The organism is Daejeonella sp. JGW-45 (assembly GCF_029360805.1).
GTDB lineage: Bacteria > Bacteroidota > Bacteroidia > Sphingobacteriales > Sphingobacteriaceae > Daejeonella.
Window position 1 is genome coordinate 408,635 of sequence record NZ_JARKNC010000002.1, and the last position, 57,671, is coordinate 466,305.

At 44.2% G+C, this 57,671-nt stretch carries 53 protein-coding genes, 3 tRNA genes and 1 riboswitch (1 of these 57 cut by a window edge); of the genes, 22 read left to right on the forward strand and 34 right to left on the reverse strand.

Features of this window, described 5'->3' with window-relative positions; genetic code table 11:
- Positions 1 to 124: 124 nt before the first annotated feature.
- From P2W76_RS04890 to P2W76_RS04945, 12 genes are all read right to left on the reverse strand, one after another.
- Positions 125 to 200, reverse strand: a tRNA-Gly gene (locus P2W76_RS04890).
- A 628-nt stretch (positions 201 to 828) separates the two neighbouring features.
- Positions 829 to 1,386: a DUF4256 domain-containing protein gene (locus tag P2W76_RS04895; protein ID WP_276346423.1), complete on the reverse strand. Its 558-nt coding sequence runs from the start codon at positions 1,384 to 1,386 to the stop codon at positions 829 to 831.
- Between the two features lie 356 nt (positions 1,387 to 1,742).
- Positions 1,743 to 2,159: a DoxX family protein gene (locus P2W76_RS04900; RefSeq protein WP_276346424.1), complete on the reverse strand. Its 417-nt coding sequence runs from the start codon at positions 2,157 to 2,159 to the stop codon at positions 1,743 to 1,745.
- 1 nt (position 2,160) lies between these two features.
- On the reverse strand, positions 2,161 to 2,628 hold the full coding sequence (locus P2W76_RS04905) for an SRPBCC domain-containing protein (RefSeq protein ID WP_276346425.1): 468 nt from the start codon (positions 2,626 to 2,628) through the stop codon (positions 2,161 to 2,163).
- Between the two features lie 12 nt (positions 2,629 to 2,640).
- Positions 2,641 to 2,967, reverse strand: coding sequence for a metalloregulator ArsR/SmtB family transcription factor (locus tag P2W76_RS04910; RefSeq protein WP_276346426.1), 327 nt, complete (start codon positions 2,965 to 2,967; stop codon positions 2,641 to 2,643).
- A gap of 100 nt (positions 2,968 to 3,067) precedes the next feature.
- Complete coding sequence (locus P2W76_RS04915; RefSeq protein WP_276346427.1) at positions 3,068 to 4,534, reverse strand: amidohydrolase family protein; 1,467 nt, start codon at positions 4,532 to 4,534, stop codon at positions 3,068 to 3,070.
- A 37-nt stretch (positions 4,535 to 4,571) separates the two neighbouring features.
- On the reverse strand, positions 4,572 to 6,398 hold the full coding sequence (locus tag P2W76_RS04920) for a serine hydrolase (RefSeq protein ID WP_276346429.1): 1,827 nt from the start codon (positions 6,396 to 6,398) through the stop codon (positions 4,572 to 4,574).
- Positions 6,399 to 6,607: 209 nt separating this feature from the next.
- Complete coding sequence (locus P2W76_RS04925; RefSeq protein ID WP_276346430.1) at positions 6,608 to 7,051, reverse strand: Rieske (2Fe-2S) protein; 444 nt, start codon at positions 7,049 to 7,051, stop codon at positions 6,608 to 6,610.
- A gap of 117 nt (positions 7,052 to 7,168) precedes the next feature.
- Positions 7,169 to 8,074 (reverse strand): DUF5777 family beta-barrel protein, encoded by a 906-nt coding sequence (locus tag P2W76_RS04930; protein WP_276346431.1) that lies wholly within the window; start codon positions 8,072 to 8,074, stop codon positions 7,169 to 7,171.
- Between the two features lie 10 nt (positions 8,075 to 8,084).
- Positions 8,085 to 8,636, reverse strand: a complete 552-nt coding sequence (locus P2W76_RS04935; protein ID WP_276346432.1) for a YceI family protein — start codon at positions 8,634 to 8,636, stop codon at positions 8,085 to 8,087.
- 442 nt (positions 8,637 to 9,078) lie between these two features.
- The gene (locus P2W76_RS04940) at positions 9,079 to 9,759 is read right to left on the reverse strand and encodes a helix-turn-helix transcriptional regulator (RefSeq protein WP_276346433.1); all 681 of its coding nucleotides are present in this window, start codon (positions 9,757 to 9,759) and stop codon (positions 9,079 to 9,081) included.
- An 85-nt stretch (positions 9,760 to 9,844) separates the two neighbouring features.
- The gene (locus P2W76_RS04945) at positions 9,845 to 10,606 is read right to left on the reverse strand and encodes an MBL fold metallo-hydrolase (protein ID WP_276346434.1); all 762 of its coding nucleotides are present in this window, start codon (positions 10,604 to 10,606) and stop codon (positions 9,845 to 9,847) included.
- Positions 10,607 to 10,735: 129 nt separating this feature from the next.
- Between P2W76_RS04945 and P2W76_RS04950 the strand changes: the two genes are divergently transcribed.
- From P2W76_RS04950 to P2W76_RS04960, 3 genes are read left to right on the forward strand one after another with little or no spacing between them, the layout of a single operon-like run.
- Positions 10,736 to 13,174, forward strand: coding sequence for a TonB-dependent receptor (locus P2W76_RS04950; protein ID WP_276346435.1), 2,439 nt, complete (start codon positions 10,736 to 10,738; stop codon positions 13,172 to 13,174).
- Positions 13,175 to 13,179: 5 nt separating this feature from the next.
- The gene (locus P2W76_RS04955; RefSeq protein WP_276346436.1) at positions 13,180 to 14,511 is read left to right on the forward strand and encodes a PepSY-associated TM helix domain-containing protein; all 1,332 of its coding nucleotides are present in this window, start codon (positions 13,180 to 13,182) and stop codon (positions 14,509 to 14,511) included.
- A complete protein-coding gene (locus P2W76_RS04960) occupies positions 14,508 to 14,741 on the forward strand; it encodes a hypothetical protein (RefSeq protein ID WP_276346437.1) in 234 nt (77 codons plus the stop codon). Before P2W76_RS04955 ends, P2W76_RS04960 begins: the two co-directional genes overlap by 4 nt.
- On the opposite strand, the gene surE is transcribed toward P2W76_RS04960, so the two are convergent.
- Positions 14,733 to 15,491, reverse strand: coding sequence for a 5'/3'-nucleotidase SurE (surE, locus tag P2W76_RS04965; RefSeq protein WP_276346561.1), 759 nt, complete (start codon positions 15,489 to 15,491; stop codon positions 14,733 to 14,735). The two genes, P2W76_RS04960 and surE, sit on opposite strands and share 9 nt — an antisense overlap.
- Before the next feature lie 69 nt (positions 15,492 to 15,560).
- Here surE and P2W76_RS04970 point away from each other — a divergent pair, with 69 nt between their 5' ends.
- Complete coding sequence (locus P2W76_RS04970) at positions 15,561 to 16,451, forward strand: diacylglycerol kinase family protein (RefSeq protein WP_276346438.1); 891 nt, start codon at positions 15,561 to 15,563, stop codon at positions 16,449 to 16,451.
- A 30-nt stretch (positions 16,452 to 16,481) separates the two neighbouring features.
- On the opposite strand, the gene P2W76_RS04975 is transcribed toward P2W76_RS04970, so the two are convergent.
- The gene (locus P2W76_RS04975) at positions 16,482 to 17,750 is read right to left on the reverse strand and encodes a DUF1501 domain-containing protein (RefSeq protein ID WP_276346440.1); all 1,269 of its coding nucleotides are present in this window, start codon (positions 17,748 to 17,750) and stop codon (positions 16,482 to 16,484) included.
- 19 nt (positions 17,751 to 17,769) lie between these two features.
- On the reverse strand, positions 17,770 to 19,734 hold the full coding sequence (locus P2W76_RS04980; protein WP_276346441.1) for a DUF1800 domain-containing protein: 1,965 nt from the start codon (positions 19,732 to 19,734) through the stop codon (positions 17,770 to 17,772).
- 227 nt (positions 19,735 to 19,961) lie between these two features.
- Here P2W76_RS04980 and P2W76_RS04985 point away from each other — a divergent pair, with 227 nt between their 5' ends.
- Positions 19,962 to 21,020, forward strand: coding sequence for a glycoside hydrolase family 2 TIM barrel-domain containing protein (locus tag P2W76_RS04985; RefSeq protein WP_276346442.1), 1,059 nt, complete (start codon positions 19,962 to 19,964; stop codon positions 21,018 to 21,020).
- 3 nt (positions 21,021 to 21,023) lie between these two features.
- A complete protein-coding gene (locus P2W76_RS04990; RefSeq protein ID WP_276346443.1) occupies positions 21,024 to 22,193 on the forward strand; it encodes an aldose epimerase family protein in 1,170 nt (389 codons plus the stop codon).
- Between the two features lie 76 nt (positions 22,194 to 22,269).
- Here the strand turns inward: P2W76_RS04990 and P2W76_RS04995 are convergent, their stop codons facing one another.
- The 3 genes from P2W76_RS04995 to P2W76_RS05005 form a co-directional block, all read right to left on the reverse strand.
- On the reverse strand, positions 22,270 to 22,479 hold the full coding sequence (locus P2W76_RS04995; RefSeq protein ID WP_276346444.1) for a cysteine-rich CWC family protein: 210 nt from the start codon (positions 22,477 to 22,479) through the stop codon (positions 22,270 to 22,272).
- Positions 22,480 to 22,607: 128 nt separating this feature from the next.
- Entirely contained in the window at positions 22,608 to 25,001 is a 2,394-nt protein-coding gene (locus tag P2W76_RS05000; protein WP_276346445.1) for a ribonucleoside-diphosphate reductase subunit alpha, read from the reverse strand.
- A 142-nt stretch (positions 25,002 to 25,143) separates the two neighbouring features.
- Positions 25,144 to 26,112, reverse strand: coding sequence for a ribonucleoside-diphosphate reductase small subunit (locus P2W76_RS05005; RefSeq protein WP_276346447.1), 969 nt, complete (start codon positions 26,110 to 26,112; stop codon positions 25,144 to 25,146).
- 90 nt (positions 26,113 to 26,202) lie between these two features.
- Positions 26,203 to 26,395: riboswitch (cobalamin riboswitch) on the reverse strand.
- A gap of 142 nt (positions 26,396 to 26,537) precedes the next feature.
- Here P2W76_RS05005 and P2W76_RS05010 point away from each other — a divergent pair.
- Complete coding sequence (locus P2W76_RS05010) at positions 26,538 to 27,749, forward strand: amino acid permease (protein WP_276346448.1); 1,212 nt, start codon at positions 26,538 to 26,540, stop codon at positions 27,747 to 27,749.
- On the opposite strand, the gene P2W76_RS05015 is transcribed toward P2W76_RS05010, so the two are convergent.
- Complete coding sequence (locus P2W76_RS05015; RefSeq protein ID WP_276346449.1) at positions 27,746 to 28,453, reverse strand: sterol desaturase family protein; 708 nt, start codon at positions 28,451 to 28,453, stop codon at positions 27,746 to 27,748. The two genes, P2W76_RS05010 and P2W76_RS05015, sit on opposite strands and share 4 nt — an antisense overlap.
- A gap of 214 nt (positions 28,454 to 28,667) precedes the next feature.
- Between P2W76_RS05015 and P2W76_RS05020 the strand changes: the two genes are divergently transcribed.
- The 8 genes from P2W76_RS05020 to P2W76_RS05055 all read left to right on the forward strand — a co-directional run bounded on the left by P2W76_RS05020 (position 28,668) and on the right by P2W76_RS05055 (position 38,880).
- On the forward strand, positions 28,668 to 29,048 hold the full coding sequence (locus tag P2W76_RS05020) for a hypothetical protein (protein WP_276346450.1): 381 nt from the start codon (positions 28,668 to 28,670) through the stop codon (positions 29,046 to 29,048).
- Between the two features lie 16 nt (positions 29,049 to 29,064).
- A complete protein-coding gene (locus tag P2W76_RS05025) occupies positions 29,065 to 30,432 on the forward strand; it encodes an NAD-dependent succinate-semialdehyde dehydrogenase (protein WP_276346451.1) in 1,368 nt (455 codons plus the stop codon).
- A 207-nt stretch (positions 30,433 to 30,639) separates the two neighbouring features.
- Positions 30,640 to 31,728, forward strand: a complete 1,089-nt coding sequence (mnmA, locus tag P2W76_RS05030; protein ID WP_276346452.1) for a tRNA 2-thiouridine(34) synthase MnmA — start codon at positions 30,640 to 30,642, stop codon at positions 31,726 to 31,728.
- 242 nt (positions 31,729 to 31,970) lie between these two features.
- Complete coding sequence (gene topA / locus P2W76_RS05035) at positions 31,971 to 34,550, forward strand: type I DNA topoisomerase (RefSeq protein ID WP_276346454.1); 2,580 nt, start codon at positions 31,971 to 31,973, stop codon at positions 34,548 to 34,550.
- A gap of 16 nt (positions 34,551 to 34,566) precedes the next feature.
- Complete coding sequence (locus tag P2W76_RS05040) at positions 34,567 to 34,971, forward strand: hypothetical protein (RefSeq protein WP_276346455.1); 405 nt, start codon at positions 34,567 to 34,569, stop codon at positions 34,969 to 34,971.
- Between the two features lie 81 nt (positions 34,972 to 35,052).
- On the forward strand, positions 35,053 to 35,238 hold the full coding sequence (locus tag P2W76_RS05045) for a hypothetical protein (RefSeq protein WP_276346456.1): 186 nt from the start codon (positions 35,053 to 35,055) through the stop codon (positions 35,236 to 35,238).
- 422 nt (positions 35,239 to 35,660) lie between these two features.
- Positions 35,661 to 37,790 (forward strand): ribonuclease R, encoded by a 2,130-nt coding sequence (rnr, locus tag P2W76_RS05050; RefSeq protein WP_276346457.1) that lies wholly within the window; start codon positions 35,661 to 35,663, stop codon positions 37,788 to 37,790.
- Positions 37,791 to 37,914: 124 nt separating this feature from the next.
- Positions 37,915 to 38,880, forward strand: a complete 966-nt coding sequence (locus tag P2W76_RS05055) for a polyprenyl synthetase family protein (RefSeq protein WP_276346459.1) — start codon at positions 37,915 to 37,917, stop codon at positions 38,878 to 38,880.
- Positions 38,881 to 38,936: 56 nt separating this feature from the next.
- Here P2W76_RS05055 and rpmA read toward each other — a convergent pair whose 3' ends face one another.
- From rpmA to P2W76_RS05075, 4 genes are all read right to left on the reverse strand, one after another.
- Positions 38,937 to 39,383: a 50S ribosomal protein L27 gene (rpmA, locus tag P2W76_RS05060; RefSeq protein WP_276346460.1), complete on the reverse strand. Its 447-nt coding sequence runs from the start codon at positions 39,381 to 39,383 to the stop codon at positions 38,937 to 38,939.
- Positions 39,384 to 39,466: 83 nt separating this feature from the next.
- Complete coding sequence (gene rplU / locus P2W76_RS05065) at positions 39,467 to 39,778, reverse strand: 50S ribosomal protein L21 (RefSeq protein ID WP_276346462.1); 312 nt, start codon at positions 39,776 to 39,778, stop codon at positions 39,467 to 39,469.
- Between the two features lie 66 nt (positions 39,779 to 39,844).
- Positions 39,845 to 40,345 (reverse strand): hypothetical protein, encoded by a 501-nt coding sequence (locus tag P2W76_RS05070; protein ID WP_276346463.1) that lies wholly within the window; start codon positions 40,343 to 40,345, stop codon positions 39,845 to 39,847.
- Between the two features lie 46 nt (positions 40,346 to 40,391).
- A complete protein-coding gene (locus tag P2W76_RS05075; RefSeq protein ID WP_276346464.1) occupies positions 40,392 to 41,798 on the reverse strand; it encodes a cation:dicarboxylase symporter family transporter in 1,407 nt (468 codons plus the stop codon).
- A gap of 136 nt (positions 41,799 to 41,934) precedes the next feature.
- On the opposite strand from P2W76_RS05075, the gene P2W76_RS05080 reads away from it, so the two are divergent.
- The 4 genes from P2W76_RS05080 to P2W76_RS05095 are packed head-to-tail and all read left to right on the forward strand — an operon-like array spanning position 41,935 to position 44,239.
- Positions 41,935 to 42,564, forward strand: a complete 630-nt coding sequence (locus P2W76_RS05080; protein WP_276346465.1) for a hypothetical protein — start codon at positions 41,935 to 41,937, stop codon at positions 42,562 to 42,564.
- Positions 42,565 to 42,603: 39 nt separating this feature from the next.
- On the forward strand, positions 42,604 to 43,122 hold the full coding sequence (locus P2W76_RS05085; RefSeq protein ID WP_276346466.1) for a hypothetical protein: 519 nt from the start codon (positions 42,604 to 42,606) through the stop codon (positions 43,120 to 43,122).
- A 39-nt stretch (positions 43,123 to 43,161) separates the two neighbouring features.
- Complete coding sequence (locus P2W76_RS05090) at positions 43,162 to 43,656, forward strand: RNA polymerase sigma factor (protein ID WP_276346467.1); 495 nt, start codon at positions 43,162 to 43,164, stop codon at positions 43,654 to 43,656.
- On the forward strand, positions 43,643 to 44,239 hold the full coding sequence (locus P2W76_RS05095; RefSeq protein WP_276346468.1) for a hypothetical protein: 597 nt from the start codon (positions 43,643 to 43,645) through the stop codon (positions 44,237 to 44,239). The genes P2W76_RS05090 and P2W76_RS05095 overlap by 14 nt, the downstream gene beginning before the upstream one ends.
- A gap of 132 nt (positions 44,240 to 44,371) precedes the next feature.
- Here the strand turns inward: P2W76_RS05095 and P2W76_RS05100 are convergent, their stop codons facing one another.
- Together P2W76_RS05100 and trxB are read right to left on the reverse strand one after the other, a co-directional pair.
- Positions 44,372 to 45,004 carry a hypothetical protein gene (locus P2W76_RS05100; protein ID WP_276346469.1) on the reverse strand — a complete coding sequence of 211 codons (633 nt, stop codon included), beginning with the start codon at positions 45,002 to 45,004 and terminating at the stop codon, positions 44,372 to 44,374.
- A gap of 46 nt (positions 45,005 to 45,050) precedes the next feature.
- Positions 45,051 to 46,028: a thioredoxin-disulfide reductase gene (gene trxB, locus P2W76_RS05105; protein WP_276346471.1), complete on the reverse strand. Its 978-nt coding sequence runs from the start codon at positions 46,026 to 46,028 to the stop codon at positions 45,051 to 45,053.
- 359 nt (positions 46,029 to 46,387) lie between these two features.
- On the opposite strand from trxB, the gene P2W76_RS05110 reads away from it, so the two are divergent.
- Positions 46,388 to 48,622: a DUF5916 domain-containing protein gene (locus P2W76_RS05110; RefSeq protein ID WP_276346472.1), complete on the forward strand. Its 2,235-nt coding sequence runs from the start codon at positions 46,388 to 46,390 to the stop codon at positions 48,620 to 48,622.
- Positions 48,623 to 48,625: 3 nt separating this feature from the next.
- Here the strand turns inward: P2W76_RS05110 and P2W76_RS05115 are convergent, their stop codons facing one another.
- The 4 genes from P2W76_RS05115 to P2W76_RS05130 all read right to left on the reverse strand — a co-directional run bounded on the left by P2W76_RS05115 (position 48,626) and on the right by P2W76_RS05130 (position 53,087).
- On the reverse strand, positions 48,626 to 49,804 hold the full coding sequence (locus P2W76_RS05115) for a dipeptidase (protein ID WP_276346473.1): 1,179 nt from the start codon (positions 49,802 to 49,804) through the stop codon (positions 48,626 to 48,628).
- Between the two features lie 467 nt (positions 49,805 to 50,271).
- Positions 50,272 to 51,900 (reverse strand): carboxyl transferase domain-containing protein, encoded by a 1,629-nt coding sequence (locus P2W76_RS05120; RefSeq protein ID WP_276346475.1) that lies wholly within the window; start codon positions 51,898 to 51,900, stop codon positions 50,272 to 50,274.
- Between the two features lie 38 nt (positions 51,901 to 51,938).
- The gene (locus P2W76_RS05125) at positions 51,939 to 52,475 is read right to left on the reverse strand and encodes a methyltransferase (protein WP_276346476.1); all 537 of its coding nucleotides are present in this window, start codon (positions 52,473 to 52,475) and stop codon (positions 51,939 to 51,941) included.
- A 174-nt stretch (positions 52,476 to 52,649) separates the two neighbouring features.
- Entirely contained in the window at positions 52,650 to 53,087 is a 438-nt protein-coding gene (locus P2W76_RS05130) for a DUF2147 domain-containing protein (protein WP_276346477.1), read from the reverse strand.
- A gap of 98 nt (positions 53,088 to 53,185) precedes the next feature.
- Between P2W76_RS05130 and P2W76_RS05135 the strand changes: the two genes are divergently transcribed.
- Together P2W76_RS05135 and P2W76_RS05140 are read left to right on the forward strand one after the other, a co-directional pair.
- A tRNA-Leu gene (locus P2W76_RS05135) sits at positions 53,186 to 53,269 on the forward strand.
- Positions 53,270 to 53,322: 53 nt separating this feature from the next.
- Positions 53,323 to 53,406: transfer RNA gene (locus P2W76_RS05140), tRNA-Leu, on the forward strand.
- A gap of 107 nt (positions 53,407 to 53,513) precedes the next feature.
- On the opposite strand, the gene P2W76_RS05145 is transcribed toward P2W76_RS05140, so the two are convergent.
- The 5 genes from P2W76_RS05145 to P2W76_RS05165 all read right to left on the reverse strand — a co-directional run.
- A complete protein-coding gene (locus tag P2W76_RS05145; protein WP_276346479.1) occupies positions 53,514 to 54,128 on the reverse strand; it encodes a DUF6266 family protein in 615 nt (204 codons plus the stop codon).
- 608 nt (positions 54,129 to 54,736) lie between these two features.
- Complete coding sequence (locus P2W76_RS05150; RefSeq protein ID WP_276346480.1) at positions 54,737 to 55,501, reverse strand: MBL fold metallo-hydrolase; 765 nt, start codon at positions 55,499 to 55,501, stop codon at positions 54,737 to 54,739.
- Positions 55,498 to 55,773 carry a hypothetical protein gene (locus P2W76_RS05155; protein WP_276346482.1) on the reverse strand — a complete coding sequence of 92 codons (276 nt, stop codon included), beginning with the start codon at positions 55,771 to 55,773 and terminating at the stop codon, positions 55,498 to 55,500. The genes P2W76_RS05150 and P2W76_RS05155 overlap by 4 nt, the downstream gene beginning before the upstream one ends.
- 69 nt (positions 55,774 to 55,842) lie before the next feature.
- Positions 55,843 to 56,496, reverse strand: a complete 654-nt coding sequence (locus P2W76_RS05160) for an outer membrane lipoprotein carrier protein LolA (RefSeq protein WP_276346484.1) — start codon at positions 56,494 to 56,496, stop codon at positions 55,843 to 55,845.
- Positions 56,497 to 56,574: 78 nt separating this feature from the next.
- On the reverse strand, positions 56,575 to 57,671 hold the 3' end of the coding sequence (locus P2W76_RS05165; RefSeq protein ID WP_276346485.1) for a DNA translocase FtsK. Its footprint extends 1,444 nt past the window's final position; 1,097 of the gene's 2,541 nt are visible here — the last part of the coding sequence; its start codon lies off the right edge, out of view; its stop codon occupies positions 56,575 to 56,577.

Below are 57,671 nucleotides of genomic sequence, written 5' to 3' on the forward strand. Positions count from 1 at the left end.
AACAACCCAGCAGGGGTGTCTACCTCCCGATTACTATCGGGATCCACCATCCGAGCGAATGGTTATGCCTTGCCGGCAGTGTTTTTCCTTTAAACTTAAATCCCTTCCTGGTTGGGAAGGGATTTGGAGCGAAAGACGAGATTCGAACTCGCGACCCCGACCTTGGCAAGGTCGTGCTCTACCAACTGAGCTACTTTCGCGTTTTGGTGAGTGCAAATATAGACAGAAAAGCGCTTCTGTCAAGCATTTTTTATTTTTTTTGAGGGTGCGGATTTAAGAGCTTGCTAATCAGGACATACATTATCGTGTCAATGCTTCGCTTCATAAAAATCTGGCAAACTTTCTATAAGTCTCCTACCCTGGTACCAGACTGAAGGAAGACAAGTGGCAGATTGAAAGAAGACGGAGGGCAGACAGCTCCAGCCAAAGACCCATCCATTACCGGCATTTCTTTCGGAACTCTTGTAGAGCTCTTCGACCGCTGTCGAAGATTTCCCAAAGAAAAGGCCCTTTTCCCGAACGTTTCCCGAAGAGTTCCCGGACAAATGGGGGGTTTTCCCGAATAAGTCCCGAAGAACACTGCAAGAAACGCGGTATTTTTCCCGAAGAATTCCTAAAGGGCTCCCGGGTAAATCCGGGAGAAATGCAGAAGAAAAGTGGGACGTTCTTCGGACTTGTCTTGGAGTTGTCTGCCATCTGTCCTGGAGTTGTCTGGCATCTGTCTCGGAGCAGTGTGGGATCCTTGTCTCGTCCGACTCGAACAACGTGTACTTTTCCGGAAGAAATGTTTCCGCGCTGATAGCTATATCGTGTAAGACCGGTTACCTATTAGACCCTTAGCGAACCCCGGAAACCCCTTGCAGCATAATAAGACTCTGCCCCGTTGTGATAGGTGAACACATGTCCGTATCGCCAGTCGCAGAAGAGAGCTCCCCCGGCCTTCCTGATATCAGCAGGGGTTTTTACCCAGCTGGATGTCTTGGCATCGAATTTTCCGAACTTCTGCAGTTCCCGGTATTCTTCTTCCGTTAAGATCTCGATGCCCATGTCGGCGGCCATATTGATAGCGCTGTCTGCCGGCTTATGCTCCTTCCTGGATTCCAGCGCTTTGGGATCATAGCAAATGCTCCGCCGTCCTTTTGGACTTTCGGGTGAACAATCATAAAAAATGAACTCGCCGGTCTTTTGATCATATCCTACAACATCCGGTTCACCGCCCGATATCTCCATATCATCGAGCGACCAAAGTTTTTTTTCATCTTTTTCCAGCTTTGCCTGGATCTGAGCCCATTCCAGCCCCTTATGGCGATCCATATTTTTCTCAAAACGGTCCTTCAACGTTTTGAGAAGATCTGCATGTTGCTCTGGGGATAGTTTCTTTTTCATTTGTTCAGCTTATTGGTAATCACAATTGACAGGGTAAAATTAAATTCTTTATTAAATGTGTATCAATTTTATACATTGAGTTTTTAGTCGCTTTAAAAATTTAGTCTTCTTATACAAACCACAGGTAGCTTGACCCCGAAGGTGGTCACATGTTTATAGATAAATTGCTTCCAGCAGTTTCCCGACCCCAAAGGTGGTCGCATGTACACCGTCTCCACATACGACCACCTCCGGGGTCGGGATTTCTCGCCTAATATTCATTCTATAAACATTCGACCACCTTCGGGGTCGTTTTGTCGGAAATATCTGACAACTATAAACATACGACCGCCTTCGCGGTCGAAGAACAAATACCTTTAACCCGCACTGGTGTTACTTAATTGAACTGCTCTCCTGTCTGCAGGCCTGAAATACCAGGACACCGCGGTCAGTACCAATAGCAACACCGGTCCAAATAATTCTGCCACACCGTCCCCGACAGCTAAATGAGAGAATACAGCGCCTGAGGCAGTAAAGAAGAAACCTGCATATGCCCATTCTTTAACAATAGGAAATTTAGGGATAAGAACCGTGATAACTCCTAACAATTTCCAGATTCCCAGTATGGTAAGGAGGTAGACGGGATATCCTAATCGTTCCATCATAGTAACTTCCTCTTTCATCTTCATTAATTGTACTACACCTGTTGAGGTCATTCCCAGGGAGAGCCAGACTGTGGCGATCCAGTAGATAATTTTGCCTGTCCTGTCGGCAGACGATCTTCTTTTGGTCATACTATTTTAAGTTGTTTACGACTTCCTGAAGCCGGTTATGTGCCATATTTATGCCCTTAGCAAAAGGCAATTTGAGCATTGCGTCCCTGTCGGCAACCGACTTGTATACAATTTGCATCGTGAGCTTGCTGGTATCGTGATTTAACTGTTCGAATTCCAGGAACTCAAGCTGGACAGGAAATGGTGTATTTTCCATTTCGAACGTACGGATGATCTTCGAGTTTGGAACAAAGTCGTGAATTACCCCGCCGGATTGCAACAAGATGTTCCCCTGTGGATCGGATGTTTGAAATTGCCAGCTGCCATGCCTTCTGCTCTCCAGTTTAAGAACCTTGGTCCCCATCCATTGTTCTACAATTTCAGGCTCCACATATGCTTTAAAAAGCATTTCCAGGGGCAGGTCAAATTCCCTGGTGATCACGAGGTAGTGCTTACCGTCTTCAGCGTCGATCTTTGTTTTTAATCCCATATTTCTAAGGTGTCATTCATTTTTACCAGGGTAGTTTTTCATGATGCTTTCCAGCTTATTAAACCGGTAATCCCACATCTGCCGGAAGGGCTCTATAAAGTCGGCTACCGCCTTCATTTTACTGGCATTGGTATGATAGTAGATCTCTCTTCCGTTTTGCTCCTGTGCAAGCAATTCGCACTCTGTTAGTATTTGCAGGTGCTTTGAAACCGTGGGCCTTGCTGTGTCAAAGTTCGATGCAATCGCCCCGGCTGTCATCGACTGCGAGGCTACCAACAGCAGTATAGCCCTCCTCGTAGGATCTGCTATGGCTTGAAATACATCCCGTCTTAAATTCATATGTAGCTATTTGACTACAAATATATCTGTAGCTATTTAACTACGCAAGAAGAAAATGATTTTTTTTAATTGGGAACTTAGGAAAGAAGAAGTACGATATTTACTTCCTGTACTTTCCGTAAATGGGTTGCCCGGGGAAGACATTACTCACAGTATTACCATTCCTCAGCACAAAGCTCCCATTGACGAGCACGTGTTCCACACCTTCTGAAAACTCCAGACCTTTCTCAAATGTAGCTTTGTCGATAATCGTTTTCGGATCGAAAATGGTGATGTCGGCGTCAGAACCAACCTGTATCCTTCCCTTCTGCTTCATCATCGGCGAAATGCCCTCAAGCCTTTTGGCCGGCAGCAGGGTCATCTTTTCAATGGCGTCGGGCAGGCTGAGTACTTTTTCATCACGCACATATTTGCCCAGCACCCGAGAAAAAGCACCGGCCGACCTCGGATGCGCCAGCCTGGCGTAGGGCACGGCATCGGATGCTATCATAATACCACTGGCGGCAATTCCGGCTTTTATCCATTCCGGCTGCATGGAATGAATGATAACTATTCCGCCCGATTTCCTGTAGCTGTCAAAGGTTTCCTTTGTGAGACGTTCGCCCGTGGCAACCCATTGCAGATCTCCATAGCTGATGTTCCTTCTTTGCTGCCATCCATCGTTAAAAAGAGCGCTTTCAAGTTTTGTTGATGAGGCAGTATACGGATACAGTTCCGCTGTAATATCGAGCCCTCTGCTTCTGGCTGCCTGAATAAGTTCAATGGCAAAATAGATCTCCCCCTGCGACGAACTGTTGATATGGCAGATATGCAGAGGTGCACCTGTTACTGCTGCGTCGGCAATAGCCTGCTGGAAAGCCATTATTCCGGCTTCCCTTACATGCGTAAACACGGGGGCTTGCAATCCGGCGGCTAATTTGTAGACCTCGAATATTTCGTCTGGCTTTGCTCCAGGCACATAGGCTATCGGAACGCCAATACCAAGAGCTCCCTCATCAAGCGATTTCCTGATATTTGCGAGTGTCAGGTTGGTTTGATCCGGGGAAAGGCTGTTCGTATAGGTAGGTTGAATGGTATTAAACAGGTTTTGCCAGCCAGATTCACCGCTCACGACCGTCTGTTTAAGCTGATTCAACTCTTTGTTAAAGTTTCCCAGAGTCCGGAACCGCTCAAATGCCCATGAAACACTTGCGCCGTAATTGATCAGGGCTTTCGATTTACGCGAAGCATACCACTGGGTCAAAAACTCTGTCCCAAATTCCGTTTCCAGAGCTGTTGTTACCCCGTCATGCAACTGGTATTCCTGCTCCTGGTTTGTTCTTCCGTGGACATGCAGATCTATGAAGCCCGGAGCGACGACTAAGCCGGAAACATTAACAATTTCTTTGCCCCGGAGGGGTTTGGATGAGATTTCATCAATCCTGTTATTGATAATACCTACATTTTTAACCGTATCTAATCCGGTTTCCGGATCAATGACACGGCCGCCTTGCAGTACAATATCGTATATCTTGCTTGTCTGTGCCTCCACCGGGCAGCAAAAGCATATCACTAAGGCAAGAACCAATAATGAGCTCTTAGGAAATTTGAGAACCGGCACCCCGCTACCCACCAGCACTTTCGTTAAAATCTATGCGTTTTGCTATAGCCTCATAAATCGCATCCTGTATCCTCGGACGGATCCTCAGGCTATTCAGCCTGTTGGTTACTGATGGATAAACGCGGTTTGATAAGAATATGTATATCAGGTCATTTTTCGGATCCACCCAAACGCAAGTACCTGTATAGCCTGTATGACCGTAGGTGCCCGAAGAAGCTAAAGCAGAAGGGTAACCACTACCTTCACTCCTGTCGAAACCTAAGCCACGCCTGCTTACGTCCGACTGGCGGGAGGTGAACAGGTTTATTGTCTCAGGTTTAAAATACTCTACCCCGCCATATTTTCCGCCGTTGAGCAAAACCTGGTTCAGGATAGCAAGATCATTGGCGCTTGCAAACAAGCCGGCATGCCCCGAAACACCATTTACCAAAGCCGCCCCCTGGTCGTGTACATAACCCTGCAACAGGGTCTTACGGAAATAATTATCCTGCTCTGTGGGCACTATTTTCTCTTTTTCGAAACGGCGACGGGGGTTAAACCCTGCGGTCCGCATGCCCAGGGGCTTGTAAAATTCGTTCTGTACATATTGATCAAGAGAAGTACCTGCCTGGTGTTCCACAACTTCTTTCATCATATACATACTGATATCGCTATATACATACTGTCCACGGGTTTTGATCGGTGAGCGCAGCATTCTTGGCAGCATGGCTTCCTGATAATAATTCCTTCGCACAAAATAATTGTCGGTCACTTTTACCGGATAGAAAAAAGAGGAGTCGGTACTATGGTCCTGCGATTTGATGCCGCTGAAAAAATCAAGGTTAACAAAGCCCGCCTGGTGCAGCATTACCTCTTTCAAAGGGATAAATTCCTTATTTGTTTCCTTGGCTAATGGAAAATAAGAACCGATGCTGGCATCAAGATCGAGCTTTTGCTGCTCATATAGGCGCATTACGGCAATGGTGGTGGCTGCAGTCTTTGTTATCGATGCAAGGTCATAGATGTCATCGGTCTGAGTCGGTTCCACTGCATCGTAAGTATGGGAGCCGTATGCTTTATTAAATATCACGTTGCCATTCTTCACCACCATGACTACCGCGCTTGGCGTTGCATGCTGACTAATAGCTTCATTTACAATACGATCTATCTTATTCAGGTTCATTGAACTGATGCCGACTTCTTCGGGCGCAGAGTATTTAAGTCTGATCTTTTCTGTAGAATAACCAGCTCCCGCAGGATATATATCGCTGACGTATTCATTTAACCGGTTATGGGCAGTTGTTCCGCCAAAGATCAGCTGTGCTGAGTAATCGGCTGATGCTGCTGAAATGTCCGGGTTCCATATAATGGGTGACTTGAATGAGGAAAGAAGTTTCAGTGCGTGTGTGTTACCATATCCGACCAATATCACCTCTTTTCGCTCCTGCAGGCCTAGTATATAGTTAAGCGTTTCAGGATATGCGAGCGACTCTGAGTTTACCTGTATAATAAGTGTTGTGTAAGCTTCGATCAGCTCAGGTGTTGCATTAACAATATCTATCGCGGCAACGGGAGCATAGTTACGCAGCATGGCATTGAAAACCTCAGAGTGCTGTATTCCAATATTTATGGAAGCAATACTGCGATCCCTGAGATTCACCAATGGGATCGTAGCAGAAGAATTATTTAACAATACAGCCGTTTGCTGAGCATCCGGCGTCAAATTTAAGTCGGCTGTAATTTCCACCGGATTTACACGGCCGTTAAATCCTCCAAACACAACGATCACCAGAAATACACCTATACTAATACCTACACAGGCTATTCCTCTAGTCCAAAAATTTTTCCCCAAAACAACAATATAAAAAGCGTTTACACTAGTCCGGAAGCCTAACGGCTTGCCCGGACCCCCTGATCAGGAATCCCCATTCCCGATCCACTTAAGCTAAAATATCTCAATTACTTTAAAAACGCAAGATAACTTACTATATTCTAGGCGAATGAAAATAAATTGGTACAAAGGCGACTGGCTTCAACCAGCCGCCCCCTCTACTTACCACATTAACCGGTAACGGTTAAGGTGGTACCACTTACAGCAATATTATATTTTTTCAAATTTGTTGTCGCCGGGCCGGTTGTAACGGCTCCTGTACTATTAAAAACACTGCCATGATTAGGGCACACAAAATTGCCCTGGTTAGTGTTAAATGCGATAGAGGTCCCTTCATGTGTGCAGGCAACTTGTACCGCGGTAAACGAAGCCGGTACATTCGATGCAGCCAACCTGACGACGATAACGCCGCTGTTTGTTTTAGACTCACCTACTGTCTTCAGTTCCGTATTAAGATCCAGGGTAAAATTTACGCCTGCAGGTGGTACCGGTGGTGGAATTACAGCGCCACCTCCTGGGGTAGCTTCTCCGCCTTTTCCGCAACTGGCCAGACATCCCGTACAGGCAGCTGCTAACCCTATTCCGAGGGTGTTTAAAAACTCTGTTCTTTTCATGAGTGTATAATTGTTTTTTAAATTCCGCACATGCGGGGAAGCTTGCATGAGCTTATCTTTCTATCGTTGTTTGGCTGGTAAGCTCATGCGGGTTTCATTTAGTAATATTTAGTTTATTTAAGGTTTCTGTTTGTGAAGGGTAAACATCCGGGATATCGTGAAGCCGAAGCGGTATTGTCCCTTGCCCCATGAGGATGTGGAATTCGGAAGGAAATTGTTTTCGGCAATTGCTTTCACGTTGGCGAAGTTCATCGTAAAAACATGTCCGCCTGTTTCGATCTCGATCCCCAGTCCCAAAGGGTTGTAGAAGCTGGTACTGGTATTATTTTTCCGGTAGTCTGAATTGATCAGATAATAATCGGCGACGATTCCGAAGCGCTTAGTGAATTTATAGCGTCCGGCAATGCCCGTCGAAAACAGGGTCTCTTCATCTCCGGGCGATAAAACAACATTGCGGAACAAAAAGCCTGGGGTGACTTGCAGAGAAAAGTTTGAAGAAAATTTCCGGGATATTATTCCCTGTACAAAATAAGAGAAGCGGTTCCCATAATCATCAAAGACAGCAGTGTTCACTTTATACGGTGTAAAGCCCGCTTTAATCAGTGCGCTCAGAGAAATTGGCGAACCTTCCTTTTCTTTTTGCTGCAGGAAAGCATACTTCAGCTGAAGATCTAATAGTTGCTCAAATTTACTTCTTCCGAAGCCGATATTCAGCCTGTCGGATATGCCATAATCAAACCCGATATAAATATCGGCGGAGTTATCAAATCCATATAGAGTTTTAGAGCCCCCGTCTGTTCCCCCAATATCTCCAAACCGATGTATGACCTTAAAATCAAGATCATACTTTTTCACCATGGTAGTGGTTTGAGAAAGGATCAGCCGGCTCGATTTAAATGATGCACCTACTGCTTCCGGCTCGGTTTCTGAGGATATATCCTTCATCAACGAGTCGACATTTTGGGCAGTTCCCTGGTAAGCCGATAGTAAAAGTCCTATCAGAACGGTATAGATCTTACTCATAAATTTGGTTTTAGGTTAGGGTACTAAAAGTACCTTTAAAGGTTATTCTAATGGTTTCTGCTATATTTTTAAATACAAGTGCTGGTATCTTTATATTATGATCCTGGCATTTTACGTCAAACACTGAATAAATTTCCAGTTTGCCGTTTACAACTTTAACAGTTCCCGAAACAGATCGCCTTTTTGTAACTCCATGTACTTCAAGATCTCCGGTTGCTGTTACCTGATATTCACCGTCCCTCGAAATCTCAAGCGGCATATTCAGCTTACCTTTGAATTTGGCTACGGGGTATTTATCAGATTCCATGTAATTTTCATTAAAATGCTCGCGCATCAAACTTTTGCGGAACTGGAAGCTCCTGATCGATACTCCAAACTGGATCTCACCGCTGTTGATATTCACCACGCCGTAAGCGTTTCTGGAAACCGCCTCTATATTTTCCATTGGCGCTTCGGAGAACAGGGTCAATTCTGCATTTTTAGTAACAAATACAGATGCCGCACTCTCAACCCGGGGGATAGATGCTATTAAAAATCCTATCAGCAGCGTTGTAAACATCATTTTTTGCTTTTACGAAACCAGGCATCAGTCCATTTTGAAGACGGAATTCTCAATTCCCTTAGATCAGGAATTGTGTTTCATTGACAACACGTAAGAAGTTAATTAATGGTTGCCTTATTAAAAAAATAGCTGCCATTAAGGCATGGAAACCATAGCGTGCCGGGGGCATAAAAGACTTACATTTCAGAAGATAACAAGGAAGGTTCTTCCAAAGGTAAAAGAAAGGGAATTACTAGTGTCCGGGTAAAATTGGAATCTCTATAAAATATGTTTTTACGCCTCGCATTGGATGTTTTTTGCCAATTTTTAAAAGCAAGCCCCCTGTAAAATACAAGTAGGCTTGACCCAGAAGGCGGTCGAAAAGTAAAACCTTTACCGGACACTTGTGGAACGGGAATTTATTTTCCAAATGGCCGGTGCAAGTTGAGCGAATAGCAGGGCGTCAAATCAAATCAAAGGAGCGTGCATATTGGCAAAGTTCATAATACGAAGAAGTTCCAAGCTTCTTGCGGATATTTTTTCTGTGAGTGTCGACGGTACTTAAAGAAATAAACAGCTCCACGGCGGTTTCTGCCGAGCTCTTTCCGAGGGCAAGTTCTTTTAAAACTTCTCGTTCCCGCTGACTAAGTTTGGAAAACTTCTGAAAGTTTTTCCTTAAAAAATTGTTCTCTTCCAGTACGCGCGCGGCCTTGGTAGTCATATGATGCATGGCATCGATAGGAAAAGAGACAGTGATCGTATAAAGAGGTTTTCCGTGGACATCACGCATAAATACCCTGGAACTACTCATATGCCAGGTCCAATCGGATTTTCCTGCAACCCTCACCTGCTGAAAGTAAGTAATTATCTGGTTGAAATCTTTGCTCTCCAGTAATCCCAGGATCTTAGGAACATAATCCTTGGAATCTTCCTCATTAAAAAATCTTGAATAATATTCTTTGGCGCTCATGCTGGTAATTTCTTCAAGAGAAATATTGAGCTCATTGAGACCGTAAGCAGACATCCAGGTAACTGTCCAGTCACTTATATTATGAATAATGGTAACACCCGGAAGTTTTTCTGCTCCTGCAGCTACTATCCTGATCTGGTCTTCCAAGCTCTCCCGCCCTGTATATATATCCATCGTAAACGTGCAACAAGTTAAATCTTTTTAAAACATGGTGCAACCAGTATTTCCCGTAAAACAAAAATCTGCTTTCCAAATTACTTTATACCTCATACCTCATACCCTCTTCGGCATACTCCAGCTCGATGTTCTTAATATTTATCAGCATCTCTTTATCGAAATGAGTGAGAAGGATCCTTTTGCAATTAAGACGGCTCAGGTGCTCCCGGAGCTGTAGGTAATTCATGTGCCCTTTAACCTCCATTGTATAAAAGCAGCACTCGCAAATAAACAGGTCGGCCCTGTCTGCAAGTGAAATAAGCGTATCCGTCCACCCGGTATCGCCCGAATAACTTACAACCTTACCGCCCAGGCCAAGCCTGACCCCGTGAGGCAACGCTTCTTTGGTATGAAAAACAGGGAAGCTTTCTACGGTCAGGTCTCCCAGATGGAAGATCTTGCTGTTATTGAAAGACCAGAACTCAATTTCAAGCTTTTCTAATACCTGGGAGCCGGGATATAGCAAAGCCAGCAAACTTTTCAGCTTCTCAAGACAACCAGGCGGCGATATTATATTAAGCTTCTTCTTTTGTCCGTAAGTTGCCAGGTACAAAAGCACAAAGGGAAGCCCTCCATAGTGATCGCCATGAAAGTGGGTGATGATGATGGCATCAATATCCGGAAGCGGTACCTTATGGGATTTCAATGCAGGCAAAGAACTCGCCCCGCAATCAATAAGGGCCTTAACCGAATTATTTTTCAGATAAAAGCATGTGTTTAATTGCCCTCCGCTGCCGAAGGCATCGCCGCAACCAATGATTTTCACCGAAGCAGTATCCATACTTCTGAAACAGAGCTTATACATCAATGTTTTGAACCGTCAGAGGCTTACTGTAAGATAACGTCCAATTTATTTAGATTAAATACAAATAATTTGTTTTTGAATTAACTTTTCCTGTTATTTGCCGCAATTTATAATCAATCTTAATAAAAGATGAAAAGATACTTACTAACGCTTATAATTTTATGTGCTTTGTCGGGTTTTTCCTATAGCCAGATCACATTATCGGGAAAAGTAACAGATAGCCTTGACAGGCCGGTTCCCGGAACCACCGTACGTCTTATGGAGAAAAACCTCAGCACGGTGACTAACTCACAGGGTATTTTTATATTCAGCGGCTTAGCAGAAGGAACATTCAACCTCACAGTTTCCTCAATAGGCTACGAGACCCGCCGCATGCCGTTTACACTCAGCAGTTCTCAGAATACACTAAACATCACACTTTCTGAAAGGGTAAACCAGCTCCAGAGTGTGGAGATCGTAGGGCGTAAGGAACAGAAATATAAAAACACAAGTTCTTTTTCAGGCACAAAAACTGAAACCCCGCTCAAGTACGTCCCCCAGGCAATCAGCTATGTTACCAAGGAAGTTATTGATGACCAGATGGCATTCAAAACAAGCGATGTGGTCAAGAATATAAGCGGAGCCTCAATCTTCTCTTTTTATAATAATGACATCGCCCTTAGAGGTTTCAGAGCCGGGAACGCACTCATTAACGGACTTAGAAATCCTACCACCAGCTTCAATCAATCGCTATTGCCCAACGTAGAACGTGTTGAGGTAATTAAAGGCCCTGCATCTGCCCTGTTTGCAAACTCCGATCCTGGTGGCACCGTGAATACGGTTACTAAGAAACCCCTTGATGAAGCGCGGAAATCAATAAACTTTGCCACCGGGAGTTTCAATACCTTCCGCGTAGCCTCAGATTTCACCGGACCGATGAATGATTCACGGACTTTGCTTTACCGGTTAAACCTGGCTTATCAAAATGCGCAGTCTTATCGCGAACTACAAGGAGGGCAGGATGTTGTTATCGCGCCTTCGGTATCGTTTATTCCTGATGAGAAAACATTTGTAAATTTCGACTTTGTTTATTCGAAAACGAATGCCAAGTTAGACCGCGGCCAGCCGATTTTTGGTGCCACAGCGGGTACAGACCTTAACTCCACTCCTATTTCATTTGCGATCGGGAAGAACAACGATTTCAGCAAAGAGACAAACATGTATGTAACAACTTCCATTCAGAGGAAGGTGGGTAATAAAGTTACTCTCAATGCGTCCTATATGAAGTTCCTCTATGATGAGGACTTGCTTGAGCATCGTACATCGAACAGATATGCAGTTGATGCCGCGGGAGTACAGATCCCTACACTAATGGAAATGCAGACCATTCGCCGCCAGTCGAGGAATTACAACGATAATATTACCTTATATGGGGTAGCTGACTTGAAAACAGGCCCGCTGGAACATAAGATACTCCTGGGCTACGACTACCTTCAGAACGAAACTCCTGTAGGAAGTTCGAATTATAATGCCAACGGCTATATCAACGCTGCCCGAAACGGAACCATCGCCACCTATAACCCCGCTAACCGTGCTGCTTACTATATTGTAAACAATCGCCCGGTACCTAACGTACCTCACTTTGACCTGGTGAACCCTGACTATTCTATCTCCGAGATATCTCAGTATTTTAATGTTTCTTCCAGCCAGCCTGTAACCAAATACTTTGTTAATGGCTTCTATATTCAAGATCAGATTAAATTCGGAAAATTTCAGGCTTTGCTTGGCCTGAGACAGGAGTACTATACTGATATTGTGAACTATAAGAAAGCGAATTCAAAAGAGGTAGAGCAAAAGGCGACGATCCCGCGTGTAGGATTAGTGTATTCCCCGATAGAACAGATCAGTCTGTATGGTACTTACGCTGAGGGCTATCAACCGCAAGGCGCTGCAACTATTGGGTCACCTGAGATCTATGGAGGCCCGTTTGATCCGCTTATTAGCAATATGATCGAGGGTGGTGCGAAATCTGAGTTTTTCGAAAAAAGGCTTGCTGTAAATCTTGCAGTATACAAAATAGAACAAAACAATATCCTGATCAATGCCAACGCGCCGGGAAATCCTCAAATGCTACGCCAGATCGGACAGCAGCAATCAAGTGGTGTTGAACTTGACATATATGGTCAGATCTTAAGCAATTTGAGTGTTACAGCTAACTTCGCCCGCGGTGTCGCTAAGATAACCGAAAGCACAATAGCCGGGGAAGTTGGAAGGTTATTGCCAAACGCACCTAAAACCCAGGGCGGTTTATGGGCTAAGTATACCTTTACCAGTCCTGCTTTGAAAGGTATCGGCGTCGGGCTGGGCGGAAATTATGTTGGCGACAGAAATACATCAAGCTTTATATTGGTTCTGCCTTCTTACGTAGTTGCCAACGGCGCCTTATATTATACCGTCGATAAATTCCGGATCTCGGCTAATTTGAATAACATCTTTGATAAAACTCACTGGTTAGGGGGATATGATTACAACCGTTTGTTCCCGGGTGCTCCGAGAAACTTTATGGTAGGTGTCGGTTACTCATTTTAATCCGCATGACACCGGGTAATACTGCTAAAAAAGACAATAAGCTCCTGTGGCGGATACACCACTGGGCTGGGTTATATTGCGGAATTGTAATTGCTGTGCTAAGCCTGACCGGCGCGCTGGCGGTTTTCATCCCCGAAATAGATCTGTTCATTCAAAAGCAGTATTATTCGGTTTCGTCCACTCCTTCCAGGACATTTAATATCGGTAAGTCTGTTGCTCAGGCCGAAAAACAGTATCCTGGCATGAGCGGACTTATCATCGATCTGCCTGAGAAACCCGGGCAGGTAGCGGGCCTGAACTTTTTCGTTGGCGGCGATAAGGGCCTTGGTCTCCAGCGGTATTACTTTTTTGTTGATGCCGGGAAAGACGAAATCGTCGGAACACGAAATCAGCAAAATTCCCTGGCCAATTACCTGCGTCAAATGCACGTGCGCCTGTACGATGGCTACTGGGGAAGGCAACTTGTCGGACTCGGCGGCATTGCACTGCTTGTAGTAGCTATCACCGGCCTGCTTATTTACAGTGATTTCATGAAACGGCAGCCCTATCCCAAGCTGCGGAAAGGACGGGGTCTTCGTATTTTAATGGCCGACTGGCATAAAATATTTGGAATCAGCGCCCTGGCATTTAACATAGTCATTGCCATAACCGGGGCATGGCTAGGCTTGCAGCCTAAGCTCATGAACTGGTTTAATATTAAAACACCAAATAATTTTAAGCCGGAAATTGTAATCAGTCCTGAAGAAGATAAAAAAACAACCGTTCATTGGGATAACTTGCTGGCGGTTGCAAAAAAAGAATTCCCTGATCTTGTACCTAATGGTATAAAGGCGTCTGACGATGGCAGCTCAACCATATCGTTTTACGGTAATATTGCCGGACAGGCTTATGAAAGAAACGCAAACGTGCTTGTTATTTCTAAGAATGGTCTTAAGCCCGTATTCAAATACGACGTCCGAACGGCACCCTTCAGTCATAAGTTTTACTTCATCCAGGAAGCCCTGCATTTTGGTGACTTTGGCGGGCTTGGCTTAAAGATTCTGTATGCGGTACTGGGACTAACAAGTGGCTTTCTTTCTATCAGCGGCTTTGTAGTTTACCTCTACAGGATGGATAAGAAGAAGAGAAACCGCTTCTCACCTCTTAAAACCACTTTTATTTATTGTATGGTGATCACGCTTGTCCTGATCGCTCTGGCGCTGGTAAGCATGTTTATTGGATATAGCAAAGCAGCACTGGCAGCGGCCATATTAATCAACGGTACACTGGTAATCTTTATACTTTATTCAATTTATACATTCATCAGAAAGAAACTGCAACCGGCCCATTCGAAATGAAGGACTTTAAACTCGTAGAACATAATCTTATTCCTCTTTCCCTGTTTGCATTGAATATTTCGGTAGTGCATCTGCTCTATTTATTATTTATAGACAATATATTATCATTTACCACTCTGCTGGTATTTTCGTCTACCATCGTATTGGTCGCAGGAGTTATAAGAAAAAAAAAGGTGTTGATGATCCCGGGAGCGTTGGTGTATACTATTGTTCTGCTTTTCTCACTTTAAGACTTCGCGGCTGCTTTCAACAGGATTCTTTTCAACAGCTTTCTTAAGTTCCTCCTCATGGGTAAGATCGAGCCTGAGAGGCGTAATTGAGACAAAACCATTTTCGACAGCCCAGCGGTCGGTTCCTTCCTCCGCTGGTTCCAGAGGAGTAACGGTAAACCAGTAATGTTTTCTTCCCATCGGATCCGTCCCAGGAACTATCCGCCCGTCGTACAGGCGCACAGACTGCCTGGTCCATTGAACCCCTTTGGGATCTGGTGGTAAATTAACGTTATACAGCCCCAAAGCTGGATTATCAAGCAGCAAACTGATAGCTTCCTCTACGAACGGAGCCAGAATTTCCCAGTTTGGTTCTGTTTTACCAACAGGCGTACTTAAAGCAACGGCTTTGATCCCCAGCAGGGCACCTTGCTTTGCAGCGGCAAGAGTTCCCGAATGCCACATGGAGTTGCCCAGGTTCGGCCCCATATTGATCCCCGATAACACCAGGTCGGCATGATCCCATAAATGTGTGCCCAGTGCTACGCAATCTGCCGGGGTTCCATTTACGCGGTAAGCCTCAATGCCTGGAAACTCTATCGGCGACCTTTTACATGTAAGAGGTTTAGAATGTGTAACAGCATGCCCCATGGAAGATTGTTCCACATCAGGAGCTACAACCCGAACCTCACCGAATTTTAATGCAGCTCTTGCAAGTGCAGCTATGCCAGGACTATAAATACCATCGTCGTTCGTTACCAGGATCCTCATCATAATAATACTTGTTTAAATTCCAACAAAAAACACCTTTCTATGTTTCAAGAAGATATCAATTAGCACATGACCAGGGTAAAACTTCTGCATAATGATAAAGCCGGGGACGAAAGTCACTCTAAACAGAAACTGATTTCCATGATCGAGTCAAAAGGGTTTATTTGCGATTACTCGTCAATAAAGTCTTCAGACTGGGACATTCCGCAAGAAACCGACTTTATTGTCGTGGCGGGCGGTGACGGAACAGTAAAAAAAACTGCGAAAAGCTTGTTAAACAGGCGATTGGTCGACAAGAGGTTCCCGATTGCCATCCTCCCGCTTGGTACCGCGAATAATCTTTCGCGGGCTTTAAGTATAGGCAACGACCCTGAAAAGATAATCGAGTCGTGGTTAAAACCCAAGCTCAGGAAATTCGATGTGGGCCGGGTGTACGGCATGCCTAAATATGATTTTTTCATGGAAGGGCTGGGTTACGGCGTATTTCCGGAACTCATGCGTCAAATGAAAAGCGTTGATGATAACCTTTCAGATGACCCCGAAAAGAGAATGGGAGCCGCTTTGAAAGCCCTGCAGAAGGTGATTGCTTCTTATAAGCCGCACTTCGCTCATATTGTTATAGACGGGCAGGATTATTCAGGCGAATACTTAATGATAGAGGTAATGAATATACCTTCCATTGGCCCGAATCTTCTTATGGCACCTGATGCCGATACCGCGGATGGCCTTTTTGATATTATCCTTATTCACGAAGACAAGAGAAAGGTACTGAGCTCTTACGTAGGAGAAAAGCTTAAAGGAAAGGAGAAACCACTAAAACTGAATCCCATTCAGGGGCGCCAGATATATATTAACTGGCAAGGATCCGATGGCCATATTGATGACAAGCTCATCCAAATGAAAGAACATCCGGAACTGAAAATTGAGAACCATAGCGGCTTGCTTGAATTTTTTCAGTGATGTTTAAGGACATTCTGATTTCATCTTAAATCAACTTCCCTTCATTACGCCGATGCTCCCCCCTTTAAATCCCGGGAACAGTATTTTATTATTATTTATCAATAAATGCCTGCCGGCCACTTCGCCGAAAACACTTCTGAAATCTGTCGTAACAGCCAGGTCACGCCCATCTTCAAGGTTTTCCAGCGCCAGCGGCTGGACATCTCCATGAACCAGTCCTCCATTCACACCATTACCGAGAATGAAGTTACATGAAGCCCGGCCATGATCTGTACCGCCGGTGCCGTTCTGTTTGACAGTACGTCCAAACTCGGTCATTGTCATTACGGTGAGGTCATCCTGGTATGCGTCCATATCCGTCCAGAATGCCATAATGCTATTGCTCAGGTCGCTTACATTCCGGGCAAATATGCCCGTTTCCTTTCCCTGGTTAAAGTGGGTATCCCATCCTCCGGATTCGGCGAAGGCAACCTCCAGTCCAACATCCATTTTAATAAGCTGTGCGATCTGCCTTAGTGAATTTCCCAGGGCTGTATTCGGATAAACAGCATTATTTGCGGGTTTGTAATTCTTAATATCAGCTTTCTGAAGCATTTTAATCGCGTCAAAGCTTTCCTTACCGGTTTGTTTGAGCAAACCTGAAGCAGTTTGATCGTAAAGGTCTTCAAAGCTTTGCGAAACGCGGCTCGTACCTGTGGGATTTCCTTTCATCTGAATGGCAAAATCCTGAAGGTTGCTGATAGCTACTGAAGGCATATCACCATAAAAGGACCTGGGCATGGAGGATGTTAAACTCACGGCCTGAAATGGAGTGGCTTCATGGCCCAAAAGACCGACTGCCCGGTTGAGCCAGCCGCTCGGGGTGCCCTTGCTGAAAGGAGTTCCCGATTCCATATAGTCCTGCGCATCAAAATGCGAGCGGCTATTATTAGGCGAGCCCATTCCATGCACGATCGCCAGTCTCTTTTCGCGGAACATTCTCTCAAACGCTTCCATAGATGGATGAAGCCCGAAACGTCCATCGAGATCGATAAGGGGTTTTGCATTACCTGCTTTGGCTGCTGACATCATCAGGCCGGGCCGTGCCGCCTGAAGATATTTATCGCCGAATGGCGTAACCGCCATAAGGCCGTCCATAGCACCCCTTTGGAATATGGAGACAAGAATCTTTTTACGTTTAAAAAGCCCGGGCGCCTGCACAAGGCTCGCTGCTTCGGCAAGAAAAGTTGGAATGCCTCCCACACTGATCCCAAAGAGCGCCAGCCCTCCGGCTTTTAAGAATGCTTTTCTGGATATCATCGCCATTCGTTTTTAATTCCTATTTACGCTGAAATTCCGGAGATCCAAGTATAACGCCGACTACCTGCGCAAGAACCGTATTGGATGCCTGGTTGTTGGTCATTTTCGACGGGTCTTTTAGGCCCGTCCTTTTAACGGGTTTGCTCCTTCCCGCATCAGTCATCTGCGGATCAGCCTCCCCCGGCTGCGGTTTTTCCTCCGGAGGAGAATTTTTCAATGCTGCGTCTTCTATCTTTTTCTGCAGAAGTGGATCGTTAAGCATTGGCTTAAGACGATCAATGGTTTCACTGAGATCTCTTTCTGGCATGATCACTCGCCCGTACGTCATCAGAGCTGTTCCGGAGCTCTCAGGCTCACGATTATTATTTAAGGCAGCCAGATTGACCTTAACTCCGGGGATTCGCTGTGAAGCAAGCGCAAGGCCAAAATTCATGCGATTTAGTAAAGAGCCTGTATTGATCCAATACTGCCCCCGATCAGGGAATCCGGTAGGTGCCTGGTAGGAATATATCTTTTGACCCATCCTGTTAATCCAGTTGTACAACTGATAAGGTTGGCCAATATCAGCGTTCAAAGCCCTTACCGCACTAATAGCAAGCTCAAAGGGTGATTTAGTTTTTTCGCGAAGCGCATCCTTACTCCAAAACTCCGGCGAGGAGACCATAGCTGTTAAAACTTTAGAAATATCGCCCTTTGTTTTAATGAAGGTTGTGGTCATTTTATTAACAATTTTCGGTGAGGGGTCGTCGCTAACAAAGCGGATTGCAATTTTCCGGGAAATAAAATTTGCTGCAGAAGGATGATTTGCAAGCATCTCCAAAAGCTGTACCCCCTCTTCGTATCCGCCGTTTGCAGGAAAGTGCCTGCCCATCACTGTCTTTTCCCCGGTATCATGCCTGTTTGCTGCAAAAAGGAAGTCTCCTTCATGAACAAAGCCTCTTTTTGCAAGATTTTGTTCACCTATCTTATCGAGTGTGTTCTTTAAAGCAGACGCATAGCCATTCTCCATGGGATAAACAGTCCAGCCCGTTAATACCCGTGCAGCCTGCGTTACATCTGCCTGTGTATAGCCCCCATCCACACCCAGAGTATGGAGTTCCATAACCTCCCGTGCGTAATTCTCATTGAGTCCCTGTATCTTTCTGTTTTGTTGAAGCTTCGCAGGCACCCTTGCTTTTATTGACGAATCTGTAACGTTTGCAGCACGCTGTGCTGCCAGCCGCCTTTGCAAAGCCGGATTAGCAGTCTGTGGCAAGCTTTCAGGTGATCCGGAACTGCTGAAGTTATCAAGATAGGTCAACATCGCCGGGGATTTGGCCGTAGCGAGCACGAGACTTTCAAAACTGCCAAACACATTGGGCCTGATGACGTCGCGTTCATAGGCTGGGACAAATTCGGCCGATTGCCCTTTTGTAAGTGAAACATTAAAATGATTGAACCAAAAATCCGTCAGGAGCTCACGCATTTGGTTATGCGAGTATGCCGCTCTCAGTATCTTTTGATTGATCAGCTGCCTGTATAGTTCCGCCTGTGGCCGGTAACCGTTTTGCGTCATGTAGGACAGTATTTGATCCCTGTATGCTTTTTTATCTGCCTGGATTGAATCCTTATGGATGAGGCCGTCCTTTATCGCCATCCGGATAACCTGACCATTGTTTGGAAATAATCTGGAAACCTCATTATTACTAAGGTTGATGGCATCATAATTCTGAAGCCTGGCTTTCAAGGACTGATCGGGCAAATCCCCCTTCAACTGCTGAAAAAACCATTTCTCAAGACCCATTTTTACAAGAGCATCAATATCACCAGGCCTTGCACCATAGGTAAACCTGCTTAATAGGTGGGCTGCCGCCTGGCGTTCCGTCAGTCCCGCCTTTTTATAAGGGAAATTTACAGTCGCGGGTAAATCTCCCGGGAAAGAAGAAAATATGATAAGCGCAGATATGATAAGTGGCAGAAAGAAGTACCTTAATGTAGTTTTCATATCATCAACCGGTTTGTAGTTGTCTGACTACAGAAATTCGCAAAGGATTAAAATAAAACGATAATTGTTAGTTGTTAGTCTTTGCCCCTTGCTTATGGTATGCAAATTCCCCGTTCCCCGAGCCCTGTAAGGCGTCTAAAAAAATAGATTTTTCGGCCTGATTTATATTTGATTTAGATAGATTTGATTTGGCTGTAAACATCACGTGAAAATAAACAGATAATAATATGAGAATAAAGAATATTGCATTTGCCATCGCATTTATGGTGATTTCATTACATGTAAGCGCACAAAGTTCCGGGCGCTGGAGTGCAGAAAAAGCAAAACAATGGTATGCACAGCATCCCTGGATAAATGGCGCCAATTTTATACCCAGCACCGCCATTAACCAACTGGAGATGTGGCAGGCCGGCACCTTCGATCCGAAAACTATTGATCGTGAACTTGGCTGGGCCGAGGGGCTTGGATTCAATACGATGAGGGTTTATCTCCATAGCCTGGCCTATAAGCAGGATCCGAAAGGCTTTAAGGACAGGATGGGTCAATATCTAACTATTGCAAATAAACATGGCATTAAAACGATTTTTGTTTTTTTTGACGATTGCTGGAATAAAATGGGTTTTATCGGAAAACAGCCGGCACCGCAGTCAGGCATACACAATTCGGGCTGGGTTCAGGACCCCGGAGACCCGGCATCGAAAGACCCTGCGAATTTTCCTGAACTGGAGAAATATGTAAAGGATGTAATGACGCATTTTGCAAAGGATAAGCGGGTGCTGTTGTGGGACTTGTACAACGAGCCGGGGAATTCAGGGAAGTTAGATACCTCCCTTCCCCTGCTGACTAAGGTTTTCGAGTGGGCCAGAGCTGCCAATACCGATCAGCCGATTTCGGCAGGCCTGTGGAGATGGGATTTTGAAAAGCTCAACGCTGTTCAGATCGCAAACTCTGATGTAATAACGTATCATAACTATGAAGCGCCTGAGTGGCACAAAAGGGTTCTCCAATTATTAAAAACACATGACCGGCCTTTAATATGTACCGAATATATGGCGAGGACGAAGAACAGCACATTTGCTAATACCATGCCTATGCTGAAAGACCAAAAGATAGGAGCAATTAACTGGGGATTGGTCGCGGGAAAGACCAATACAATCTATGCGTGGGATACTCCAATTAAAGACGGTGGGCAACCAACAGATTGGTTCCACGATATTTTCTGGCCAGACGGACGAATATATCGTACAGCTGAAACGGACCTGATAAAAAAATTAAACAACAAATAAACAATGAACTGCGGAATCAATGGAATGTACACGAGCCTGCTGATCTTTACAACTATCAGTTTCATGGCATGTACTAATAACACTCAATCTTCAGAAAACATGGATGACCGTTCGATACGTCGCCCGGATATGGGGGCATTCAGTAAAATAATCGATGGTAAAAAAGTAAGTTCTTACGAGATCGGTAATGGCAAAATCACTGCATATTTTACAAACTACGGCGCACGTATCACTGGTCTTTGGGTTCCTGACAAGCGTGGTGTTTCCACAGACGTGGTGGTTGGCTTTGGAAATATTGAGGGTTACCTGAAGTCCACCGAGCCTTATTTCGGCGCAACTATCGGACGTTATGGAAACCGTATAGCCAAAGGCAAATTCACTCTGGACGGTACTGAATACCAGATACCTCTAAATAATGGCCAAAATGCCCTGCATGGTGGAATTAAAGGATTCCAGGGTGTGGTATGGGATGTCGAACAGCCTGATGAAAGAACGCTGATCTTTACCTATTTGGCTAAGGATGGGGAAGAGGGCTTTCCCGGAAATCTTACATCAAAGGTTACTTATTCTGTGACTGACAATGACGAGGTGAAAATGGTCTACGAAGCGAGCACTGACAAAAAGACTGTCGTCAACCTTACCAATCATGCGTTTTTTAATCTTAACGGCGAAGGCAGCGGTGAGATCCTGGATCATGCTGTTCAGATCTTCGCAGATAAATTTAGCCCCGTCGATAGCACGCTTATTCCCACAGGTGAGCTGCGCAGCGTTTCAGGAACCCCCTTTGACTTCCTGTCTGCCACAAGTATCGGTAAAAGAATAAATGCGGATAATGAGCAGCTTAAATTTGGTAAGGGATATGATCACAATTATATCCTTAGCGGAAAGAAGGAAAATGGGATGCTGCATGCGGCAACTGTAATCGGGGACAAATCTGGAATAAAGATGGACATCTTTACGCAGGAACCCGGCATGCAGTTCTATAGCGGCAATTTTATGCAGGGAAAAAACCAATTCAAAAACGGCAGTAAAGATGAATTCAGAACTGCTTTCGCTATGGAAACCCAACATTTTCCAGACTCGCCAAACCAGCCCTCCTTCCCTACTACAGTTCTCAGTCCCGGGGAGAAATACCGTACTATTTCGATCTATAAATTCTCAACTGAAAAATAACGGTCGAACAAAATCATTAAAAAAAAAGGCCAATTGGTTCTCAATTGGCCTTTTCTTGCCTTCTCATATAAACAATTCAGGATTTAAGGAACTCCCGATACTCTTCCTGCAAGGCTAATAAACAATCGGCGCACAAACATCCGTCAAAACACTCGCTCACATACTGTATTTCATTTAAGCTCAACTGAACCTTACTGCACTGGCATTTGGTATAGGAGTTAGCCTTACACTCAACTCGTTTACCGCAGCGTTCACAGGGGATAATTTCGTGCTTGCTTAAAATCATATTTTTTGAGTTATACGTTTTACGTTATAAGTTATAAGTTGCTAAACGCTGGCAAAAATCAAAAGTTATTCAGCGTTTAGAATCAGTGGGTTTTACGTAAAACGCACAACGTATAACGTTCAACTTCCTTAAGAGCTGCAAGTAACACACCCTTCCTCCATACTGCAGCTGGGGCCGCTTACCACAGATGGTTCTATCTCATCCAGGTCATTTTTGCTCACCGGATGAATTTGAGGAACAAGTGGTTCCATCGTTTTACCACCCTGCTTCTCTACTGTAAACTGAACTGCCTTTGCAGCTGCCTGGGTGCGCAAATAGTACATACCCGTTTTCAGACCCTTCTTCCAGGCGTAAAAATGCATCGATGTTAGCTTACCGGTATTCGGACTATCAACGAACAGGTTCAACGATTGAGACTGGCAGATAAACGCACCACGGTCTGCCGCCATATCTATCAGGTTACGCTGCTTAATCTCCCAGACGGTTTTATATAGCTCCCGGATCTCCGAAGGTATTTCTTCGATATGCTGCACGGATCCATTAGCGGTAATTATACTGTCCTTCATCGCATTGTTCCATAACCCTAAACTTACAAGGTCCTTAAGAAGGTGCTTATTAACAATCACAAATTCCCCGCTAAGCACTCGCCGGGTATAAATATTCGAAGTATAAGGTTCAAAACATTCGTTATTGCCCAGAACCTGGGAGGTTGAAGCTGTAGGCATTGGAGCAACAAGCAGGGAATTCCTTACCCCATGCTTCATAACTTCCGTTCTCAGCGATTCCCAGTCGTGCCTGTTTGATGGTTTCACACCCCACAGGTCAAACTGAAATTTGCCAGCAGACAACGGTGAACCTTTAAATGTTTCGTAAGCACCCTGATCCTTCGCCAGGTCTTTACTGGCCGTCATGGCGGCAAAATAGATAGTTTCGAAAATATTCTTATTCAGCACCTTAGCCAGATCACTTTCAAAGGGAAGGCGCATAAGAATAAAGACATCAGCCAGCCCCTGTACCCCAAGCCCGATTGGCCGGTGCCTCATATTCGATCTTCTGGCCTCTTCAACAGGATAGTAATTATTATCAATGATCCTGTTCAGGTTTTTTGTAGCCTGGTAGGTTATCGTATATAATTTGTCGAAATCGAAGTTTCCGTTAGTCACAAATCTAGGCAGGGCCAGAGAAGCCAGGTTACAAACCGCAACTTCATCGGCACTGGTGTACTCCATAATTTCCGTACATAGGTTACTGCTCTTTATTGTGCCCAGGTTTTGCTGATTGCTTTTACTGTTCGCTGCGTCTTTGTATAAAAGATAAGGCGTTCCCGTTTCAATTTGGGCGTCAAGGATCGCAAACCAAAGTTCCTGGGCTTTAATGGTCTTCCTCGCCCTCCCTTCCGTTTCGTACTGATGATACAGCTGTTCAAAAGCTTCTCCGTGACATTCGTATAACCCGGGGGCTTCGTGCGGACAAAACAAACTCCATTCAGCATTGGCTTCTACCCGTTTCATGAACAAGTCGGGCACCCAAAGTGCATAAAAAAGGTCGCGGGCCCGCATTTCTTCTTTACCATGATTTTTCCTCAGGTCAAGAAATTCAAACACATCGGCATGCCAAGGCTCAAGATAGATCGCGAAGGCGCCTTTGCGCTTGCCGCCGCCCTGATCAACATACCTCGCGGTGTCGTTGAATACTTTGAGCATAGGTACTATCCCGTTGCTGGTACCGTTGGTGCCGCCTATATAACTTCCGGTAGCGCGTACATTATGTATGGCCAAACCTATGCCTCCCGCACTTTGCGAGATCCTGGCAGTTTGTTTCAGTGTGTCGTAAATCCCATCGATACTATCATCTTTCATGGATAGAAGGAAACATGACGACATCTGTGGCTTGGGCGTTCCTGCGTTAAATAAGGTGGGCGTAGCGTGCGTAAACCAACGCTCGCTCATCTGATTATAAGTCTCGATTACGCTCTCTATATCCTCTTTGTGAATCCCTATAGCTACCCGCATATACATGTGTTGCGGGCGTTCAATAACCTGACCGTTTATTCTTAATAGATAGGACTTTTCCAAGGTTTTAAAACCAAAGTAGTCAAAGCCAAAATCACGGTCATAAATAATCGAACTGTCTAATATCTCAGCATTATCTTTAATGATCTCATAAACGTCGTCAGCAATCAGCGGCATTTTACGGCCATTATGTTCGTCCGTGTAATTATACATCCTCGACATCGTTTCAGAGAACGATTTTTCTGTGTTTTTATGGAGGTTGCTCACTGCGATCCTGCTGGCAAGCAAGGCATAATCCGGGTGTTTGGTGGTTAATGACGCCGCGGTTTCTGCCGCCAGATTATCCAGCTCTGTGGTGGTAACTCCGTCAAAAATCCCCTCTATCACCTTCTTAGCCACGTCTATCGGATCTACAAGCGGACTTAATCCGTATGATAATTTCTGGATCCGCGCAGTTATCTTGTCGAATTTTACAGTTTCTAGTCTCCCGTTTCTTTTATGTACGTACATGGTAAATTGTTGTTTTTTGTTAATGATTGGTTACTAGGTGATGGGGATTAGGCTTTAGGTGTTAGGGATTAGGTATTAGGTAAGATTGAAAGAACACTTTCAGCTTTCAACTTTCAACTTTCAACTTTCCCCTTTCAACTCCTTAAAAGTCCTCTTCCAAAGAGAAATTCTGCGTCTCTCTTCCCGAAAGCACTCCTGATTTTTGATAATCGCCTACTCTTTTTTCAAAGAAGTTCGTTTTGCCTTGCAGGGATATCATTTCCATGAAATCGAATGGATTTGAAGCACCATAAATTTTGGCATACCCCAATTCGTCTATCCAGCGGTCTGCCACAAACTCAATATATTGCTTCATTAGCCTGGCATTCATCCCGATGAGGTCGACCGGCAGGGCTTCTGTAATAAACTCCTTTTCAATTTCTACCGCATCGCGAATGATGGAATGGATTTTTTCTTCGGGCAATTTGCTGGAAAGCATTCTGTAAAGCAGGCAGGCAAATTCGCAATGAAGGCCTTCGTCGCGGCTGATCAATTCGTTACTGAATGTTAAGCCAGGCATAAGTCCCCGTTTCTTTAACCAGAAAATAGAGCAAAAGCTGCCACTGAAAAATATGCCTTCAACCGCTGCGAAAGCTACAAGACGCTCAGCAAAGGTTCCGTTATCAATCCATCTTAGTGCCCATTCAGCCTTTTTCTTAACTGCAGGAACTGTATCGATCGCATGGAATAAATGATCTTTCTCTTTGCTATCTTTTATATAAGTATCGATGAGAAGTGCGTACGTTTCAGAATGGATATTTTCCATCATGATCTGGAATCCATAAAAACAACGCGCTTCCGGAACCTGAACTTCGCTCATGAAATTTACCGCGAGATTTTCATTTACGATACCATCACTGGCTGCGAAAAATGCGAGGATATGCGAGATGAAGTGCCGCTCACCATCGTTAAGATTATCCCAATCTTTAAGATCACCAGAGAGATCGATCTCCTCGGCTGTCCAGAAACTGGCTTCATGTTTTTTGTACATCTCCCAGATCTGGGGATAGTTAATGGGAAGGATCACAAAACGATCCTTGTTCTCTTTAAGTAATACTTCTTCCTGTTGCATAATCTTTGTTTTAGTGACAAGAAATGACAAAAGGCAACATTGCTTCGAAAGAAGATGAGCGGGCTTTTGTCAAAACTTTATTCGTGAAAGCTTTGAACAAACTATTTTGGCAGGTGTCTGGCTTGCAGCTATGAGCTATGAGCAGGAAGCTGTGAACAAAAGTTCAAAGCTGATTTCTCATAGCTGACAGCTACTTACAGTTGCACGTCAGCCCGTGATTTTAACACGGTTCCCTTTTAATTGTCCCGCAGGTGCGAGACAAACCGGATAGTTTATGTAAAAGAACTTGTGGGATAAAAGTAGAAGATAAATCAGCTTGCCCGGCTATGAAGTTTTAAACATCTGGTGGAATTCTTAACACCGGTTTTATTTAAGACCGAACTATAGAGTTTTTGATCTGTTATGACACCAGTAAATTACTTTGCATGGCAGAAAAACTCAAACGGACATTATCGTTAGCCGAATGTATCTTTTTTGGAGTAGGATCTATACTCGGGGCTGGAATATACACGATAATTGGTAAGGTGGCAGGATACTCAGGTAACCTAACCTGGCTGTCATTTCTGATTGCTTCATTCACTGCTCTGCTAACTGCATTTTCATATGCAGAACTCAGTGCGGCATACCCTAAAGCAGGAGGAGAATATGTCTACACGAAAAAAGCGATGGGTGTTACAGCGGGAACAGCGATAGGTTTCATAATCGCATTGAACGGGATCATAAGCGGAGCGACCGTTGCTGTCGGATTTGGTGGCTATCTGAGTGAGCTTTTAGACGCACCAATAGTACTTGGTGCACTTGGCATTATCGGAGTAATATTCCTGGTAAACGTTTCAGGAATCAGGGAATCTTCTTTAATAAATATCATTTTTACTGTAATAGAATTTTCAGGGCTCGTGCTGGTGATCGTTTCTGCCTTCTCTAAAATCGGGTCCGTTAACCTTTTTGAAGGAACAAATTCGGGAAATACGTCCGTGCTGATCGCAGCATCGCTTGGCTTCTTTGCGTTCATCGGCTTTGAAGAGATCGTTAAGTTGGCAGAAGAAACTAAAAATCCACGAAAAACTATCCCGAGAGCATTGTTTATAGCCAGCGGAATCGTAACTGTAATGTATCTGATTGTCGCTGTTTGCGCTGTCTCTGCCTTGCCAATAAAGGAGCTCTCAGCCTCTGCAAGCCCCTTGTCGGATATTGCAAAAGAAGGCCTGGGCAATACTGCGGGGCTTGTGATTATAATTATAGCCTTATTTTCAACCTCCAACACCATACTTTCCAACATGCTTGGTAGTTCACGGGTGATATATGATATGGCCAAGCAAGTGAAATTCCTTACGATTTTCAAAAGTATATCGAAACGCCAGACTCCCTACGCGTCGTTGATTCTTATTCTTGTTATTATGTCGGCTTTCGCGCTGATCGGAAAGATTGAAGTAATCGCCATGATCGCTAACCTCTTTATTTTTATTACGTTCTTTGCAATTAACCTCACTGTGATACTTCTCCGGCGTTCGGATCCTCAAAAAAGCAGGCCTTTTAAAGTTCCGTTCAGTGTTAATAACCTGCCCGTCATCAGCTTTTTAGGAATGACTATGACCCTGCTCCTGTTCGGTTTTAATGTATATGTCCTTTTTTTCTAAAAAACCGTTGGGCCGGTTTCAGACTCAGGCCTGTTTCCCGCGCAATCCTCATTCAAACTATTATCAACCGGTCGTCCATTAGCCTCCGGAAGCGTACCGAATACCAGGTCCCAAAACGAAGAGCTTACACCAAACCCCTTATCCGGATATTTATAGTGATGAAGATGATGATTTCTCCACAGGGCCTTAAAAGGTTTAGGAGGTGCAAAGGCATGGATCGCGTAATGCATGGACACATATAACAGGTAACCCATTAAGAATCCCGGAAAAAAGATCAGCGCGTAGTCGCCAGTACCGGTCAGTACACGATATATCCCCCATATAAGTCCGAAAACTATAGATGCAAAGATTATACTTGGTACCGGCGGCATAAAAAGCCTCATCGTATCGCGTGGATACTCATGGTGATTACCATGGAAAATATAAACTAATCGCCGTCCTATACCACTTTCTGCATGAAAATGGAAAAGATAACGATGTGCTATATATTCGAAAAGCGTCCAGCATATAAGTCCCGACAGGAAGATTCCTGTTATTAGATATCCCGAATAAAAGAGACTGGTATAGCTATAGTAGATCATGAAAATACTGAGGGGTATATACATACAATATATGACCCATGGCCTGGTTTTTGAAAGTCGTTCAAGGATGGGATCTGCAAATATCCGTGCCTGCCCTTTGTTGTGAATTCTAGGGAAATTCATAGCATCAGCTTAAAATTTAACACTAAATTCTGTGCTGGCATGGAAGTTTCATATTACCAGAAGCCTCCATGCCAGCTACAGGTGCCTGTATAACACCACCTGGTTTCATGTTGTTTTCTGAAATTTTCAATTCCGGTGATCCTGCTTGTTGGCGGTCTGAAAAAACTTATCTCAGCATGGCTTGTTTAACATTTTTCAACTAACATAAAATCACATGAAAAAGTTTATGATTATTCTGCTGGCCTCATTGATACTGAGCTCATGCGCTGATAAACAAAAAGAATTTTCAAGTATCACGAAGGGAATGACAAAGGACGAGGTCATACAAAAGGTTGGTGAGCCTACCACCAAACGCGATATCCTGGTTGCTGAAATTTGGAAGTATGATCTGGCTGACCGTACAATTGTTTTTCGAAATGGCGAGGTTTATGATATCATGACAAGCACGGAGGCACGTGTCGACTCCATTGAATCATCTTTGAAAGAAACCGGCCGGGATGTTAAAGAAAAACTCCGGCAAACAGGTGACACGCTTGACAGCGCCAGCCGCAGATTAAAAGAAAAGATTGTTGGTGATTCTGTGAAAAAAAATTAAGTTCTTAGTATGCGGAATGAGAATTGATTCGATAAATCCTTTTAATGGGCAGGTAGTTAACTGCTACGAAACCCACAAACCTGATGAGGTTGAAAATATCATCAGATCAGTCCACCTGGCCTGGGGAAACTGGCGGACCATATCCTTTACAAAAAGGGCTGAGCTTTTGAACAGGACGGCCGGAATTCTCCGTGAACGGAAGTCGGAGCTGGCAATGTTAATGGCCACAGAGATGGGCAAACCTTTAAAAGGTGGCATAGCTGAGGTAGAGAAATGTGCCGATGCCTGTGAATTCTACGCAAAGCATACCGAAGATTTTTTAAGGGATGAGATCATTTCTACGGATGCATCGAAAAGTTATGTAAGCTTTCAGCCTTTGGGGCTGATATTAGCCGTTATGCCCTGGAACTTCCCATTTTGGCAGGTTTTCCGGTTTCTGGCCCCTGCCCTAATGGCCGGCAACTGCGGTATTCTTAAACATGCTTCAAATGTTTTCGGATGTGCGGTAGAAATTGAAAACATTATCAGGGCCGCCGGCTTTCCCGAAAACGTCTTCAGGACGCTGCTCATCCCCGGCTCAGAAGTTAACCCGGTAATCGAAAATGGCCTGGTCAAGGCTGTAACCCTCACCGGCAGTACAGAAGCTGGCAAAAAGGTAGCGGAAAAAGCCGGATCGCTTATAAAAAAAACGGTTCTTGAACTGGGAGGCAGTGATGCCTACGTGGTTCTCCATGACGCCGATCTTGAACTCGCTGCAGAGACCTGCGTAAACAGCAGGCTTATCAATAGCGGACAAAGCTGTATTGCGGCTAAGCGATTTATTGTGGTGAAGTCCGTTTTAGAGGAATTTACGGATCTATTCCTTAAAAAAATGGGATCTAAAATTATGGGGGATCCCACCGACCCGACCACCGATATCGGCCCGCAGGCAAGAACAGATCTTCGCAACGAATTACATGAACAGGTTAAGAAAAGCATCGAAATGAGTGCAAAATGCCTGCTCGGTGGATTTATACCGGATGGTAACAATGCGTTTTACCCGCCTACTGTATTAACCGGCGTCAAAAAAGGTATGCCCGCGTATGATGAAGAGCTATTTGGCCCCGTCGCCGCGATTATCAGTGCTGAAAATGAAAGTGACGCTATAAAAATCGCAAATGATTCTGTATTTGGTCTTGGAGCAGCAATATTCTCAAAAGACATTGCCCGGGCCGAAACGATAGCGGCTACACAAATCGAGGCCGGATCCTGCTTTGTCAATGCCTTTGTTAAGTCGGATCAGAGATTGCCTTTCGGTGGCGTCAAACAATCGGGCTATGGGCGTGAGCTTTCATATTATGGGATAAAGGAGTTTGTGAATATTAAGACGGTTTATGTTAAATAGGAAGGGTGAATTGGGAATAGGAAATAGGGAATTACCTGCTGCTGTTCAATTTCCTATTCCCAATTTGCTTATTCCCCATTCCCTATTCTCCATTTCCTATCCCCATTTGCTATTTCCCATTTGCTATTCCCAAAAAAGACCCCTTCCTGACACTAGGCCTTCAAATTAAGCATCCAAACCCCTATCTTTGCACCGAATTGAATATCAATGAGTAAAAGAGGCAGAGTTTTGGTCGCCATGAGTGGTGGTGTAGATAGTTCGGTGGCAGCAGTTATGCTTCACGAGCAGGGTTATGAGGTGATCGGCCTTACTATGAAAACCTGGGATTACGCATCATCCGGTGGCTCGTCGAAAGAAACCGGTTGCTGTAGTCTTGATAGCATCAACGACGCCAGGGCGCTCGCTGTTGGTTATGGCTTCCCGCATTATATTCTTGATATCCGGGACGAGTTTGGTGATTTTGTAATCGACAACTTCGTTGATGAGTATCTGGCTGGCCGTACTCCTAATCCCTGCGTTTTGTGTAACACCCATATTAAATGGGAAGCGTTGCTAAAACGTGCCGACAAACTTGACTGCGAATTTATTGCTACTGGCCATTATGCTAATATCCGCCTGCAGGATAACGGGAGATATGTTATTTCTAAAGGCAAAGATGAGCACAAAGACCAGTCATATGTGCTGTGGGGCGTTTCTCAGGAAAACCTCGCCAGGACACAATTTCCGCTTGGCAGCTTTGCCAAGTCTGAAATCCGTCAAATGGCAAAGGATATGGGACAGCTCGAACTTGCTAACAAATCGGAAAGCTATGAGATCTGCTTTGTACCGGATAATGATTACCGCGCCTTTCTTAGGAATAAAGTCCATGACCTTGACGACCGTGTCGGTCCAGGTAATTTTATGTTAAGTGACGGAACCATTGCAGGCAAACATCAGGGATATCCTTTTTATACAATAGGCCAGCGCAAAGGCCTGGGTGTCGCCTTTGGCCATCCTATGTTCGTCACCAGGATCCTGCCGGAGTCAAATACCGTTATGTTAGGAACAGTAGAGGAACTTGAACGTTCTGAAGCTATGGTACGTAATGTCAATCTCGTAAAATACGCCTCAATTAACCAGCCACTCGAAGCCATTACCAAGATCCGTTATAAAGATTCAGGAGCAATGAGTACACTTAGCCAATCTGGCGACTTGATTAAAGTAGATTTTCACCATTCTGTATCCGGCATCGCACCAGGCCAGTCAGCGGTCTTCTATCAAGGGAATGATCTGTTGGGAGGTGGTTTTTTAGTGTAAGTGCCTTGGAAGTAATCTGTGGTCAGTAATCAGTGACACCGTGCTAACCCGCCAATTACTACCACCGAATACTGTTTACCGAATACTAATAACTGAGCACTGATAACTGTTTACCGAATACTGATTACTGAATCCTGATTACCAACGATTACACTTTCCTCCCACCTAATATTGCTTTAAATACCCCTCTGATTTGATTTTCCCTTAATTATTGTCTTTATTTGCAGATATCACCGTACTGAATGGCTAAAAATCTACTTATTGTTGAATCTCCGGCGAAAGCGAAAACTATCGAAAGTTATCTTGGAAAAGATTTCCTTGTTAAGTCAAGTTACGGACATATACGAGATCTGATCAAGACCGACGACGCTATTGACGTTAACAATAATTTTGATCAGCGCTATGAGGTGCCGGCAGACAAACGCGCCGTTGTAAATGAACTAAAAAAGCTTGCCAAGGCAGCCGAAATGGTGTGGCTTGCTTCGGATGAGGACCGTGAAGGGGAAGCAATTTCGTGGCACCTTTATGAAACTTTGGGGCTTAAAGATGAGAAAACTAAGCGGATAGTCTTTCATGAGATCACGAAAACGGCCATTTTAAAAGCAATAGAGACTCCCCGCAAAATCGACTACAACCTGGTATATGCACAGCAGGCAAGACGCGTTTTAGACAGGCTGGTAGGTTTTGAGCTCTCACCAGTGCTCTGGAAAAAGGTAAAACCCTCATTATCAGCCGGCCGCGTTCAATCGGTTGCCGTACGTCTTATCGTAGACCGTGAGCGGGAAGTTAATAGATTTAAGCCGACCGCTGCTTTTAAGATTGTTGCGATTTTCAGCACCGATAAGCAGAAAGAAATCTTTCGCGCTGAATTACCTGAAAGGTTTGAACAGTCGGCCGAGGCTGAAAAGTTCCTGAAAGACTGTGTCGAAGCTATTTTTACTATAAAATCACTGGAAACCAGGCCAACGAAAAGAAGTCCGGCAGCACCGTTCACCACCTCTACCCTTCAGCAGGAGGCTAGCAGGAAGCTTGGGTTTTCCGTTGCCCGCACAATGTCTGTTGCGCAGAAGTTATACGAGCATGGAAAAATAACCTACATGCGAACAGACTCAGTGAATCTTTCCGATACAGCCCTAAAGGCTGCAGCAGCCGAAATAAAATCTGCGTTCGGAGAGAAATATCATCAATTAAGAAAATATAAAACCAAATCGGCGGGAGCACAAGAAGCTCACGAGGCGATCCGCCCTACCTATTTCGAACAGCATAGCATTAGTGGCGACCCTTCTGAACAACGATTATACGATCTGATATGGAAACGGTCGATTGCTTCACAAATGGCTGAAGCAGCTTTTGAAAAAACCACGGCCAGAATAGACATTTCTACGCGGAAGGAAGAATTTGTAGCAAACGGCGAGGTCATGAAATTTGACGGATTCCTGAAGGTCTACATTGAATCGACCGATGAAGACGAACAGGAAATAAGCCTTAATGAAGATAGTGAGAATTCTATCCTGCCACCTTTAAGCAAGGGGCAGCAATTGAATCTCCGCGAAATGAATGCAACAGAGCGGTATTCAAGGCCGCCGGCCCGTTATACTGAAGCAAGCCTCGTTAAAAAACTCGAAGAACTTGGCATCGGACGCCCATCAACTTATGCCCCTACAATCTCTACAATACAGAATCGGGGATATGTAGTAAAGGAAGAAAGGGAGGGTAAAAAGCGTGATTTCCGGGTGATCAGCCTGAAGGGCGGAGTGATAAATTCAGATGTCAAAACCGAAAACACAGGAGCAGAAAAGAATAAACTCTTCCCTACTGACATTGGTGCCGTGGTGAACGACTTCCTCGTTGAGCATTTTAAAGGTATCGTGGATTTTAATTTTACAGCTTCTGTTGAGAAAGAATTCGATGAAATTGCTCAGGGCATGAAGAACTGGACAGAAATGCTCCGGTCATTTTACAATCCTTTCCATACAGAAGTCGAAACTACATTACAAAACGCGAACCGTGCCAGTGGCGAGAGGGAACTTGGTATAGATCCGGAGACGGGGAAAAAGATCTCCGTACGTATAGGACGGTTCGGTCCTTTCGTTCAGATTGGTGAAGCTGCTGAAAGCGAAGACGATGAGAAACCACGCTACGCGAGCCTTCGGGCCGGGCAGATGATCGAGACTATTTCGCTCGAAGAAGCTCTTGATCTTTTTAAACTTCCTTTTCAGCTTGAGAATTACCAGGACAAAGAAGTTAGTGTGGGTGTCGGCAGGTTCGGGCCTTATATAAAATGGGGAGATAGCTTTATTTCTCTTCCCAAGGGTGAAGATCCGCTCTCAGTTAACCTGGAACGCGCGATTGAAATTATAGATGAGAAAAATCTCGCCGATGCTCCTGTCGCTCATTACCAGGGGCTTGGTGTAACTAAGGGTAAAGGACGTTTCGGACCGTTTATCAAATGGAATAATTTATATATTAATGTTCCGGTGCGTTATAATTTCGATAAACTTGGACAGGCCGAGATAGAAGAACTGATCGCTAAGAAGGTAGAAAAAGAATCCAATCGTTATATCCAGCAATGGGAAAACGAAAAAATAGCGATCGAAAACGGACGTTGGGGGCCTTTTATCCGTTTTGGTAAGATGATGCTTAAGCTCGGAAAAAATCCGGCGACAAATGATAAATTTACCGCAGATGAATTAGCCGAACTTCCGCTTGAAGAAGTCAAAAAATTCATTACTGCTCAGGTTCCCGACGCTTTCACTCCAAAGACGAAAAAACCGGCTAAAAAAGCTGCACCTAAAAAAACGACGGCAAAGACAAAGAAGTAAGCTACTGGATTAGTGTATGAAGAAAGATCTTCCCGAAAATATCGTTGAAAATATTTCTATTGCCGTGGTGATGGAAAGCGCAACACCCGAATCTAAAACATGGTATGTATATCTTATTAACTTAAAAGAAGAGGCGATTCAAACGGTTTTAGTGAGTTCGAAAGGCTACGGCGAAAAGGATGGGGAAACAGTAAAAACTTCAACACTCCGCCATTCTATTGGCGACGTACCGCCAAGCGACTATGCAATGATCGAAATGATTGACGAACAGGTATTCGGTTTAACCAACGAGTACTGGCTTAGTTATTATATCAATGGCCAGATCTACGACAAGAAATTCATCTTTGTACCGGAAAGTATTGTTGAAACTAATCTTATCCGTGTACCCGTACTAAATAAGCCGGGAGTAATGATCGGTTGATAAATTTTAACCCTCGCAATCTTCTTCATCCTTCCCATGGCACAATCCTTGATATTCAACAGTATATAACTGATTATATCAATGGACACAATATTAAGAGTATCTAACACAGCGTACCCGGATGGTACATTTGTGAAGTATTTATTTGGAATGAAACAGCCGGAAATTATCTATTCCGGAATCCAGATTAAAAAAGACATGTGGCTGAAAAAAGCCGGCAAGGAAATTATGAAGTTGAGAAACCGGGCTTCAAAAATAACTGTCTAGTTGCGGCGTATACTTTAACTCACATAGCCCTGTCCTTCAAAGTATACGAAGCAAAGATTAGGGTAGTTCGCCTCTGGCATTTCAGTTAACTGCAGCAAATTCGCCTAAAAAATTATCAACATTTTTAGGGCTTCTGGCAACAAACAGATTCAGCTGTTATCGTTAATAATGGAACAGAGTATACCCTTTCTGACGACGGAAGAACAACGAGATCCGGACGCACTTCAGAGAAAGCAAAACCCCTCAAGCCCCTTCGCTGCTTCGGGATGACGAACTCCGTGCCGCATCCTAAAATCCTATCATCCTGCTAATCCTACTCCGGACATCGCTGTTCCAACAATCTTCCCCTCTCATTGTTATCCCAATAATAAATTAACTTTTAAGTTATCCCGTATAGCTATCTTAGTAAAAATTCGTACAACATGTCGAAAAAGAAATCCAATAATTTTAACCTCGTTTTGACCAAGCTTATCAGCGACGTATTTGAAAAGTCGGGGAATAAGCCATTAAACTATAAACAAGTTGCCGCTAAACTTCATCTTCACGATGAGGAGTCACGTGACCTGATCCTGCAGATTTTAAAAGAAGAAAGTCGCAAGGGCTTGCTTTCAGAGCCTGAAAGGGGGAAGTTCATCTTAAAAGAGCTTAAAACCTTTGTGACAGGAAAAGTAGATATGACCTCTGACGGGTCAGCCTACATTGTAACTGAAGATGAGTTTGAAGAAGATATATTTATTGCACCGAGAAAACTACGTACAGCTCTTCATGGTGATATCGTAAAGGCCTACGTGTATGCTAAAACTAAGGGCAGAAAAAAGGACGGCGAAGTTGTAGAGATCATCAAAAGAGCGAAGATGAACTTTACCGGGATCATTAAGCTGTCTGAACGGTTTGCGTTTTTTGTTCCCGACGACCGGAAGATGTTGCATGACATATTCATCCCGCTTGACGGCCTAAAAGGCGGAAAGGACAACGAAAAAGCAGTGGCGAGGATTATCGACTGGCCAGAAGACGCAAAAAATCCAATCGGGGAAATAACCCACGTCCTTGGAATGCAGGGAGACAACAATGCCGAAATGAACTCCATCCTGGCCGATTATGGCTTCCCGCTGGAATTCCCGAAACAGGTTGAAAAAGAGGCTGAGGAAATTCCGGAGGCGATCTCGAAAGAAGAAATTGCCAAAAGGAGGGATTTTAGAGATACCCTTACATTTACAATTGATCCTGCAGATGCAAAAGATTTTGACGATGCCATCTCATTTAAAAAGCTTCAAAATGGCAACGTGGAGGTTGGCGTACATATAGCAGACGTTTCACACTATGTGAGGCCGAACTCAGCCCTGGATAAGGAAGCCTTTGAAAGGGCAACCTCTGTTTATTTGGTTGACAGGGTAATTCCTATGCTTCCGGAGAGATTATCGAATGGTCTGTGTTCTTTACGCCCTAACGAAGATAAACTATGTTTTTCTGCTGTATTTGAGCTTGACAAGGAGGCCAATGTGATCAATGAATGGTATGGAAAGACGATCATTCACTCGGATACAAGATTCAGTTATGAACAGGCACAGGAGGTGATTGAAAACAAAGCAGGTAAACATAGTGATGAGATTCTTGCGCTGAATGCACTCGCTTATAAACTCAGGGAACGGAAGTTTAAACATGGAGCGATCAGTTTCGAGAGTACAGAAGTTAAATTCAGGCTTGATGAACATGGAAAACCGCTAGGTGTGTATGTAAAGGAACGAAAGGATGCCCATAAGCTTATTGAGGACTTTATGCTGCTTGCGAACAAGAAGGTGGCTGAATTCATCGCAAAAAAAGGGAAAGGAAAACAGAAATTAACATTTGTTTACCGGGCTCACGACTCGCCCAAGGAAGATGCATTATTAAGTTTTTCCCAGTTCGCACTTAAATTCGGTTATAAAATAGATATCAGTTCTGGCAGGGAGACCGCACGGTCGCTGAATTTCCTGATGGCCGATGTAGAAGGAAAGAAAGAACAGAACGTGCTGACCCAACTCGCCATAAGATCAATGGCTAAGGCCATTTATACAACTAAAAAGCATAGCCACTACGGACTAGCCTTTGATTTCTACACCCATTTCACCTCTCCTATCAGGCGGTACCCGGATGTTATGGTTCACCGCCTACTGGAACTTTATCTCGCAGGGGGCAAGTCCGTGAATGAGGAAGAATATGAAAAGCTCGCTCTTCATTCATCGTTGATGGAGAAAAAGGCTGCAGATGCTGAACGGGCTTCTGTAAAATATAAGCAGGCAGAGTATCTGGAAAACAATATCGGGCAGGAGTTCAAAGGGATCATTTCCGGTCTGACCGAGTGGGGAATGTATGTGGAGATCATCGAAAATAAATGCGAAGGCATGGTGCGCCTGCGCGATCTGAATGATGACTTCTATGTCCTGGATGAGAAAAATTACTGTATTATCGGGCAAAGACGTAAAAAGAAATTCCAGCTGGGTGATGAAGTAACTATTATGGTCAAAAAAGTAGACCTCGGCAAACGGCAGATTGATTTTTCACTGATACATTGACCTGAGGTCTGATGCCTGAGGTCTGAGTAAATCGGAGATTCGGATTTCCGGCTTCCTGCATCAGACTTCAGTCCTCAGACCTCAAGATCTTTTCCTAATTTAGAGGCCGTCGTAATTTGATTAGATGCATTCAATAAAACAACTTCAGGATCTCGTAAACGAGGCCATAGCCCAAACTAAATATCCCTCGCACCCTAAAGAATTATATGAGCCTATCAAGTATCTGATGGGACCTGGCGGCAAGCGTATGCGCCCTGTCCTGGTGTTGCTTTCTGCGGAGTTGTTTGGTGGCCAGGCGTCAAAAGCTATGGGTGCAGCGCTGGGTATAGAGCTGTTCCATAATTTCACCCTTATGCATGATGACATAATGGATAAAGCTCCGCTGCGTCGCGGCAAGCCAACTGTTCATGTCAAATGGAGCGAGAGCGCAGCGATCCTCTCCGGAGACGTCATGCTCGTAGAAGCCTACAAAATGATGGTGAAGGTCGACACTGCCATTCTCCGCGAAGTTTTGGATGTGTTCAATGAGACAGCAGCAGCTGTTTGTCAGGGACAGCAAGGTGACATGAACTTTGAGATCCGCGATGATGTGAGTATTGAAGAATACCTCCAAATGATCAGGCAAAAAACGGCCGTATTACTGGCGGGAAGTATGCAAATAGGTGCATTGATTGGGGGAGCTGAAAAATCACAGGCAGAACGTCTATACGAATTCGGGGAAAACCTGGGCCTGGCCTTTCAGCTCCAGGACGACATCCTTGATGTCTATGGAGATCCTGAAAAATTTGGGAAGCAAATCGGCGGTGACATTATCGCCAATAAAAAGACTTTCTTGCTGATCAAGGCTAAGGATATAAATACAGGGCCGGAATTAAATACATGGCTGACAGGTAACGCCCATGATCCCGTCGATAAGGTCACAGCTATCACTTCCATATACGATAAGCTGGAGGTCAGAAAATTGGCGGAGGCACAAATGGAGGCTTATGTCCGAAAGGCTTTAACCTGTCTGGACGAGATTGCTGTCGAAAATAACACAAAACTACTGTTGAAGGGATTCGCTGAGCAACTGCTCATCCGGGAGAACTAGAATAAAAAAGCGCCTTGCTGTAAAACAACAAGGCGCTTTTCAATACTATTTTAATACTATAGCTCTTCAGACGGAGCTGGTGCCTCAGGGGCTTCTTCAGCTTCCTTCTTAGCCGGAGCTTTCTTAGCAGGAGCAGCTTTCTTAGCAGCAGCTTTCTCTGCTTTCGGAGCAGCCTCTTCAGACGCTTGTGCTACAGGAGCAGCAGCCTTTTTTGCTTTTACAGGCGCATCTTCTACTACTACCTGTGCTTCCCTCGGAAGAATTGAAACATATGACTTATCGTCGAATTTCTTCTTAAAAATCACGGTGCCGTCGATCAAAGCAAATAATGTATGATCTTTACCAATACCTACATTCTTATCAGGGTGGTGTTTAGTACCGCGCTGACGCACGATAATGTTTCCTGCTATTGCAGCTTGACCACCGAATATCTTAATACCTAAACGCTTGCTATGTGACTCGCGACCGTTTCTGGAACTACCGGCTCCTTTTTTATGTGCCATTATATTTTATGTTTATGAACTCTTAAAGCTCAGGATTTAAACTTAGATTAAAAACGTAATACTTATAACGTAATACGTATAACTTATAAAGTGATACCCGTGATCTCGATCTTGGTGAACTGCTGACGATGACCGTTTTTCTTTTTGTAGCCTTTACGACGTTTCTTCTTGAAAACGATCACTTTTTCTCCTTTTAAATGAGACACGATCTTAGCAGAAACTTTGGCGCCTTTCAATGCATCCGCACCGATAGAAAACTTACCACCATTCTCAGCTAATAACACATTGTCAAATTCAATACTAGCGCCTTCTTCTCCCTGTAAACGGTGTACAAAAAGATATTGGTCTTTAGCAACTTTAAATTGCTGTCCGGCTATATTTACTATTGCGTACATTATTAATTTGTTTTTTTAAATGAGGTGCAAATATAGGAATATATTTTTTAAATAAAAACTAATTCCCTATTTCCGGTCCCTTGCATCATTAATCTTATTGCTGATCTCAGTGATAAGGGATTTAGCTGCGTCGTTCAGCTTTGGGCTTTCATTATTCTGAATATCAAAGACGACATGCTTTGTTTTATCCTTGTATTTGAATTCAACGTAATAGTGAGGTGAGTTTTTACTGTGCCCGGGTACATTATCACCTGATATCTCCCGGGGAAAATTCCAAAAGCCTAATTCGGCTGCTTTTCGATGCAGGTACAGCAGGTCGTCTTTACGTAGCTTCACGGTTTCTTTCACCAATGAATCCCTGCTGTTAATATACTGATAATCTCCTGTTTTGGAGCTGTACGTATTAATGAGGCTGTCTCCAAGGCCATATCTAAATGTAATCGAATCAAAATCAGAAAATCTGTATGGCGCGTTCTTAACCATAATAGAATAGTAATAAACGCAGTATAACAGGAATGGCGTAATTATACAAATTGCAAGAAATATCTTCTTTCCTCTATCGGTCATGATCTGTATGGGAATCGTTCGTCCCTTTCAAAATTAAAAATTATAATTAAACCTCGTCTTCTAGTTTGTGAATACGGTCCTCATTGGGTGCACTCAATTCAACCGGCGGATGGAACTCACCCTCCCATTTAGCTATCACAATTGTAGCCAGGCAATTACCGATAACATTTACAGAAGTCCGCGCCATATCCATAAGCTCATCAATACCTAAAATGATAAAAATAGGCCATACCGGCATGCCAAAAGACGATGCTGTGCCTAAAAGAATGACCAGAGACGCCCTCGGAACCCCGGCTACACCTTTACTCGTAAGCATAAGGGTGAACACAATTAAGAGTTGCTGCCCGAAGGAAAAATCAATTCCCGCCGCCTGGGCAACAAAAATAGAGGCAAGTGAAAGATATAGAGTTGTGCCATCAAGATTAAAGCTATAGCCCGTGGGCATAACAAAAGCCACGATCTTACGGGGAACGCCAAGCCGCTCCATAGCCTCCATAGCCCTGGGCAGCGCAGCTTCCGAACTGGTCGTGGCAAACGCTATTGAAACCGGCTCTGCAATTGCCTGCAGGAATTTTCTTATCGGTACACCCACCATTACCGCGATAGGCAGCAAGACAGCAAGAAGGAAAAAGAGCAAAGCCACGTACAGAGTGATGAGCAAGTGAAAGAGGTTTACCAGGATACCTAGACCCATGTGACCCACGGTGTAGGCTATAGCCGCGCCCACCCCTATAGGAGCGAAATACATGATCAGGTTTGTAAACTTAAACATCACCTCGGATAAGCTCTCTGTTGCTTTAAGCATAGGCTGGCGTTTATCTTCTTTAACCATAGCCAAAGCGATCCCAAAAAGGATACTAAATACCACGATCTGCAAAATGGCCCCGTCAGCTATCGACTTTGCAATATTTTCCGGGAAGATATGAAGGATAATGTCATTTAATGATTGAGGGGGCACAACTGGCAGTTCCTCGTGTTCGCCCACCGGCATATTAATACCCATGCCCGCCTGGGAGATATTTATTGCTGCCAGTCCTATAAATAGCGCTACCGTGGTAACAACCTCAAAATAAAGAATTGACTTCCATCCCATGCGCCCCACCTGCTTAAGGTCGGAGTGACCGGCAATTCCGAATACAAGGGTTGCAAACAGAAGAGGTGCAATAATAGTCTTGATCATTTTAAGAAAGACCTTGCTTAACACCTGCAGTTTCATTCCGATTTCCGGATAATCATGGCCGATCTCTGCCCCTATTACCATAGAAATCAGTATCCACGTTGTCAATGACCGCTTTTTCAGCCCGTATAAAAATAAGCCTGCAATCGCCAGCCACCTCGAGAATATCAGGGCTGTAGCATTTACCGGGATAACGTTATAGTGGTTGAGGAAGGCCAGAATGGCTGCTATTGAAACAACAATAAGGGTAACTAATCCAATGTTTTTAAACTTCATAGTTTGGGTTTGGTATAGCAGACAAAAGTAAGTAATTGCATTTACATTGAAACGGTTCGGCAACAAAACTAGTCTCCGATCAATTTAGGCAGAATTGATCGGCAGAAATTACCAATTTTAGTCTTATTTTACAGCCATGAATCTATGCAAGCAAATCCCTTCTTTCGACGGCAACTGGCTTCCGTGGAAGATTCAAAAAGCCTTCGTTCTGGCCTTGTCGGTTTTCTTCCTGTCATGCCAGCACAAAACCCTGACAGATAACCGCCCCTCAGATCAAAAATCGTTCGTCGCTTTGGTTAAAGAATTAAAGGACCGGGCTGAAAAGATACCTTTAAGCGACGGGAACAGACCAGTGGTGATCGACAACGACGTAAAACGGCTAAAAGCCTACATCACTGACACCCTTAACTCCAGATTCGCCAACTGGGATGCGCGCGTTTTGGATAATAAAATGACTGATCCAAACGGAGGTGACACGAGGATTACCTTCGGAATAAGTATTGATGATTTCAATCTTGACGAGACGTCCCGGTTTAAGTCAATCGTCTTCCGTGAATCTCTGGGTAACCTTCAGCCGCCGCTACGTGAAAAACTTCAAAATCTAAAAGTAGGTGATCATGTTAAGATCAGCGGCTCATTTGTAACCAGGGATAAAAAAATTGACGTCGATCCTTACAACGTCAAAGAGTTCAAGATCTCAAAAAATATATTTTCTAATCCCGAATTCCGGACAGATATAACCGACCTGGTTCAGGCTCAGGATTGACACGGCAGCAACGGAACTTCACAGGCAAAAACCTAAAATATGAAGCCTGAAAAACTAAGCGATATAAAAAAGGAACTGTCAGGCCTTAGCGTACAGGAGCTTACCGAGATCTGCCTCCGCATCGCCAAATATAAAAAGGAAAATAAAGAGCTCCTGAATTACCTGCTGTTTGATGCAAATGACCCTCTGGCCTATGCCGAAGCGGTTAAGTCATTTTTGGAGGAGGATTTTAAAACACTTCAGAAGCATTATTATCACAGTACAAAAAGCCTTAGAAAAATAATCAGGCTAATGAACAGGTATGCAAAATATACTGCGTCCAGGCAGGTCGACATTGAAATGGCCCTTTGGTTTTGCAGTAATTTCCTGCTTTACGCCGATCTAAAATCCAGTCATAAGCCTTTGCAGGGCCTCCTCATCCGCCAGCTGGAAAAAATCAGCAAGCTACTGCCTAAATTGCATGAAGACCTTCAGTTCGACTATCAAAGCGAATTCGAAGAATTACTTCACCGGGCTGAGAATCAGGCAAGATGGATCAGTAAAAGCCTTTATTTGTAACAAAACTCTAAGGTTTAAATCCAAATAAAAAATAAAGATTTGAGCAAAGAAGCGCTTTTCAAAGAAATTTTTCAGGCCAACTCTAAGAAGATATATCATTTGTGCTATGGTTATACCGGTGATGACGACATCGCCAATGACCTGATGCAGGAAACATTCATGAAAGTCTGGCAGAACCTCGATAAGTTTCGTAATCAGGCGCTTATTTCCACCTGGATCTATCGGATCGCTGTAAATACCTGCCTATCTCACCTGCGCGTAGAGAAACGGCAACCTAAAGAAGAGCTCACCGATAACATTATTGAGACCAAGGGTGAAGAGCTATCTGAGAAAAATGAACAGGTAGCCGCACTTTATAAATGTATAGCACAACTCGAGGAAAATGAAAGGATCATTATCACGATGGTATTGGACGAAGTACCATACCCTGAGATTGCTACTATTTCCGGTATTTCGGAAGGCAATCTTAGGGTAAAGATCCATCGAATTAAGCAAAAACTGACTGAATTATATAATAGAAATGAAAGATTTTGAAGCACTACAGGATATCTGGCATAATCAGATAGCGCTGCCGAAGGTCAGTCACGAAGATGTATTAAAGAAAATAAAAAAGACCCGGACAGGCCTTGCAACCAAGTTATTGGTGGAAATACTGGGGACGGCTTTATTCAGTGCTATGCTTATTTATTTATGGATAGAAAGTCCATTTAGAATGTGGACAACCCATCTGGCGATGTTCATTTTCATGAGTTGCTGTCTTTATTATATCGTAGCGCTAATTGGAAATTACCGCCGGATCACTTACGATAACCTTCTGGATAAACCCGGTGAATACATACTCTATCTCAAAAAGTACAAGCACGACAGGTTCATCTTCAACACCCGGAAATACCGGATCTACTCCATATTCGTCACCGCCGGATTTATACTTTATTTTATTGAGATCGCTTTTGTCGCGGCCCTATGGATCACAATAATCTGCATCATATTCACTTTTCTCTGGATAGCGTTATATTATTTTGTGCTCATGCGTATCTATATCCGAAGAGAGGAAGCTAAACTGGAAGACATGATCCAGAACCTGGAGAGGATTGAGAAGCAGTTTGAGGACTCTTGAAGTTTAGGCAGAGAACAACTGAAAACTGAAGCCAGGAGGTTAATCCGAACTAATTTACTTATCTTGTTTAATTCAGAAGATTTTCAGTTTTCAGTTTTCAGTTTTCAGTTTTCAGTTTTCAGTTTTCAGTTTTCAGTTTTCAGTTTTCAGTTGGTCATCGATCTCCCTAACATTCAAACTATTACTTCTTAAACTATATTCCAGTTTCCTGATCTCGCCGGTTGCCTTACTTGCTGAATCCCCGGTGCTGAATAAAGGAAACTCACGCATTAGCTTTCCTTCCTTTACATAAACAGAATCATTGCCTTTATATCCCTTTTTCAAAGATCCGCTTAGATCGGGAAAACGGATCTGCTGATTCGAACCTCCTTCACTATATTCATAAATGTACATACTCAGATAAGACCCTTCACCCTCACCTTTCGATTGAATATATAATTCGGGGTTACCATCTGAATCAAGGTCCATATCCCAGGCATCAACAATCTTACCATCAAGCTCTCCCGCTATCGAACGGTAACTCATATGCGTTGAATCAGAACGCAGCACAAGATAACCGCCAACGGAATTGGAACCCCTGCCCCAGCTTACAATATCAAGGGTAAGGCCTGGTTTAACTTCAATTGCCTTATGATAGCGAAATGGCTGCATAACCTTTTTCGGCTCCGGTTTGCTGGAAACCACCGGGGCTTTTTCTTCACTTGTGCATGAAATAAAAAGAGCCGTCGATAACATCACTGCCGAAATTCTATTTAATAAGTTCATCTTAAATTTGAATAAGTCTTGGTTCCTGGTTCCTGATACTTGGCTCTTAACTAGTTGCCAATGGAAAAGTCGCCTCTGCCGGATGTTCCTTCCCCGCCAGGTAACGCTCAGCTTCAAGAGCCGCCATGCAACCGGTTCCAGCCGCCGTAACAGCCTGCCTCCATAATTTATCCTGGGCATCGCCACAAGCAAAAACACCCTCAACATTAGTTTTCGTGCTGTCAGGCTGGGTAATAAGATATCCTGTTTCATCCATATCCAGCCAGCCCTTAAATATTTCGGTATTAGGATTGTGTCCTATTGCAACGAAGAAGCCGCTGACATCGATCACCTTCTCTTCATTGGTTTTATTATTAACCACCCGTACACCCGTCACATTTTTCCCATCACCAATAATTTCCTTTGTGTCGGTATTATAATGAATAACAATATTCGGGATACTTAAAACCCGGTGCTGCATAGCCTTAGATGCCCTGAATTCATCACGGCGAACAAGCATGTGGACGGACTTGCAAAGTTTAGAAAGATAAGCCGCCTCTTCGGCTGCAGTATCGCCCGCACCTACGATGGCAACATCCTGGCCCTTAAAAAAGAACCCATCACACACTGCACAGGCAGAAACCCCAAATCCATTATATTTCTGCTCGCTGTCAAGACCCAGCCATTTTGCTGATGCGCCGGTAGCGATAATAACTGTATCCGCAGTTATAGTTTTGATTTCGTCAACTATTACTTTGTGTGGTGCCGACGAGAAGTCAACTTTTGTAATATATCCAAAGCGGATCTGTGTGCCGAACCTTTCAGCCTGCTTTCTGAAATCCTCCATCATCTCCGGGCCCATTATCCCATCAGGGTAGCCCGGAAAATTCTCGACATCGGTAGTTTGGGTCAGCTGGCCGCCTGGAACCATCCCAGTATACATTACAGGTTTAAGATCAGCTCTGGCAGCATAAATAGCAGCAGTATAACCTGCTGGCCCTGAACCTATTATCAGGCATTGTACATGTTCGGTTTCTTGAGACATCCTTTTAGTTTAAACAGCAAATTTAAAACTTTGAATGCGCATCGGCAATATGCATTTGTCAGGCAAGTATATAATCTTTTAGAGATCTCTTATAAATTTAGCTGGTCATTCAAACTTAGTCAGAAACCATTTTTCAACTCCTTCAGGCAATGTCCTTATTTAAGGATCGGGGGTTCCCAGCGTCCGCAGGATCCGATAGCACAGATCCCAGCGGAGGCTGGAACCTCTCAATGCCCTCCCTCGCAGCGTTGTCATCCGATAGCTATCGGATCCAGCGAAAGCTGGAACTGCCTGATAGCCCTGTACGACAACATCTCACTAAAAAATCTTATTATTACTGAAATTACTTAAACAATAAGATGCCCGTTTCTATATTCCGTAGGCTAAAAAGATCAAGTACATTACACCATCTTCTAAAAGCTAAGCCCTCTAAAACCACCTTCCTCCTTCTTTCTTTACTTTGTACCAGCATTTATACAAGCGCTCAAAAGAAAAACGATTCCTACGAGCTCAAGCTCAAACCGGCGTCTTCAGCAATAAAAATTGATGGTGTATTGGATGAACAAACCTGGCAGGAAGCCAACATCGCTAAGGACTTTTATTTAGTCCAACCTATGGACACTAGCTATGCCAAGGTAAAAACTGATGTAATGATGAGCTACGATAAGGACAACCTATACATTATCGCGGTTTGTTATCACGAACCCGGGCCATACTTTGTTGAGTCTCTCCGCAGGGATTTCGGCTTTAACAAGAACGACAATTTCCTGTTGTTCATGGATCCATTCGATGACAATACAAATGGATTTTCATTTGGCGCTAATGCTGCAGGAGCACAGTGGGACGGCATTATGTACGATGGCAGCAAAGTAGATCTCAGTTGGGACAATAAATGGACCTCAGTCGTTAAAAACTATAATGACAGATGGATCTTTGAGGCTGCTATTCCCTTCAAATCCATACGTTACAAAGCGGGTATCACAAAATGGGGCGTCAATTTTAGCCGGATGGACCTGAAATCAAGTGAGAAATCGAGCTGGGCACCGGTTCCCCGCCAGTTCGGTACCGCTTCACTGGCATATACCGGCAACCTGGTATGGGACCAGGCGCCGCCTGTGCCGGGGCAAAATATATCCGTAATTCCCTATGTTATGGGTGGAATTTCCAACGACTACCTGGTTAATCCCACCAAACGCGACTATCGACGTGAAATTGGCGGTGATGTAAAGGTTGCAGTTACTTCGTCATTGAACCTGGATCTGACGGTAAACCCCGATTATTCGCAGGTTGAAGTAGACAGGCAAGTACCTAATCTCGACCGGTTCGAGCTTTTTTTTCCCGAAAGAAGACAATATTTCCTCGAAAACGGCGACCTGTTTTCCAATTACGGATACGCCAATATCCGCCCGTTCTTCTCGAGGCGCATAGGCCTTGGCGTGCCTATTCAATTTGGCGCAAGGTTAAGCGGCAAGCTGGATAAGAACTGGAGGATCGGTTTAATGGACATGCAAACAGCGAAAGTCGGCAATAGCCTCCCCGCTCAAAACTTCGCCGTTATGTCGCTCCAGCGAAAAGTATTTGCCCGTTCTAATATCGGTGCTATATTCATAAATAAACAGTCGCTCAACTTTCAGCCGTCACATGCAGCTGCCTCGATATCAAAATATAACCGCAATCTTGGCTTAGAATATAACCTGGCCTCAGCAGCAAACACCTGGACAGGAAAGGCTGTGGTGCTGAAATCATTTAGCCCCGAGAGAAAGGGGAATGATTTCATGCAGGCAGCAAACCTCAATTATATCAGCGGCAACTGGAACGTAAACTGGCAGCATGAGATCGTTGGCCGGAATTATAATGCTGAGGTAGGGTATGTTCCACGGACAGGATATATCAACTTCAATCCACAGGCAGCATACCTGTTCTTCCCAAAAAAAGGAAACCTTGTAAGTCACGGACCAAAGATCGTCTCCGCGAACTATTTCGACCAGTCGTTTAATCGCACAGACAATACCACATACCTTGCTTATAACATCAATTTCAGGAGCAGGGCTACATTTACCGCGTGGGCGGCAAACGACTATGTCAAATTATTGCGTCCTTTTGATCCTACTAACTTTAATGGCGCCACACTGCCTGCGGGATCCGAACATCATTGGAGGTCCTGGGGAACTGATTTCGTGTCGCGGCCTCAAAGCTTACTGACCTATGCATTTTCTACCCGCTATGGAGGATATTATGCTGATGGTACAAGATTGAATATTAACACTGAACTCGGATACCGCTTTCAGCCCTATGTAAGCCTCGCATTAAGTTCCAGCTATAACGATATAAAACTGCCCCAGCCATGGGATAGAACTAAATTCTGGCTGGTTGGCCCGCGCCTGGATGTGACAATGACTAACAAGCTTTACTTTACGGGTTTTGTTCAATATAATGAACAACGGGAAAATCTCAATATCAACACGCGTCTGCAATGGAGATATAAACCCGCATCGGATATATTCATCGTTTATACAGATAATTATCTGCCCACGCCATTCTCTGTCAAGAACAGGTTTTTAGTGTTGAAAGCAACTTATTGGTGGAATCTTTAATTGTCATTGCGAGCGCAGCGAAGTAACAGCCTTATTCGCCTTCAATAACCGCACAAAATTTGCACCCAATATATTTATGATATCTTTTTCCGCATAGCCCCTTTTCAGCAGCGCATCTGTGATCACCGGATAATTGGACACATCATCCAGGTGCTGAGGATAAGATTCTGCACCATCATAGTCTGCACCGAGTCCTACATGTTCTGACCCGACCAGCTTAACCATATGGTCTATGTGATCTATCAGCAGTTCCAGGGGCGCACGCATATAATATATCTCTTGCTTATATTTCTCGTTGATCTCATTCTGTGCTTTCGAGCGACTTGAATACTTTTTAGTTAATTCGGCCAGCTCCGCTTTGTGATCAGCAATAAACTTAGCTTGCTTCCCCGAATACGTACTGTCCAGGAACCCGCTGTAAAAATTCACGAAAACAACACCGCCTGTCCGGGCGATGCCCTTTATTTGCTCGTCTTTCAGGTTACGTTGGTGGGCATTGAATTTATATGCCGAGCTGTGCGACGCCATTACAGGCTTTGTCGTAATCTTTAATACATCATTAACGGTGGTTTCCCCTACATGCGAAAGATCGACTATCACACCCAGTTCATTCATTCTTTTAATAATCTTCTTTCCCAGATCTGTCAACCCCAGATGCTTCAAACTGTCCCTCTTAAAAGTTTCGTCATAGGCCGAACTAGCCCAGGGAGTGCTATTATTCCATGTGAGAGTCATATAGGTCATGCCGCGCGCTGCCAGTGCCTCCAGATAATCTATCCTGCTTTCTATCATATGACCACCTTCCACACCGATCATGCCGGCCATTCTTTTAGACCGTACAACCGATTCTAACTCAGACGCCGTTTTCACCAGTTGAAGTTTGTCGGCGTGCCTCCTGGCAAGTGCATTCAGGGAATCAATCTGCCGGTTCGCCAGCGCGAATCCTCCTGAGGCGTCACTCCAGATAGAAAAAACCTGAACATCAAGACCACCTTCACGCGCCCTGACCAGGTCAAAATTTCCCCCCGGCTGACGCTTTCCCACGTCAATTCCGGATCTGATCTGATCGGACATAATATCTCCGTGCGTGTCAACTACAACCGCTTTTTTATGCAATTTAGAGGATTGCCCGAATGCGTGGATTGACGTTAGCAGGGAGACTGCAAGTAGTATTTTTTTCATTTTCGAGTATTGCTTCGTTTTAACGATTTTTCTTTTTGACCCCGAAGGCGGTCACATATTTATAGTAATTAATATTTCCGACCAATCGACCCTGAAGGTGGTCACATATTTATAGTAATTAATATTTCCGACCAATCGACCCCGAAGGTGGTCACATATTTATAGTAATTAATATTTCCGACCAATCGACCCTGAAGGTGGTCACATATTTATAGTAATTAATATTTCCGACCAATCGACCCCGAAGGTGGTCACATATTTATAGTAATTAATATTTCCGACCAATCGACCCCGAAGGTGGTCGTATGTGAAGCTGTCAAGCATATACGACCGCCTTCCGGGGTCGGGGTCGGGGCTGTAAAGATGTTCTATAAACGTGTGACCCCTTCGGGGTCAACCCAGTCTTTATGACACGCCTATTTGCTAATTTGCTCATTTCCTAATTTTATCATCTACGAATTTGCCTCTCACGTCTGCAGCACCCCTACATTAAACTGCTTTTCTATAGGCGCCTGGTTCGCCGCTTCAATTCCCATAGAAATTACTTTTCTGGTTTCAAGCGGGTCGATAATACCGTCTACCCACAGCCTTGAGGCAGCGTAGTAGGGAGTTGTCTGGTTGTCATAACGGTCTGTGATCTCTTTCAGCAGCTCGGTTTCTTTCTCCTGGGTGATTTCTTCGCCTTTAGCTTTCAATGACGCCTCTTTAATTTGCAAAAGCACCTTCGCCGCCTGCGATCCTCCCATTACAGCAATCTTGGCCGAAGGCCAGGCAAAGATAAGCCTTGGGTCATAAGCTTTACCGCACATGGCATAGTTACCCGCGCCGTAAGAGTTCCCTATCACAATAGTGAACTTTGGAACAACCGAATTGGCCACGGCATTTACCATTTTAGCACCATCCTTGATGATACCTCCCTGCTCAGAACGACTGCCAACCATAAAGCCGGTTACATCCTGTAAAAAAACAAGCGGGATTTTTTTCTGATTGCAGTTCATGATAAAACGGCTTGCCTTGTCCGCGGAGTCTGAATAAATAACCCCCCCAAACTGCATTTCACCTTTTTTACTTTTAACTACTTTACGCTGGTTGGCAATAATTCCAACCGCCCAGCCATCAATACGACCCAGGCCGCAGATGATGCTCTGACCATAAAGGGCTTTATATTCTTCCAGTTCAGAATTGTCCAGTAAGCGCTTAATAATCTCCCTCATATCATACGGGCTTTCGCGGCTTTCCGGCAGCAGCCCGTATATCTCTTCTTCATCCAGCTTCGGCGGAGCTGCCTTTACCCGGTCGAAACCGGCATTCTCAGGTGAACCGATCATGCCGACGATCTTGCGTATAGAATCCAGGCATGTTGCATCATCCGGATGTTTGTAATCCGTAACGCCGGATATTTCGCTATGTGTTGATGCGCCTCCAAGAGTTTCATTGTCGATATCTTCCCCTATAGCTGATTTTACCAGGTAGCTTCCCGCAAGGAAAACAGACCCGGTACCCTCCACGATCATTGCCTCATCGCTCATTATCGGCAAATAAGCACCGCCAGCTACGCAGGATCCCATGATTGCCGATATCTGTACAAGGCCTCTGCTGCTCATGATGGCATTGTTGCGGAATATTCTTCCGAAATGTTCTTTATCCGGAAATATCTCATCCTGAAGAGGCAGGAACACTCCCGCCGAGTCTACCAGATAAATTACCGGCAAGCGATTTTCCATCGCAATTTCCTGAGCGCGGAGGTTCTTTTTTGCTGTCATAGGAAACCAGGCGCCAGCCTTAACTGTGGCGTCATTTGCCACGATCATGCACTGACGGCCAGATACATAACCGATACCGCAAACTACTCCGGCGGAGGGACAACCGCCAAATTCCTTGTACATATCCTCAGCCGCAAAGGAGCCTATTTCCAACCAGGGCTTGCCCTCATCCAGCAAATATGAAATTCGTTCCCGGGCGAGCATCTTACCTTTCTCTTTTTGTTTAGCTGCTGCCTTCTTCCCGCCTCCGGCATATATTGCCTTCAAACGACTTTTGACTTCATATAAGAGCTGCTTGTTTTTGTCTTCGTTTTTATTGAACTCCAGATCCATAGCCGTAAGTTAAGAAATAACAAATTGAGAGAATCTTGCTAATTCAGTTTGTAGCATGAATAAAGCACTGCAGGCGGCAAATTCATTTCCAGGCTTGTTTCCATCCTGTCGAAAATGGGCACGAAATAATTCTTCTGCAGGGAATACAGAAATTGGCGGTACACACCACCTTTCTTCAAAAGACCGTAGCAGTCATGCAGAAGTTGGCTTCGGTCCGAGTTATCAAAGAGGCTTAACGGCAAGCCTGATATTATAATGTCTACGGAACCCGGATCGAAATATTTAGTAACATCAGCTGCAGACTCTTTGATTAGATGAAAACGGTCATCTTGTATATTTTCAAGCTTGGCATAGAATTGTGGTTCTATTTCAAAACAGTAGAATTTGGAATCCGGATGCAGCTTCGAAAGTATCCTCTCTGTGATATTACCGCTTCCCGCTCCCAGTTCGATTACGATCTGCGGCCTCTGAAAATTTATTTCGTGAGTGATGTTGCGGGAAACAAAGCGTGATGACTCATACACCGCCCCGGTGGTTCTTATTTTCTTAATATAGCTTAAAGCTTTGGAGATCATCAATTTCGTATAGATTTCAACGAGGTTAAATATGGAATAATGTTACCGGATTGGATTAGCAGCTGGAAAATAAAGATAATATAAATACTTTAACAACCCAGAACATAAACGTTGTTGCCAGTCCTAAAGTATCCCCCGTTTTCTGAGGAGCGACATAAGCCGGAGAGGAATTTCTTAGCGAACCCGTGACCAGGTTTCGGTTCGCCCTAGCATGGATATTCCTACATAGCCACGCACATTTATTTTGTCCCGCTCAGCCATGCTGATCCTGCAACTGTATGTCCGGCCCGTCTTTGGATCGTAAATGGTACCATCTTCCCATACTCCTTTTTCGGTGTATCTGAAGCCTTTCAGCATTTCTAAACCCAATATTGGGCGTTTAGCGAGCTTCTGATCAGGATTCTTATTATCCGTTTCTGGCTTGCCTGTACCGTCATTAGGCTTTTTCAGCCAAACAATTCTTCCCGAAAACTTACCGTCCGAGGGATATATAAGTATCTGGGCATCGCCTGAAGTTGTTAGCCATTTTCCGATCAATGCGTCCTTATGCTGTGCAAAAGCACTGCTAATGCTAATTAGAAAGAGTATTATCAACAATGATCGTTTAGCCATGGATCGCACATTTAATATTTAACTATAAAAATATCGATAATTTACATTTTAAGCATAGAATCTTCTCCTAAGATTTTATATTTGCAGTCCCTTAGAATGCCCGGATGGCGAAATTGGTAAACGTTGCGGTCTCAGAAGCCGTTGGAGTTAAATCCTTGAGAGTTCGAGTCTCTCTTCGGGCACAAACGTAATACGTTGTACGTTATACGTTTTAAGTTTTAAGTTATAGGCACCTGCCCAGGTGGCGAAATTGGTAGACGCACCACTTTGAGGGGGTGGCGCCTTAACGGGTGTGGCAGTTCGAATCTGCTCCTGGGCACAAAAGATTACTTTAGGGGGAGCAATGCGCATTGCTCCTTTTTTGTAAACGCTCGATAAACCCGGTCAACTAACCGCTCAGACTTACAACGTATAACGTACCTCGTATCACTCAATCAGCATTCTTCCCAAATACACGCTATTCGAACACCTATCCCGTTCCTCTGTAATAAATGCTATATACAAGTCTGCTTCATGACCGCCGAATGTTGTGCATTTGAGTGTCTGTTTACCGACACGCCGCGTCGCTCCGCATAGATCTGCGTAGGAAAAGTTCAAATCATCGGAATGGGCCACGACCATTACGTGATCGTTATTGTTTTCTACAGGCTCCCAGGTAAACTCAAGAATTCCCGGTTCTATCTGTGTTACACCCGGCGATGCCGGTATAGGCAGGTCACCCCAGGATATCAATACACGGGAAGGATCTACAGTAAAATCCTCCCTGATCGCGTTAAGCTTGAGATATGATAAGGCACTGCCGAACCCATGCTGCTTCCGCGAGTAATTTTTAAAACCTACCCGTACAGCGGGTAGAATAGGTTTGAGCCATTGCTGTGCTACCTTCATTCGCTTTTGGTTGTCGAGCTGCTTTTGAGTTCTAGCTTTACTTATTCGCGGTAATCCGCGGATAATCCCCTGACCGTAGCGATCAACGTAACCTACAACGGATCCGGCCTTGCCGCGAAAGGGTCCGTTAACCCCATTTATTAATACTGCCATAATTCTTTCTTTAGTTAATGCTTTAGCTAATAGAAAGTTACCTAAACTTATCATATAATCAAGGGATAATTTGCAGGTTATTCGAAGATTATTCACAAATTATCCGTCAATTTCCCTAAAACATCCGAACAAGCTCCGAATAAGCTCCGAAGAAATAGGTACCCAATTAATAGCCTTTTAGCTGTGATTCAATAATCAAACGTGCTTTTCGGGTAAGGTAGATGTGGTGATAGCTTGCCTATGGTTCGGCGGGAATTGTGTTACAATAAATATACAAAAGACCCCGGAGGTGGTCACATGCTTGTAGAAGAAATCATTCCTGCCCTTTCCGACCCCGGAGGTGGTCGTATATGTTTGATACTTTACATGCGACCACCTTCGGGGTCGATTTGTCGGAAATATCAATTACTATAAACATGCGACCGCCTTCGGAGGTCGAAAAGTGAAATCTTTTAACCGGACATTAGTGGTCCGAAAGACAGGATTCTATTCCTCATTCAACAGCAATACGGGAGTATCCTTCTTCGCAAATTCGAGTCCGAAAGACAGGGTTGTATTGCCTGATTCAAAAGCAATACACGGAGGATGTTTCCTTAAAAGTGCGGTAGTCAGATTTGGACTTTCAGCCCGTCATAAGCCAGATAAATGCTTTCCGGCAGTTCGTTAGAAACGCGTTCATGAGTTCCCAGGCGGTGGCTGATATGAGTAAGATAGGTTTGCTCTGCATTTATTTCCCGGGCAAGACTAATTGCCTCATCGAACGTGAGATGGGAAATATGGTCCTCTTTCTGAAGGGCATTTATAACAACAATTTTGGACCCCCGGATTTTTGATATATTTTCCTTATCAATGGTTTTTGCATCGGTGATGTAAGTGAAATCTCCTATCCGGAATCCAAAAACAGGAAGACGGTAATGCATTACTGTAATGGGAATAATTTCAATGCCGGCCACACTAAATGGCTGATCAGCTGTAATTTCATGCAGCTGCAGGCGCGGGATACCGGGGTATTTAGCCTCGGAGAAGATATAATGGAATTCTTGCTTCAGGGCATTCTGAACACGGATATCGGCATAGACATCGATTTCAGATTGTTGCTTGTAGTTAAACGCCCTTACGTCGTCCAGGCCTGCTACGTGGTCTTTATGCTCATGTGTAAATAAGATTGCATCAAGATGCCTGATACGGGCACGAAGCATCTGGTACCTGAAATCAGGCCCCGCATCAATGACAATTGATTTTCCCTGAGTCTCAATTAAAACAGAGACCCGGAGCCTTTTATCATGCTTGTCCGGTGATGCGCAAACTTCACACTCACAGGCAATGACAGGTACACCCTGTGATGTTCCGGTTCCCAAGAATGTGACCTTCAAAATTCCAGTTTGGTTTGTTTTAATAAATAAAGAAAAGCTTTTTGCTTCTCATCCAATAAACTATCGTCTGTGTCAGCATGCTGAAGCAGATCGGCCAGCGCCAATATCTTATTTTCCAGATTTGAAAATTTGTTAACGATGATCACCCTGCTCTGCTGCAGGACACAGGCGCCGGTTTTAAAATTTCCTTTTTCGTAACGCAATTTAAAGCCCAGCGATCTCAGCAGGGCTTCGAGTTTATCAAGAGTGTGCTGGGTATACGAAAGAGCCATTGCAATCAAAATTAAACAAAAAGGGCTTAAACTTTACACGTTTAAGCCCTTTTAAGAAAATATTTAATCTTAGCGAAGATCTACAACCTCTACCCCCGGGTACTTCTTGGCATCAAATGCAAAAGTAGATTCGGGAACTTTAATATTAGGTGTAAACGTTTTGATGGCGTAAGTGTATTTATTACCATTTTTATCGAAAATAACCGCGCTTGTGATCTGCTTATTTAACTTATCGATCTGCAAACGCACTTTAAAAAACGTCCGCTTCGAATCAGTTGGTGTAAGGTCGATATTATGGACCATTCTTCCGTTGGCCGCCTTGGTATCATTGGTGTAAAGAGATTTAAACCCTTTTTCATAGATAGTAAAGATCTTGGCGGGATTTAAACCCTCAGAGCTGTTATCAACTTCGCTTAACTGGACTTCCTTATCGGCCTTCAAATAGGTCCATTGATTCTTGCCATCGCTGATCAGTTCCTGTCCCTTAAGAATGATCTTATACTTATTAACCTTGGATCTGACGTATAATGTCCCTGACTGGGTTTCCTTAAGCTTAGCCTGAGGGTTTTCCAAAGTGTAGGAAAAATCGGTCTTTATAATATCATAGTTCCGGTATTTCTTGCTTACTTCTGCGAGGATTGCCTTTGCTTTAACTTCACTTTGCGCCATCAAGTTCACCGCCGATCCCAGAATTACAAATGCGCATATAACTAACTTTTTCATTTTCTATTTTCTAATCTATTTCTTAACGTTTATTTCCTAATCCTTAAAGCCTAATCCCTAAAGCCTAAAGCCTAATCCCTAATCCTTTTGATCTAATGTACCCAAGAACTGTTCCAAAGAATATTCGTCAGGTATAAGAACCTCGCGCGCCTTGCTCCCTTCGAAAGGACCAACAATCCCCGCGGCCTCAAGTTGATCAATTATCCGTCCTGCCCTATTGTATCCTAATTTCAGTTTACGCTGAATTAATGACGTAGAGCCCTGTTGGTGCATGACAATTAGTCTTGCTGCCTCTTCAAAGAACTGGTCTCTTTCTGACGCATCGAAATCTTTCATGGACGATTCAGAATTTTCATCCAGATATTCAGGCAGCATAAAGGCAGAAGGGTAACCTCGCTGAGAACCTATAAATTCCGATACCTTTTCCACTTCGGGTGTGTCGACAAAGGCGCATTGTATCCTTATAAGATCACTGCCGGTGGATAGCAGCATATCTCCCCGTCCTATGAGCTGATCCGCTCCCCCGCTGTCGAGTATAGTGCGTGAGTCTATTTTGGATAAAACGCGGAAGGCAAGACGGGCAGGAAAATTGGCTTTAATGGTACCGGTAATAATGTTTACTGATGGTCTTTGTGTGGCGATCACCAAATGTATTCCAACTGCACGCGCGAGCTGGGCAATACGGGCTATCGGGGTTTCGACTTCCTTACCCGCAGTCATCATCAAATCGGCAAATTCATCAATAATCAGAACTATAAATGGAAGAAAACGATGACCATCATTCGGGTTAAGCTTCCTGCTGATGAATTTCTGGTTATATTCCTTAAGATTCCTGACATGCCCATTTTTCAGAAGGTCGTAGCGCTGATCCATCTCAATGCAAAGGGAATTAAGTGTGGCGATCACCTTTTTCGTATCGGTAATTATCGCGTCTTCTTCTCCTGGTAGTTTCGCCAGAAAATGCCGTTCTATCTTCCTGAATAAGGTTAACTCTACCTTTTTAGGATCTACCAGCACAAATTTCAACTGGGAAGGATGCATTTTATACAAAAGAGACACGAGAATTGAGTTAATACCCACAGATTTCCCCTGTCCGGTTGCCCCCGCTACGAGCAGGTGAGGCATTTTAGACAAATCGGCGATATAAACCTCGTTGGATATGGTTTTACCGAGTG

What these genes read in the sequence shown, in the direction of transcription:
- P2W76_RS04895 (WP_276346423.1), bottom strand. Translation starts at nt 1,386, where the DNA reads ATGAAAAAGAAACTATCCCCAGAGCAACATGCAGATCTTCTCAAAACG.
- P2W76_RS04900 (WP_276346424.1), bottom strand. Translation starts at nt 2,159, where the DNA reads ATGACCAAAAGAAGATCGTCTGCCGACAGGACAGGCAAAATTATCTAC.
- P2W76_RS04905 (WP_276346425.1), bottom strand. Translation starts at nt 2,628, where the DNA reads ATGGGATTAAAAACAAAGATCGACGCTGAAGACGGTAAGCACTACCTC.
- P2W76_RS04910 (WP_276346426.1), bottom strand. Translation starts at nt 2,967, where the DNA reads ATGAATTTAAGACGGGATGTATTTCAAGCCATAGCAGATCCTACGAGG.
- P2W76_RS04925 (WP_276346430.1), bottom strand. Translation starts at nt 7,051, where the DNA reads ATGAAAAGAACAGAGTTTTTAAACACCCTCGGAATAGGGTTAGCAGCT.
- P2W76_RS04930 (WP_276346431.1), bottom strand. Translation starts at nt 8,074, where the DNA reads ATGAGTAAGATCTATACCGTTCTGATAGGACTTTTACTATCGGCTTAC.
- P2W76_RS04935 (WP_276346432.1), bottom strand. Translation starts at nt 8,636, where the DNA reads ATGATGTTTACAACGCTGCTGATAGGATTTTTAATAGCATCTATCCCC.
- P2W76_RS04940 (WP_276346433.1), bottom strand. Translation starts at nt 9,759, where the DNA reads ATGGATATATATACAGGGCGGGAGAGCTTGGAAGACCAGATCAGGATA.
- P2W76_RS04945 (WP_276346434.1), bottom strand. Translation starts at nt 10,606, where the DNA reads ATGTATAAGCTCTGTTTCAGAAGTATGGATACTGCTTCGGTGAAAATC.
- P2W76_RS04950 (WP_276346435.1), top strand. Translation starts at nt 10,736, where the DNA reads ATGAAAAGATACTTACTAACGCTTATAATTTTATGTGCTTTGTCGGGT.
- P2W76_RS04955 (WP_276346436.1), top strand. Translation starts at nt 13,180, where the DNA reads ATGACACCGGGTAATACTGCTAAAAAAGACAATAAGCTCCTGTGGCGG.
- P2W76_RS04960 (WP_276346437.1), top strand. Translation starts at nt 14,508, where the DNA reads ATGAAGGACTTTAAACTCGTAGAACATAATCTTATTCCTCTTTCCCTG.
- surE (WP_276346561.1), bottom strand. Translation starts at nt 15,491, where the DNA reads ATGAGGATCCTGGTAACGAACGACGATGGTATTTATAGTCCTGGCATA.
- P2W76_RS04970 (WP_276346438.1), top strand. Translation starts at nt 15,561, where the DNA reads ATGACCAGGGTAAAACTTCTGCATAATGATAAAGCCGGGGACGAAAGT.
- P2W76_RS04975 (WP_276346440.1), bottom strand. Translation starts at nt 17,750, where the DNA reads ATGATATCCAGAAAAGCATTCTTAAAAGCCGGAGGGCTGGCGCTCTTT.
- P2W76_RS04980 (WP_276346441.1), bottom strand. Translation starts at nt 19,734, where the DNA reads ATGAAAACTACATTAAGGTACTTCTTTCTGCCACTTATCATATCTGCG.
- P2W76_RS04985 (WP_276346442.1), top strand. Translation starts at nt 19,962, where the DNA reads ATGAGAATAAAGAATATTGCATTTGCCATCGCATTTATGGTGATTTCA.
- P2W76_RS04990 (WP_276346443.1), top strand. Translation starts at nt 21,024, where the DNA reads ATGAACTGCGGAATCAATGGAATGTACACGAGCCTGCTGATCTTTACA.
- P2W76_RS04995 (WP_276346444.1), bottom strand. Translation starts at nt 22,479, where the DNA reads ATGATTTTAAGCAAGCACGAAATTATCCCCTGTGAACGCTGCGGTAAA.
- P2W76_RS05000 (WP_276346445.1), bottom strand. Translation starts at nt 25,001, where the DNA reads ATGTACGTACATAAAAGAAACGGGAGACTAGAAACTGTAAAATTCGAC.
- P2W76_RS05005 (WP_276346447.1), bottom strand. Translation starts at nt 26,112, where the DNA reads ATGCAACAGGAAGAAGTATTACTTAAAGAGAACAAGGATCGTTTTGTG.
- P2W76_RS05010 (WP_276346448.1), top strand. Translation starts at nt 26,538, where the DNA reads ATGGCAGAAAAACTCAAACGGACATTATCGTTAGCCGAATGTATCTTT.
- P2W76_RS05015 (WP_276346449.1), bottom strand. Translation starts at nt 28,453, where the DNA reads ATGAATTTCCCTAGAATTCACAACAAAGGGCAGGCACGGATATTTGCA.
- P2W76_RS05020 (WP_276346450.1), top strand. Translation starts at nt 28,668, where the DNA reads ATGAAAAAGTTTATGATTATTCTGCTGGCCTCATTGATACTGAGCTCA.
- P2W76_RS05025 (WP_276346451.1), top strand. Translation starts at nt 29,065, where the DNA reads ATGAGAATTGATTCGATAAATCCTTTTAATGGGCAGGTAGTTAACTGC.
- mnmA (WP_276346452.1), top strand. Translation starts at nt 30,640, where the DNA reads ATGAGTAAAAGAGGCAGAGTTTTGGTCGCCATGAGTGGTGGTGTAGAT.
- topA (WP_276346454.1), top strand. Translation starts at nt 31,971, where the DNA reads ATGGCTAAAAATCTACTTATTGTTGAATCTCCGGCGAAAGCGAAAACT.
- P2W76_RS05040 (WP_276346455.1), top strand. Translation starts at nt 34,567, where the DNA reads ATGAAGAAAGATCTTCCCGAAAATATCGTTGAAAATATTTCTATTGCC.
- P2W76_RS05045 (WP_276346456.1), top strand. Translation starts at nt 35,053, where the DNA reads ATGGACACAATATTAAGAGTATCTAACACAGCGTACCCGGATGGTACA.
- rnr (WP_276346457.1), top strand. Translation starts at nt 35,661, where the DNA reads ATGTCGAAAAAGAAATCCAATAATTTTAACCTCGTTTTGACCAAGCTT.
- P2W76_RS05055 (WP_276346459.1), top strand. Translation starts at nt 37,915, where the DNA reads ATGCATTCAATAAAACAACTTCAGGATCTCGTAAACGAGGCCATAGCC.
- rpmA (WP_276346460.1), bottom strand. Translation starts at nt 39,383, where the DNA reads ATGGCACATAAAAAAGGAGCCGGTAGTTCCAGAAACGGTCGCGAGTCA.
- rplU (WP_276346462.1), bottom strand. Translation starts at nt 39,778, where the DNA reads ATGTACGCAATAGTAAATATAGCCGGACAGCAATTTAAAGTTGCTAAA.
- P2W76_RS05070 (WP_276346463.1), bottom strand. Translation starts at nt 40,345, where the DNA reads ATGACCGATAGAGGAAAGAAGATATTTCTTGCAATTTGTATAATTACG.
- P2W76_RS05075 (WP_276346464.1), bottom strand. Translation starts at nt 41,798, where the DNA reads ATGAAGTTTAAAAACATTGGATTAGTTACCCTTATTGTTGTTTCAATA.
- P2W76_RS05080 (WP_276346465.1), top strand. Translation starts at nt 41,935, where the DNA reads ATGAATCTATGCAAGCAAATCCCTTCTTTCGACGGCAACTGGCTTCCG.
- P2W76_RS05085 (WP_276346466.1), top strand. Translation starts at nt 42,604, where the DNA reads ATGAAGCCTGAAAAACTAAGCGATATAAAAAAGGAACTGTCAGGCCTT.
- P2W76_RS05095 (WP_276346468.1), top strand. Translation starts at nt 43,643, where the DNA reads ATGAAAGATTTTGAAGCACTACAGGATATCTGGCATAATCAGATAGCG.
- P2W76_RS05100 (WP_276346469.1), bottom strand. Translation starts at nt 45,004, where the DNA reads ATGAACTTATTAAATAGAATTTCGGCAGTGATGTTATCGACGGCTCTT.
- trxB (WP_276346471.1), bottom strand. Translation starts at nt 46,028, where the DNA reads ATGTCTCAAGAAACCGAACATGTACAATGCCTGATAATAGGTTCAGGG.
- P2W76_RS05110 (WP_276346472.1), top strand. Translation starts at nt 46,388, where the DNA reads ATGCCCGTTTCTATATTCCGTAGGCTAAAAAGATCAAGTACATTACAC.
- P2W76_RS05115 (WP_276346473.1), bottom strand. Translation starts at nt 49,804, where the DNA reads ATGAAAAAAATACTACTTGCAGTCTCCCTGCTAACGTCAATCCACGCA.
- P2W76_RS05120 (WP_276346475.1), bottom strand. Translation starts at nt 51,900, where the DNA reads ATGGATCTGGAGTTCAATAAAAACGAAGACAAAAACAAGCAGCTCTTA.
- P2W76_RS05125 (WP_276346476.1), bottom strand. Translation starts at nt 52,475, where the DNA reads ATGATCTCCAAAGCTTTAAGCTATATTAAGAAAATAAGAACCACCGGG.
- P2W76_RS05130 (WP_276346477.1), bottom strand. Translation starts at nt 53,087, where the DNA reads ATGGCTAAACGATCATTGTTGATAATACTCTTTCTAATTAGCATTAGC.
- P2W76_RS05145 (WP_276346479.1), bottom strand. Translation starts at nt 54,128, where the DNA reads ATGGCAGTATTAATAAATGGGGTTAACGGACCCTTTCGCGGCAAGGCC.
- P2W76_RS05155 (WP_276346482.1), bottom strand. Translation starts at nt 55,773, where the DNA reads ATGGCTCTTTCGTATACCCAGCACACTCTTGATAAACTCGAAGCCCTG.
- P2W76_RS05160 (WP_276346484.1), bottom strand. Translation starts at nt 56,496, where the DNA reads ATGAAAAAGTTAGTTATATGCGCATTTGTAATTCTGGGATCGGCGGTG.